We start from the raw sequence: 57,671 nt of genomic DNA, 5'->3' as shown, positions 1-57,671 counted from the left end.
CTCGACCATACGAATGGTCGCCAGTGACGATTGCTCGGCGGGTTTCAGAATCACTGAGTTGCCCATCGCCAGTGCCGGTGCGGCTTTCCAGCAGGCAATCATCACCGGGTAATTCCACGGCACTACGGCGGCCACGACACCGACCGGAACACGGTGGATACGGGTTAAAGCATTGGGCGCGGTGGGAGCAATTTCGTCGTATTGTTTGTCGGCCAGTTCAGCAAACCAGCGAATACAATCGATGGCGCCGGGGATATTCATCTGGCTGCTGTCGGAGATGGTCATGCCCATTTCCAGACTTTCCAGCAGTGCCAGTTCATCCGCGTGTTGTTCTAATAAGTCGGCCCAGGCCAGCATTAAACGTTTGCGTTGTTTCGCTGGTAACTGGCTCCAGACGCCAGCTTCAAAAGCGTTACGGGCAGACTGTACGGCGACATCAGTATCCTGATGGTCACAGGCGCTGATATGCGCTAACACCTGGCCATCGCGCGGGGAAATGGCCGCAAATGTGTTACCACTGACACTGTGGTAGGCCTTACCATCGATAAAAGCGTGTTCGGGAACCTTCAATTGTTGTGATAATTCTTGCCAATCGTTGAAACTGTGTCGCGGATTCATAGTCTACTCTGGTACAAATTCTAATTTTTAGTTTCGATCGTTGCATAATCGAAACCTTTCCAACCAATAAGGATGAGTATGGAACTCTTTTCTCTGCCCGTCAGCACCTATAGCGCCAAAGTACGTATCGCGCTGGGGCTTAAGCAACTCGACTGTACGATTTCGCCACCACCGGGCGGCTACAGCACCGATGAATATATGAAACTGGTGCCCCTGGGCACCATTCCGGCACTGCGTGTTGATGATCAGTACTTCTCTGAGTCTGATGTCATCATGGAGTTCCTTGAAGATGCGTATCCACAAGTATCCTTATTAACTGATGACGCACTGAAGCGGGTACAGCATCGTTTCCTGGCGCGTTATCACGATATCTGGCTGGAGCCTCATTTACGTCGCACTTTTGCCCACGTTGATCCGGCAACCCGCGATCAGCAGGAGCTGGATGAGCACCTGAATAAGTTTGAAGAACGTCTGCAAAAGCTCGATACCTTATTTAAGGCTGGACCTTTTATGGTGGGAGATAGCATTGGTTATGCCGATTGTGCTTTCCCGGCGACCATTGAACTGGCGGATATTTTACTGCCGGTGTTTGGCCGTGAATTAAAGCTGGGGCCAAATATGAGCCGCTGGCGCGAAGCGGTATTGGCCAATCCGGTGGTAAAAGCGGTTACCGATGAAAGCCGTCAGGCGACGCTGGACTGGATGAATGCGGGTGGCGGTTAACGCCGGGTCGCAACAATGTGCCGGTGATTCAGCACCGGCACAAAACCTGATATTGATGTATTAACGTCTACATCCAAACCCGGCGCATCCACACCGGTGGTCGCTGTTCACTGACTTTGGCGGCATTACGCACATGTCCTTCGTAGGACACCGCCTTCAATTTCCCCTCATCGATAAACTGTTGTGATGGCAAAGGTTGCTGTGGCTGTTGCAGCTGCGTTGCCTCGTTGATATACGATTTCTGTGCTTCCTGTTTGGTGGTTGCTTGCTGGCTGTTTTGCATCATCGCGGTACCTAACATCAGCAGGCCAACAATCAACAAAAAGATCGATATAAACCGCTCTGACTGACGATAGTGACCACACTCCTGGCTGCAGCGATGACTGAATCCGTTGCTGCGGCATTCCTGATGATGTTGTTGCTGAAGTTGATACTGCTGACAAAGCTCTGCCTGATAATCCATTTTTTGTCCCTCACGATAAATCGGCATTAATCCTGCTCATAACTGTTTGAGTATTTAGCGAACCTCGTGCCAAGGTTTTTAAATCGTTTAAAAACAAGGGCTTAGCTCTTAAAGTGGAATCAGTTACGAAATATCGTTAGTTAGGTGAATACGAAATACCGTAAACTCACGACAATTCGTAAATGTCAGCAATGGGAGTGCAGTGCTTATGGCGAGCAGCGAGGATAAATCAGCAGCCAACATCTGGGGAACAGACAGCATGAATATACACACGGATATGTCGCGATTGCAGGACTTTAACGAGTTATTACTGAATGCGGTTGGAGATGGCATTTATGGCTTTGACTGCGACGGTTGTGTGACCTTTTCCAACCCGGCGGCCAAACGTTTAACCGGCTGGAAAGAAGAAGACCTGCGTGGTCAGAACAGCCACGACCTGATGCACCACAGCCATCCGGATGGCAGTCATTATCATAAAGAAGATTGTCCGATTTACGCCGCCGCCCGAACCGGAGAGGTGACCAAGGTGACCGATGAGGTGTTCTGGCGCAAAGACGGCAGCAGCTTCCCGGTGGAATACGTCAGCACCCCTCTGATTGAAAAAGACGAATCCGGTAACGATAAAATTGTCGGTGCCGTGGTGGTGTTTCGTGATATTACCGAACGGGTGATTGCCCAGCAGGAACTGGATCAGGCGCATCAGCATGTTTTATTGCTTCAGGAAAAGCTGAAAGCCGAAAACCTCTATCTGCAGCAGGAAATTAAAAGCGCACATAACTTTTCGGAAATTATCGGTAATCACAAATGTTTAATTAAAGCGCTGGTGGAAGTGGAGCAGGTTGCTCCAACGGATGCGACGGTATTAATTAAAGGTGAAAGCGGAACCGGTAAAGAACTGATTGCCCACGCCATTCATGATCGCAGCCCACGTCAGGGGCGGCCAATGATTAAAGTAAACTGCGCTGCAATTCCGGAAAATCTGGTTGAAAGTGAATTATTTGGTCACGAGAAAGGTGCCTTCACTGGCGCGGTAAAAACCCGTCAGGGTCGTTTTGAATTGGCCAATGGCGGCACTCTATTTCTTGATGAGGTGGCGGAGTTACCACTGGAAACCCAAACCAAGCTATTGCGGGTATTACAGGAAAAAGAATTTGAGCGGGTCGGCGGCTCAGAAGTGATTAAAGCCGATGTGCGTATCATTGCTGCCAGTCATCGCGATTTACAGCAGCTGGTTGATGAGGGGAAATTCCGTATCGATTTATATTACCGCCTGAATGTATTTCCGCTGTTTCTGCCACCTTTGCGCGATCGTTCGGAAGATATTCCATTGCTGGTGGATAAATTTGTCAGTCGTGCCAATGAGCGTTTTGCGCGAAATCTGGAAGGTGTCAGTGAATCCAGTATGGAGCGATTAGTTAAGTACGCCTGGCCAGGTAATATTCGTGAATTACAGAATGTTATTGATCGTGCGGTGATTTTATCCAAAGGACGTCTGCTGGAAGTGCCGCCGGGTTTATTGCCGGAAAATGTCCACTTCGAAGTTACCCCGCGTGATGGTGAAGGTGGGTCAGCACAGGTTGTGCGTGAAGAAGACCTGCGACCATTACAGGAAGTGGAAACGGAACATATCGAACGTGTGGTACGTGCCTGTAATGGCAAAATCTCCGGCGATAATGGTGCTGCAATGAAACTGGCGATGCATCCGAATACATTACGTTCCCGCATGGCTAAGCTGGGCATTAAAACCCGCTTATAGCTGGCAATAAAAAAGCCGCCTCAGATGAGGCGGCCCGTGATAACTTCTGACCAGGGAGGTTAAGTCAGAAGCCGATCACTCGGGTCGATTCTGACGTCATTAATGGACGCTTCACGGCGCTCCATTAAACCATCATCATCAAATTGCCACAGCTCATTGCCGTATGAGCGATACCACTGTCCCTGTTCATCGTGCCATTCGTATTGAAATTTCACCGCAATACGGTGGGAATCAAAACACCAGAGTTCTTTGCGCAGTTTATAGTCAATTTCCCGCTGCCATTTATCAGTAAGGAAATCGATAATTTCGCTGCGACCCGTTATAAACTGATCGCGATTACGCCACTGCGAATCTTTGGTATAGGCCTGAGCAACTCGGGCCGGATCCTTAGTATTCCAGGCATCTTCTGCTGCCTGGACTTTTACCCGGGCACTTTGCTCGGTAAAAGGAGGTAATGGGGGTCTTTGCTCGTTAGCCATATTGGTCTCCGGAAATAAAACGAACAGGGCAGTGGTTGTTAAAACTGCCCCAATGAGAAATCAGGGTTAGCCAGCTATCAGCGAACATCGACGTCGTACCAGGGAGTTGGATTAATCGGGCAGCGATAACGAAATCCGTTTTTGCCAATGGTGACGGTTGTTGAGCGGGTTTCGCCAACTTCCAGTGGAAACATATCCAGCTGTTTATGGGTTTTCTGATCCTGTAGCTGGAAGCCAACAACTTTGCCGGCTTTATTGGTAACAACAAAGGTGTATTCACCCGCTGGCAGGCTGGCCAGGGTTTCCTTTGCGGCAAAGTAGCCATTGTATTCATCCAGATGAATCACTCTTGGTGCTGCAGCGCTTAATGCAGAAAACAGCAGGCTGGCTAAAATAAACACGAATTTTAATTTCATCGTTCTTCCTCATTGAAAGAGTAAATAAAGTTATCGGTATATTAGCTTTTGCGAAATATATGCCATGTTCAATTCTCCGGATAAAAAATGTAATCGAATCGTTCCGACTCTGAAAAAACGGTATTTTTTCAACAGATTTGTACGACGACACCATATGTCGTAAATATCACGATATTTAGTCAAATCAGAGAATTGGAACAATGGCTCGTTTTTACGATATTTCGGTGAGTGACGGTAATTCGTGTCCGTATTTCGTTTTTTATCGGGGTAATAAAGAAGGGCGTGATAAAAAATGAAAAAATAATAATTTTTCTATGAGTTGGCACAGCTATAGCAATGGATGGTTTATTCGTAAAAAACGAATTTAAAAATCAACTATTATACTCAGGGAGGGGCTTATGTCTGAGCTCGTATTGTATCGTCACCCTTTATCCGGTCATTCTCACCGCGCAGAACTGATGTTATCACTGCTGGGGCTGGATGCTGAAATTATCGATGTGGATCTGAAAGCCGGTGCCCATAAACAGCCGGAATTTTTACAAAAAAATGCATTTGGCCAGGTTCCGGTATTAACGGATGGTGACGTTATTATTGCTGATTCAAATGCCATCCTTTTTTACCTCGTCAGTCAATATGATGCTGAAGGCTCCTGGTTACCAACCGATCTGGTACAGGCAGCAGAGGTGCAGCGCTATTTATCGGTGGCTGCAGGCCCGGTCGCTAATGGCCCGGCGGCAGCACGTTTAATTAATGTATTTGGCGCGGCTCTGGATCATCAGCGTGCTAAAGATATTGCCAACGGCTTATTCAATGTTCTGGAGCAGCGTTTAACTGCCGCCGAGTGGTTGGTGGGTGATCATGCCACCATCGCTGATGTTGCTAATTACGCTTATATCGCCCATGCCCCGGAGGGTGATATTTCTCTGGCTGAGTACCCGGCGATCTCGGCATGGCTGGAGCGTATTGAGTCGTTACCTGGCTTTATCCCTATGGTAACCACACCGGTTGGTTTGTTAGCCGGTTGAGAGTCTCGCGCTGGCTCTGGGGATCACTGTAGTAGCACAACCGATGCTCAGGTCTGTTTAGCCAGTGGGATTTTATTCTGAATTAAAACACATTAACGCCCGGTTTCAGGCTGATATCGAATATCTGGCCGGGTTTTTTACACCTTGTTGGAGGTAATTAACATGACTGCTGAAATGACTGTTCTGGCTTATATCGGAATTTTTGCTCTGATCCTGACGTTAATTCAGGGCACCCGAAATGTACTGGTTTTAGGTTTACCTGCAGCGGCTGGTAATCAACACGATATTGATCCGTGGACCGGTTGGAATGATCGTCTTAACCGGGCGATCCGGAATTTAATTGAAGCGATTATTATCTTTGCACCCGTTGCGGTTGCTGTGCAGTTGTCTGGGTTAAATAACGACAGCAGTGCCACCGGAGCCTATATTTTTTTGATTGCCCGAATCGCACACGCCATTGTCTATGTTGCTGGTATTCCTTATGTACGTACTACTGCCTGGTTTGCCGGAGTTGTAGGGATTCTGATGTTGGCCTCGCCATTATTGGGTTAATGCTGGCGAATTATCTTTCCGTCGTTCGCCTTCCTTCCTCCAGATACTGAAGGCGACCTGTCCTTGGCCGGCTGCAAAGCCGGCCCTTTTTATTCGCTTATTTAAAACCGACTCTTTTTATTCACCCATTTCAAACCGTTATTGAAAATCGCTTATTTAATATCGGCTGAGCATTATCAGATTATAAAGGAGAGACCGTATGTCTTCGTCAGCAGAGATCACAGGTTTACGTCCGGATGATTCACCGTTTCATCCGGGTGAACAGGAAATACAGGAGAAACTGGGTGTGCGGCAGCAGCTGGAAAACTTTGGCAGGCGGGTTATCCGCGATTTTATGCCACAGCAACACCGCGATTTTTATCAGAACCTGCCTTATATTTTTGCCGGTTATGTCGATGACGAAGGTTGGCCCTGGGCCAGTATCTTATGTGGCAGACCTGGATTTATTCAGTCACCTGACGAAAAGAAACTGACCATTCATGCTGAACCACTGGCGGGAGATTTAATCGCCAGAGAACTAAAACCCGGCAGTCGCATCGGTTTTGTCGGTGTCGAATTGCACAGTCGTCGCCGCAATCGTTTGTCGGCGACCGTCAGTCAGCTGAATAATCAGACCATTGAGGTTGATGTGGATCAGGCCTTTGGTAACTGCCCACAATATATTCAGACCCGACGTATCGACTGGCTGGATGATCTGACCGAACAACCGGCGCCATCGTCAAACCAAGCACTGAGTGAACTGGATGACAGTGCGATTGAACTTATTCAGGAAACCGACACCTTTTTTGTTTCCAGTTATTTTGCCGGGGATCAGGCGCGCCAGGGTGTTGATATCTCTCATCGCGGTGGCAAGCCGGGGTTTGTCCGGGTAGATAATAATCGCGAGTTAACCATACCCGATTACGCCGGTAATTTTCATTTTAATACCTTTGGCAATTTTGCCGTAAACCCAAAAGCCGGGTTGCTTATTCCTGATTTTAACAGTGGTGATTTACTGATGTTAACCGGAGAAGCTGAGGTGTTATGGCACAGTGAAGAGACGCAGTTTTTTGCCGGTGCTGAGCGATTGTGGAAGTTCAGGCTGCACAAAGGATTTCGTTTACGCCAGGTATTACCTTTTCGTTTTCACTTTGAAGAATATTCGCCTAATACTTTAATTACCGGCAGCTGGTCTGAAGCTTACGCCAGACAGCAGGCCAGTCATGCGAAAGACAACTGGCTGGGAGTCTCCATTGAGCGGATCGAACAGGAAAGTGAGCAGGTTAAATCATTGTATTTACGCCAGCCGGATCACGGAGTTGCGCCGTTTAAAGCCGGTCAGTATCTAACGTTAAAAGCAGAAATACAGGGCAAGGCTCATATTCGTAATTACACCGTCTCCAGTGCTCCGGAAGATGGTTTATACCGTATCAGTGTTAAGCGGGAACAGCAGGGTGTTATGTCCGGTTATCTGCATCGGTTAAACGTGTTGGATAAACTCGAAATCCGCCAGCCCGCGGGCAATTTTTATATCGATGCCAGTGACGAACGTCCGGCGATATTATTAGCCGCAGGTATTGGTATTACGCCTATGGTGGCAATGGTGCGTCATGTATTAAACGAAGCATTACGTACCCGTTCGATGCGACCTCTGGTATTAATTGCCAGCGCTAAACACCTGCAGCAGCGCAGTTTTGTTGCAGAGCTGAATCAGCTGCAACAGGCATCTTCCGGATTGTTATCGGTATATTGGGTGTTGTCGAATGGCGAAGGCGCGCGTCCCGGGCAGGATTATCACCACCTTGGGCGTATCAATCGCAAATTATTGCAGGCGGTATTACCGCTGGATAATTATCAGTGTTTTATTTGTGGCCCGTCGGGCTTTATGCAGGATATGTATGATTTATTGCGCTCTTTAGGAATTAACGATGACCATATCGAAGCCGAGGCATTCGGGCCTGCGTCGTTGCAGCGTGATAATAACAACACCACAGAGGAGGATGAATCTGCAGAGATTGCTGAACAGGCCGTTGTGGAATTCAGCCAGTCTCAGGTCGTGCAGAACTGGACAGCAGAATCAGGCACATTACTGGAGTTTGCTGAAGCTCACGGTTTGCAGACTGAGTTCAGCTGTCGCAGTGGCCGTTGTGGCGCTTGTAAAACGCGGTTAATCAGCGGGGAGGTGGTTCATCAGGGGGCGGAAATCACCCTGGCGGAGGACGAAGTATTAATGTGTTGTGCTAAGCCAAGAATGGCCGGAGCTGACCAGTTGGCAGAGATCCGATTGGATCTCTGATAGGCAGGCGTTTGCTGTGCTGCAATGTGTGAATAAATTGCAGCACAGTAAAATCGGGTTATTCTCCCCAGATCTCACTAACCCACTGTGGGTTATCAACAAACGGATTGCGGTTACCCTGATATTCAAATGCCGCCTGGTTACGGTCCTGCTCTTTTTTGCTTACCGGATCCAGTTTATGCCACTGTTTCAGCAGGGTAAGCTGCCAGTTATCAAACACCTGATCTGATGTGCCGTTTAATACGTTATCCGCATTACCATTGCCCTGCCAGTTGGCAATCTGGCTTTCATAACGAGTAGCGATGTAAAAATAGGCACGCGCCAGATCACCTTTAAACTCATCAATTGGCTCAAATACCACACCGTTATATTGGGCACCACTCTCGTTGCCTAAGCGTGAACCATTGCGCGACGTCCAGCTGGCAGAGCTGACGTTGCCGTAAGGGTTATTGCTGCGGCGACCATTGACGTAACCATCGGTGGCAAACAGGTGATGAACATCAGAGCGCATCGGATAACCTTTGTTAAACCAGCTTTGTGGAAAAGCATGCTCACGGTTATAACAGTCATCTTCACCACGATAATTACCACACTGATTGGTAGCGGCGGTAAAATTGTATGGATCTGCCGCTGACGGATTTTCTGAATAAATATCCAGAATTGTGCCGTCATTTTCGAAATAACGGTCACGGTCATTGGCGTTAAAAAATACCCAGTTATAACCACGGTCGTTATGGCCGTTGCTAACAATAGCGCTTAACGCGGTTTTCAGTGCATAACCGGTTTTGCCGATCGCATTGGCATAATACTGCGACTGATTAACGGACTTGTCCGGAGTGCTGCCGTTGTCAGGAGTACTGCCGTTATCAGGAGTGCCACCGTTATCCGGAGTACCGCCGTTATCCGGAGTACTGCCGTTATCAGGAGTACTGCCGTTATCAGGAGTACTGCCGTTATCCGGAGTACCGCCGTTGTCCGGAGTACCGCCGTTATCCGGTACCGGAGCTGGCGTTTTATCTTCTTCCTTGTCTGGTGTGGTGTTATCACGATCAGGAAGTTTTACACCATTGCCGGTGGTAGAACTGTCAGAACCACCACCTCCGCCACAAGCGCTCAGTGTCAGAACCAGAATGGATAATGTCAGTAATTTAAAATTCATAAGACCACCGAAAAGCCTGGGTTGATAAAACAGAACAACAATTTTTCTCTGTTAAAAACCGAATCAAACCATGGATTTTAATTTGGTTTCGATCAGGTCGATGGCAATTTTGTTTTTGCCACCACGAGGCACAATGATGTCTGCATATTCCATCGTTGGGCGGATAAAGTTGTGGTAACCCGGCCGCACTGTGCGCTCATACTGTTCAAAAATGGACTCCAGCGTACGGTTACGTTCAACCATATCGCGCTGGATGCGACGCATTAAGCAGATATCCAGTGGAGCATCGACAAAGATCTTCAAATCCATCGTGTCGCGTAGCTGCTCGTGGGTGAACAGCATGATGCCCTCAACCACAATAATTGGCGTTGGATTAACTTTGACCTTGTCCTGACTACGGGTGTGAATCGTAAAGTCATAAGTTGGGGCTTCGATAGAACGACCACTTTTTAACATCTCCAGATGACGATGTAATAAATCGTGATCCGTTGATAATGGATGGTCGTAGTTGGTGAATTCCCTTTCTTCAATACTCAAATGTGATTGATCGTGATAATAACTGTCTTCACAGATCAGTTGAATTTGTTCACTTGGCAGACATTCCTGAATTGTTTTTGCCAGTGAGGTTTTGCCGGATGCAGATGCACCGGCAATACCAACAAGAAGAGGGGACTTTGACATAGTGCCGCCGTTTTAAAAAAATAGAAAATGCCGGCTTAATCCAGGATTAAGCCGAAAGAAAATTACATCGCCAGGTTAGCGAACATGCCAGCGATGGTTGCACTCATCAGATTAGCGAGTGTACCGGCAGCAACAGCTTTTAAGCCCAGGCTGGCAATTTCCTGGCGACGGTTAGGAGCCATTGTTCCTAAACCGCCCAGTAAAATTGCGATAGAAGATAAGTTGGCAAAACCACATAAAGCAAAGGTTGCAATAACCTGGCTGCCCGGTGACAAACCATCTTTGATGTTAATAAATTCGGCATAGGCAACGAATTCATTAAGAATCAGTTTTTGGCCAATTAAAGAACCTACGGCAGAAATTTCTGTGCCGGGAACACCAATTACCCAGGCCAGTGGAGCGAATAAGTATCCCAGGATTTCCTGAATGGTCAGACCTTCGGCGCCGAACCAGCCGGCAACACCACCCAACATACCGTTTAACAACGCAATCAGGCTGATAAACGCGATTAACATACCACCAATATTCGCCGCCAGTTTGAGGCCATCGGCTGCACCGGTGGCCGCAGCATCAATCGCATTAGCCGGTTTATCCTGTGGTGCAATCTCTTCGACTTCACCTGCCTGTGCGGTTTTTTCCGTTTCGGGAATAATAATTTTCGCCATCAGAATACCACCAGGTGCAGACATAAAGCTGGCGGCGATCAGGTATTTCAGTTCAACGCCCATGGCGGTATAACCCGCCATCACAGAACCGGCAATGGAGGCCAGGCCGCCAACCATAACGGCAAATAATTCCGAACGGGTCATGCGTGAAATATAAGGGCGAACCACTAATGGTGCTTCTGTTTGACCAACAAAAATATTGGAAGTTGCCGACAACGACTCTGCCGGGCTGGTGCCCAATAATTTGCGTAAACCACCACCCAGCACTTTCACCACCATTTGCATAACACCGTAGTGGTATAACACGGCTACCAGAGCGGAGAAAAACACCACGATAGGCAACACTTTAAAGGCAAATACAAAACCTTTATCGGGAAATACTTCATGCATTTTATCGGTGGCCAGACCACCAAACATAAATACCATGCCATCCTGAGCATAATTGATGACGCTGGCGATGGCAGAGGTCAAAGAGTTGAGTACAGCTTGACCGGCAGGGATATAAAGCACCAGGGCGGCAAAAACGATCTGGGTAGTCAGCGCCAGACCAACCAGTCTCAGGTTGATCGACTTCTTCTTCTCAGATAGTAAGAACGCCAGGCTTAGCAAAACCAGCATTCCAATTAAGCTTATTACCAGGCTCATACGGTGCTCCAGGGGACGAAATAATCAGGCCGATTCGGCTGCTGATTTCTGTAATCAGAAGGGGCCAAAAATTGGCGGCGATTCTATCAGAAATCTACCGCCTTATGTGCAGAAACTAGCCAGTATTCGGTTATTCTTCGGAAGTTTTTGCGTGATTTTCATCAATGCGGACGAAATTCACTAATGAATCAGCAAAAGGACGTAATGGAGCGCGTTCCTCACTAATAAAATCGATCACAGCTTGTGCATCTGTGTCACAACGAACAGTACTTGCTTTACAGTTCAGCGGTTCAGATTGGTAAATGGCTTTCAGCTTTTTACCATTGCGTTCAATATGGCTGATAGGGAATGCCGTTAATTTGTTATCAACATAGGCGATGTCGACCCGACCACTGGTTGCCTGCTGAGCATCGTACATGGCAGTCCAGCCGTCATTACCATTGGCATTGTAAGCCGTCATAACAACGTTATAGAGCTGGCCGTCTTGCAGCGGTTGCCATACTGGCTGTTCGATAGTGCCGGAATTATATTCCAGCTGAGTAATTTTACCTTTTACCCCCGCTTGTTGCTCGCTGAAGGTGTAACGTAAGTGGCCGGAATAAGGGAATTTTCCAGCATGGGCACCTTCAGGCAAAGTTGCGTTAATGACGTTTTCCAGTAACTCGCTGATGGTGGCTTTGGTTAATGGCACAATCGCCAGGGCATTCGCGAACGGTAACAGCTCCAGACGAATATGACCTTCACGTAATTTCCCCTGGGAAATATTAGTACGTACACCACCGGCCCCTAATAATGCGAAATCAGGTTTCAGTCCAGATACTGCAACAACTTCTGGTTGCGACGCCCAATAATAAAAACCTTCACCCACTAATGGAGCAACTGCCGAACCATGCTGTGGATCTGTGCCGTTATCACCGGGGCGACGACCATGGATCAGAGTTTTTGGCACATAAGCAACCGGTTTACCATAAGCCTGATTCACCGCAGTTTTGTAGTGTTGGTTAATGTGTTTACGCAGTGCCTGCTCTTCTGCGGTGATTGCAATTTTGTCGTTGGCCGCAATAAACATTTTTACGGCTGTCGTTTTATCTGTGTCCAGACGATGTTGACCAATTCGGTTCGCTTGTGAGTAAAAATCGTCATTACTTAATAGTGTATTCCCACCACGGCAATTCAGTTGCTCACCGCTGGAAGAAAAACTTACGCTCAGCAGGCCAACGGCTTGCGCGTAGGAACCCGCCTGGACGATACAGGTTTTAGTCGATTGATTCGGGTTAGTCACCTGTTGCGCATAATCACCTTCCATCGGTAAACCCAGATCAACAAAGTCACCCAGCAGGGTATGGGAATGGCCGCCAACAATCACATCGATGCCATTAACCTTGGATGCTAATTCGATGTCTTGTGCTGTGCCAATATGCGTCAGAGCAATAATTTTGTTGATGCCCCGGGCTTGTAATTCGTTCACCGTATTCTGTGCCGACTCTGCCATGTTAAAGAATTTAACATCGCCGGTAGAAACGGAAATATTTGCCATGTCGTCCAGAGTGATGCCAAACACGGCAACGATATTGTTGTCGGCCGGAATTTTTGCATCGGCCGGCAGGCGGGTTTTGTTATTGCCATCAAACTCAAACAATACGTATGGCAATAAATTTTTCTGGTCTTTCAGATCTGCATCAGCCGAGATGTCGATATTGGCTGCAACAACCGGAAAATTAATCGTATTCAGAAATTCATTTAAATGAGCGTTGCTCAGATCGAATTCATGGTTGCCCAGTGCCATGGCATCTAAATCAAACTGACTGAGAATATCCGCGTTTGCACGGCCTTCGTTCAGTTTAAAATACGCACTGCCTTGCCAGGCATCGCCACCATGCAGGAATAGCATGCTTTGATTATTGTCGCGGGCAGCCTGTTTGTATTCCTGAACTTTGGTCAGCAGTCGGGGATGACCACCAAATTCGTTATATACCTTTTCTTCATTCATCAGAAAGCTTGACGGTACCGGGTCAAAGCTTGAATGGGTGTCGTTAATATGAGCAATGGTCAGCTCAAATACCGCATCATTGGCAGACTGATTACTGCTGGAGTTTTGATTAATGGTGTCGCAACCATAAATTCCGGCAGTGACTGCCAGGAACAGGGCGAAATGAGTGAACTTTTTCATGCAGATCTCCATTAATTAAATCAGCAGATTGCTGTTACTGCTTAGAGCGTCGGTTTGTGATGCGAAAGAAAAATAGTGAAAAAGGGGCCGAAGCCCCTTTTATGATAAGCCGTTAAAATCAGGCTTTGGCGTTGCGGCGACCCAGCATCAGACCAGCTAATGCCAACATCCACCAGGCCATATGACCACCACCGCCGGAACCGTCGTATTCCGGAGTGACGATTTGTGGTGTTACGCTGTCAGTTCGAGAAACAATAGCTTCAAACTTCATTTCTGATCCTGCTACAACAGCGCCATCGCGCGTGGTGTATTGACGGAATTCGTAACGACCATTTTCCAGGCCATTGATTTCAACCATTACAGATTGCGCTCCATCTTTTGACAGTGCAGGAGTTGGGATGCTCACTCCAGTCGTGTCCTGATGATCCTTTGCCGATACTTCCACTTTTACAACATCACCAGTTAATGCAGTATCTGCGGTCACATAAGGCAATTCGATACGGCTGCTGTTGATTACAAAGCGACGAACATTGTTGCCAGCTTCCAGATATTTATATGCCAGAGACACAATAACCGGATCGTGGTCTGAAGTTCGGTAGTGAGTCAGGTCGACAGTACCATCGCTTTTCTTATGGAAGCGCAGCGCATTTTCAGCATTTTCTTCTGGTGTAACATCGCGCTTCTGACTTGAGCCTGCCGAAACCGGAACTTCATCCGGGCCTTTATTGTAGCTTAAGGTTCCACGACTGCTGCTACGACGTTGCTCCGAATAGTCGAATAACGTGGACTCGATACTGTTAATGTTCCAGTCGATGGCGTCTTTTATTCTGTTATTCAGGCTTGGAGAAACCAGAATATGGTCCAGAGAGCCTAGTGTTTCGCTGAACGAGAAGCTGAAGCTTGAACGAGAGTTTAATTCATCTTGCTTCTTAACAGCGTTGATGTAACCAAAACCTTTGGTCAGTTCGACACCTTTATTGCTGCTTCCGAATTGCGGGCGATTGCCAATAAAGGTATCGCCAGCTGTGCGAATCGTCTGACCTGCTGGGATTTCAGTCAAAATCAGAGTCGGTTCTTCTTGTCCATATGCATTCAGGTCACCCAGAATGATTTTGTCGCCTGGGTATTTTGCCATTTCCTGGCCAAGGTACAGAGCGGTTGCGTTACGGAAGTGCTCACACTGGCCCTGGAAGTCTGTATCCACTACTTCATACTTAACAGCTTCGCCAGCTTTTGCTGTGTTTTGCCAGTCATCGATACAGTTAGAACCTTTAGACTTGAAGTGGTTAACCGCGACAGTCAGTTCTTTACCGGTGTTGTTAACGATGAACGTAGCAACAACAGTGTTTCGTTGACGTGCGCTACCGCTGCTCAATAAACGTCCCGCACTATCAGTCAGAACTTGGCCTGTTTTTTCATCAACAATGTTTTTGGCTTGCTGATTTGGCATTTCAATAATATCAACCGACTTAAGGCTGACTTTGCTTGGACGATAGATCAATGCATTGGTAATTACATCTGTACCGATGGTGTCGTATTGATCAATTTCCAAGTTGCCGTCGGTATCAATACCCACCATGTTATAGCGGTTCGTTACAGAGTCATCTCGGTTACGGCCACTGTAATCGATACGCAGGTATTTCTGATTAATGTCAGCGACAATCTGACCCAAGGCACCATCACGTGAGAAACCGTTATTTTCAACTTCCATCAAGCCTAAGATGTCAGCATCAAGACGATACAACGCTTCAGTCAGTTTTGCGCGCTGTCGGTTAAACTCCACTTCCAACGACGCACCACGGTTACTACCAAAGTTGTTGCGATCACCGCCAAATGGAGAGTTGAAATAATTCAGTACGTTTGCTGAAGCAACTTTTAACTCAAATTCATTACTTGCTAACTCTACTTTTAATTCAGGTTTGCTGGTGCGTCCAATATTGTGAATAAAGTTAGAAGACGTGACATTTTCGGTTGGAATGATTCGATATTGACTGAAGCTATAATCGATAAAGCCCTGCATCCCAACAACGCTGTCATCCACTAGGATTTCATTGTTATTTGGGTCGCTCTTAAATGCTGGGTAGTAAGGAATATCACCATTTTCAGCTTTGATTTCGCTTTCTACAACTAAAAGGCGCGCCTTATTCTCAGAGTTCTGAGTTTTAGCTGCATCACTACCTGCTGCGTGCTTTTGGTTTGGATGTAGATTCACACGTTCGTAACTTAATGCCATATTGTTACGGAAAGCAGAGAAGTCAAAACCAAAGGTACGTGTGACTCGCATGGTTTGTTTTTCATTTACGCTGCTGTCGATATCTTCTGGCAGTTTTACCAGCATGCCTTCATGACGTTCGTACAAACGACCTGCATCAAGACGTTTAGGTGCATCATCTGCACAGGTCTCTTTGCCATCGGCACAAACATAGTCAGATGGAATTACAGCTAAATCGGTTACACGAGGTGTTACCGTATTGCTGTTTTCAACTTCGGCATTACCTTCGGCAACAAATTGAGTACGGTTAAAATTCTCTTTAACCTTGCCTAAGAAGCAAACCTGCTGGCCAACCTTAACGGCATCGCCTTTGTAATCCACTAAAATACCATCAGAGGCTGAGCGATCTGCTGGTGCGTTTACGTCCTGGATGTATACGCCTTTCCAGTTGTTAAGGCTATCTTCGGCGTCAGTAACGTGGGTAACAATCCCTGATACACGGTATTTAGATTCGGTTTCAAAACCATCGATACCATCCAGTAACGGAGAGCGGAAACCTGCTCCCTGGATTTCAACAACTGTTACTTTGGTCACATCAGCATTACCAGTACATGCGGTCGCTGGTAATTCTGCAGTTGTGTTGCCTGTCCCACCTAAACCATTAAAGGTGTTCTGAGGCAGTGCAGTCCACTGTTCAGAAACAAAAGTTGTACTCTGTGCTGCATCAGCTGCACGGCGCAGAGTTCGATCTTCGCCTTCCCAGCCATCGGTTGTACCTGGAATACCAACAAGATCAAGCGGAGTGCTGGAGTCAGTACCAATGAACACGGAATCATCGCCGTTGAAGTTCATTGCACTATGGCTGACCTCACTGAAAGTACCTGCTAACTGTACTGCACCGCCATTAATTGTAATGAAGGGTTCAATAGCTGCGCGGTCTGCTTCACCGTTCAATAAAACCAGAGTTTTTTTACCAGCAATGGTCAGGCCTTCCAGAATGTTGCTGCCATCTGGCTTCTGAATCTGGTTCTGGAATCTGCCGTTGTTGTAGTACAGAGAAACGCTGTTATCAAAAGTGAAAGGAAGAGAACCTGTATTGGTTAACTCAATCGCTTTGTTATTGCCTGAGCCTTCAACGTATTCAGAAATAATGATGTCATTTATATCTGCACTTGGAGTACTGGTAGCCGCACCTGGAGCGCCCAAGCCATCAAAGGTATTACGATCAAATGTTGTCCATTCACTAGCTACATAAGACGTGCTTGGTGTTGAACCCGCTGTGCGGCGCAGAGTTTTGTCTTTACCTGGCCAGCCGTCGTAAGTGCCGGGAATGCCGATTAAATCGAGGGGAGTACTGGCATCGGTGCCGATAAATACTGAGTCATTTCCATTGAAGTTCATCGCACTGTGACTAACTTCTGAGAAAGTTCCTGCTACCTGCAGGGTGCCGCCGTTCTCAAGAATAAATGGCTCGATTGTGGCACGATCCGCCTGGCCATTCAGCAGAACCAGGCTTTTACCCGGAGCAATGGTCAGACCTTCAAGGATGTTGCTGCCATCTGGCTTTTTAATCGCGTTCTGGTGTGAGCCGGTGTTGTAATACAGTGACACACTGGCATCAAAAGTGTGCGCTGTTGAACCTGTATTGCTCAGTTCAATCGCTTTGTTATTCGAAGAACCTTCAACGTATTCTGAAATAATAATGTCGCTGATATCAGCCTGTGCAGGCAATGCCACCGCACCAGCTGCCAGCATAATTGCTGTCGTTAATTTGTTACGCATAAGAATGAATCCTGTAAATAGTAGAATGCTGAATCAGAAGAAAACAGTGATTCGTGAGTAGCCATTCTGGGCTGCTTCACCAGGGCTTGCTTCAACCGCTAACTCGGTGTTTGAGTTAAGCTGGTAGCGTAAGGTCAGAGTTTGCCATTCACGGCTATCGCCCCATTCATCGTACTGTTCCTGGTTACCAGTCCAGTACTTGCTGTTACGATCCCATTCGTCGCGTTCTTCAAAGTTCCATGAAGCTGACAGTGTTAATTGTTCATTGACGTTGTAAGTCACACCAAATTCAGCACCGCGCCACTCATTCTCTTCGAATTGGTTGTAGCGGTATAAACGATCCTGGCGATTTTCATCGGTGGTGTAGAGGTCAACCTGAGTCACGCCATCGGCGAGGAATTTGCGCTGCGCCAGATGAGTTTTCAGGGTGTAAGCGTTTAATTTGAAGATAAGGTTATCGATTGGTGTAACCCGTGCACCAATGGTGTACAAACGGCCTTTACCAAAACGCGATTTGCCTTCAGAACCGGTGCGGTTTTCAGCACCCAGACGGAAGCCGGCAATATCGTATTCAACACCGATGTAACCGTTCCAGGTGTCGCCAAAGGCTTCGCCGGACTGAGATTCTGCTTTGTAGCTGAAAGAGGTTGCTGCAACCACAGGGCCGTAGCTGACTTCGTATTTGATCGACTGGTCCTGGTCCTGAGCCGTCTGCAACTCAACCATGGTTTCCAGTGCGGTCTGACCATAACGGTCAACGTCATCCAGTGCTGAGTTCATCAGGCCGAATGACAAGGAGTGATTTTCGTTGAACTTGTGACCGACATAAGCTTTGTCGACCTGCAGTTCCATATCACCGCTGCCGCCTGGAAAATTCATGCGGTCGTAATCCAGTTCCAGTTTCCAGAAAGTTTGTTTTACCGTTCCGTTTACGCCTAATGTTGCCCGCGTGTCATCAATAACCGACTGTTTGGTATCGAAGCTGCGATACACTTTGTTTGTGCCGAAAAAAGAGGCTGGTGCAATTCGGCCATACATTTCAATCTGGGCTTCGTTTGCCGGATCAGCAAACAACTCCAGAGATAATGCTGGAGCAGAGGAAAGTGCGCTGATAGCCAGAGTAATCAGTCCACGTCCTCCGGAAAGGTAATGCTTCATGGATATATAGCTCCTGAATTATTGATTAAATTTATTAACTGCGTGACGTTTATATTCGCTTTAGCAAATTACAAACTGGCTACAGTTAACTTTCACTCAAAAAAAGTTGAGGAAAGATAAAGGAATAATTTTATTTGTCTATTGATTTGCCGGATTAAAAACTTTGGCTGGCGAACTTTTTTGTAATGACGGTATAAGTGACAGTTTAAATAGGACTATTCGTGCCGAGAAGTTAAAAATATAACCAAATGGTTAGTATATTTAACGCCTCGAACGCCAATAAAAATAAAAATGTCATTAATACCATTAATACAAAATATCAGCCAAATTCACCCTTCATATGGCATATTGTTTCGATAAACAGACCAGTTGCTGGTTAAGGTATCGACCACTTTACTGCCTATACGCCAGGCGTTTTCTAACGCCAGTTCCATTCCTGCATAAGTATGGCCTTCTGAATTAAGCAGATTTTCTGCGGCCGTCATGCCGGGTTCGGGTACCGTAAAATTACTGGCTGTTCTGACGACCATCAGGCGCTGGTAATCGGCTTTGCCTGAACGGTCAAGATAAAAAAGAGACTGCGCTGTGCCGGTATCTTCCATGGCTGACGACACAAACTGGCCTTTGCCTTCGGTCCAGTAATCAACATAGTTGTTGGCCCATCGATTAAATTTCTCACCGTGCCAAAATGTCATGGCAGCCATGTGGTCGCCTTTCATGACGATTGGTTTTTTTTGTGCGTTTGGATAAATGTCATAATTTTTCCGCTGTTCGATGATGAAATCATCGTCACTTAACTCAACGTCTTTGGTCAGTTGGTAAGCCCAGTCTGTGAGCTTGCCATTCAGCTGAAATACTTCGCCCTGATTTGGCGGACGCTTTTCCGGATATGGGCCTGCGGTAAATAGCGGAAAGAAACCGGTTTCCCAATCTTCCGGAATCTCCCGTGCATCAATGGCATGGCCGAGGTCGCCATCAACCAGCCATTCAGCCCAGGCAGCAGAACCAATGGGGGCATCGTTAGGGTCGAAGCCGGAAATACCGGTGACCAGCCAGTAGGCTTTTGTCAGGTCAAACCGTGGGTCCAGGCCCAGCGCCATAATGGCGGACGAAGAGCGGTTAGTGCCCATACCGGTAATCATCCCCAGCACGCCCGACTCAGGATTGAAGTAGAGGTCGGCATGGGATTGTGGAAATGGAAAACGCTGGTCGAGTTTATGGCGTTCTTTCCAGCGCTGGAATTCGCCGGCTTCATCACCGCTGACGTCACCCAGTTCGAACATAGTGACAACCACCACTTTCACTTCGATGGCAGTGGTTGCGCCTTCTGAACTGGCTGCCGGTTTGGTTTGGTCGTGATTACTGCAGCCCGTGACAAGCAGCAGTGTGGCTGTGATACAGCAGAGTATGGTTTTAATCATAAGAGTTCTCTAAACACAGTTGGTATTTTTTACAGGTGAACTGGTGTGAAACGGGCGTTACATTTTCGAATGCTTTTAGCCCTTTCTTTTGGAACGAAAGTTCAAAATTATCCAGTTGTTGATTTAATTGAAGCAGCATGGATTGCTTTGTTTTGGGTTCTATAAACGCGTGGTTTATTGAATTGGTCAGTAGCAGGCGGATTTCCTGCCAGGATAAGTTGAATTCTTTTACCGCAACAAAATACTCGTCGGTCATATTGGAATCCCACATGCCGCGGTCATCGGTGGTAAGTGTCACCGGGATTCCAAATCGCAGGTACTCCGGGAACGGATGCTGTTGGTAGTTGTCGACGTATCCCAGCATTAAATTGCTGATCAGATTAATCTCAATCAGGTTGTTGCTGTTGCGCATCAGCAGCATGGTGTCCGGGTCGGAAATCAGGTTAATGCCATGGCCGATACGACTGGCGCCTAGTAACAAGGTATCGCGTACATTGCGGCTGGGTTTGTCTTGCTCTCCGGCATGGATCGACAGCGGTAGCGTTGGAATCTGGCGACGCAGTTCACGAAGTGTTTCAAGGAAACGCAGCGGGTAGCCTTTATCAATATCTTCTGCACCGACCATATTCAGACCAACAAACAGATCCCGGTTTTTATCAACGAAGCGGTAAATCCACTCCAGATCCTGTTCGGCGTTGTCGATAAACCGCAGCAGGTAATATTGCATCCCCACTTTGACGCCGGTGGCGATAGCATCTGCTTGTTGCAGTCGAGCGCGATAGATATCAGCTACCTCATCGGCGCTGAACAGACTACCGTCTTTCTTTTTATAGAAACGGGTGCCTTCCATAGTTTCAAGATACATCAGGCCTTCAGCAGCGAAGGCCTTCATATTGAGATACAGCATCTCACTGTTGATGTAGGGGTTGGCTCCAAGCTCATTCAGCCGCTGCCAGTGGGAATAAAAGAATTCGCTTCGGCCTTCCTCGCCATAGTTAAGGCGCAGGCTGTTTTTCCAGGCATCCAGAGTTTTTCCCGCTAAGTTTTTTATGGCTGTGTATTCCGACTGTTGGCATTTATCCAATGCCTCGTAGCTGGATTGCTGAATATTGCGGAACATCAGAAAGTACGATGAATTCTGCGCGGTTGTTTTGGCGTAGTCGACGCAGTTATTAATGGTTGTACGGGTGTAATAGCGGTAGCCGCCATTTTTCGTTTCATCGGTAGCCAGCTGGTACCACCAGTCAACGAAGTTGGATCCGGTCAGGTGGTTATGTAAATCACCTCCTTTCGGCATGGCGTATAAAAAGTGATACAGCTGCTGATCGCTGGCGTTGCGTTTAAATGTTTCGAACCAATCATTTAGAGATGCATGACTATGTAGTGACATACACATGGTTGTAATAGCCAGAGGTGTTCGAAAAAGCGCGGTTAAATACTTCAGCATTGTTTAGTGGCACTCAGCCTGAAAAAATAGGGAAAGAGTAATAGCAATGCATATGCCAAAAATGGACGATTTGGACAGTAAATGCTTTTTATGTGGCGGTGAAACCTTCCACAAAGCACGGTTCATGCGGTTTGGGGCTGATCGTATGGTCAGAAAATATCTGTCGGAATCGCAGTGTTACTAATTATCCATAAGAAAAATATGTGTTAATAAACGGTGCATCCGGTATCACGACGGTGCGCTTTTTTGTGCAGGGCTGCATATTTCTTTCCATTCATTGCTTTATGTCAGTTCAGACTGGTGATTCGAACGCTATTTTTATTGCGACCCTGAGCGATTGCTGTAAGCTACGCTGCCCCTAAAAACCCACTGGTTAACAGGTATCCTGAATGCAATTAAAAGCTGTTGATTACACTGCACCGGATGCAGCTAAACAATTTACTGAATCGCTGCGTAACACCGGATTCGGCGTGTTGAAGAATCACCCGATTAAGCAGGAAACTGTCGCTGCAATTTACCAGCACTGGCAGGAATTTTTTAACAGTAAAGAGAAGGATGACTTCCAGTTTAATGTCGATACTCAGGATGGTTTTTTCCCGCGTTCAGTCTCTGAGGTGGCGAAAGGCTTCTCTGTTAAAGACATTAAAGAGTATTTCCACTACTACCCATGGGGTCAGTGCCCGGAGGCGTTAAAGGCCGAGATCCAGGCTTATTACGACCAGGCGCTGACGCTGGCTTCTGAGTTGTTGTCCTGGGTTGAGCAATACAGCCCGGCAGAGGTGTCAGCTAATTATTCTCAGCCACTGTCTGAAATGATTAACGCGAGTGAGAAGACTTTGCTGCGTGTTTTACATTACCCGCCGTTTGAGGGTGATGAAGAACCAGGTGCTATTCGCGCGGCGGCACACGAAGACATTAACCTGTTAACTGTCTTACCTGCTGCCAATGAGCCGGGTTTACAGGTTCAGCTGAAGAATGGCGAGTGGATGGATGTGCCATGTGACTTCGGCACTTTGATTGTGAATATCGGTGACATGTTGCAGGAAGCGTCGGGTGGATATTACCCATCAACCACACATCGTGTGATCAACCCAAGTGGTGGTCGCCAGGAGCATTCGCGAATTTCTTTGCCACTGTTCCTGCATCCGACGCCGGATACCGTGTTGTCTGAGCGTTATACCGCCGGTAGCTACCTGACGGAACGCTTAAAAGAACTGGGTGTGATGTAATCTGAGGTCTGCTTTGACGTTGTGGCCAGTGAAAACTGGCCATGACGACAGACCGGTTCAGCCGCCGCGGTTTATTCCCAACTGAAAAAACAACTGATGCCTAATGCAATCCAGCAGGTAATGGCGCTCCAGTACATGGTTGGATTGCCTTCCCGGGTAACCGTTTCATAGATCATGGTGTAGCCGTTATAAAGATCAATTCCGGCCCACGCCAATAAAAATACACCGACAATTTTCCAAAACATAATTACCTCCCATTGGAAACATAATAAACCAGCGCAAATTCCAGACTGCCCAACACGGCAAATAACAGGGCGAAGTGCCACCATTTAATGCGTGTGTCTTTTGCCAGCCAACCTTCCGCCATGCACCAGCATACAATTAAAGCCAGCCAGGCCCAGTTGGATGTGATGGGTTGCAGCAAAAAAATAGCCAGCAACAATGCAAAAAACAGGTTGGTAACAATCAGTCTGGCCATCGACGTCACTCTGGTAAATTCTGTGGATAAGAATAACGCTCGCGGGTACCGGCTGCGTGTCCAGGTTTGCTTGTTTACCTAATCCGGGAGATTGCTTTTGGTTGTATTGTTCAGGGGAGTGACGCAGCGAATGCCATTGGAGCCATACAGATCCGGATTACCGCGTTGCGGCTTGGCAAAACGATTACTGACCCGTTGGGCCCAGGCTTCTTCATCCCAGGCGCCACCTTTAATAACTTTCAACTGCCCGTGCTCGGGGCCCTGCAGTTTGCCCTGGGCGTAATAGTTCTGGTGTGCTTGCGGGTGATACCAGTCCATCAGCCATTCTGCCGTACCACCAATCATGTCGTATACACCATAAGCGTTGGCTTGAAAGCTGTTGCGTGGCCAGCTCAGATCTCGCCAGCAGCCATCGGTGACTGTATCGGGTTTGACCGGATCGCCTGGGTCCATGACGGCCGTGTCACAAGTGGCCGCAGCGGATCCCCAGGGGTGGGCCTGATCAGAACCTGCTCGTGCTGCAGCTTCCCACTCAATATCGTAGGCCAGACGTTTTCCCCGCCACTGACAATAATTCTGTGCCTGAAACCAGTTAATGCAGTTCTGTGGATAGTTGTCGCGGCCAGGGGCGTCGTAATTGCAATAATGCGTACGGCGAAAATCGAAGGGGCGGCTGCAGGCTCCGGCGTCGACACATTCACGATATTCCGCCACTGAAGTTTCGTATTTATCGATTTTAAATGCCGATACAGTGACTCTGACCGGCTGTATGGTTTCTCCCTGAACAATGCCTTCGTCAATATCACACTGGTTATCGCCAGGCGAGCAGCCCAACATATAACTTTGTGCCGGAATAAATGCCTGGGGAATAACTCTATCTGAGGAGTTATCGGCGAACGCAGTCAGCGACAGAGCAGCAATGACACAGCCATTAATGACCGTTAGCGGATGAAATAGAGACATAATAAAACGGCGCTAAAAACAGGTGTTTCTCAGACCGCTTTTTTACGCCGTTGTTCCGGCTGGATGAGCGAGGTATCCGAAGTGCTGTTGATGACGTTATTGGCCTTTCACTTCATTAAACACGCCCATAAAGAGCTGGGTCGATACCCGTATCAGCGTGTCTTTTTGCACCGTATCCGGATTTAACAACCAATAGGTTCCTGCCTGGCGCATGGCACCAATCATGGCGATGGATAAAATGGCGCCTTCTTCTTCGGTGTAAGACCAGTCTGGCGTTAAGGTGCGGATCAGGCTCAGAATCAGATCGGCAAAGCTACGGATGTAGGCATGATAAAGCTGATTCACTTCTTTGCTGACGCCTTCTAATTCCACCATACACACCCGCGCCACTTTGGGATCGCTTAAGGCCTGATAAAACGCAGTTAACGCTTTTTTTACCAGTAGCTGTGGATCGCCTCCCGCTTCCGCGGCGGCAAAAGCCGTCATCACCTGATTGCGGATGTCGGTCATATGGTGTTCGTATACCGCTGTCAGCAGATTTTCGATGCTGCCGAATTCGGCATAAAAATAACGGTCGGTTAATTTAGCTTCCTTGCAAAGCCCGCGCACCGTGGCCTGGCGGAATCCAACAGTGCCAAACACATTTAAGCCAGCTTGCAGAAACTGCTCGCGTCGTTGTTGCTTACGTTCATCCTGGCTAAGGCCACCATAAGTGCGCCCGGAACTGCTGCTTCGGCGACGACCGGAAGTTGGATTGGTGGTGTTGGACACATCAGCCTCGGGGTTGGTAAAAGTTGTCTTAATAGGACTCGTTCGATCATTTGACGACATGTGTCGTCAGAAGTAAAGTGACGAACCATATCTTCACATAATAACAACCAGCATTCGCTACAGATCGAGGGAGCCGGATTTATGTCTACCCATGCAGTCATCATTATTGGCAGTGGCTTTGGCGGCCAGTGTGCGTCGTTACGTTTAAAAGAAAATGGCATCGACGATTTTATTTTACTTGAGCGTCGCGATTTTATGGGTGGCACCTGGTGTCAGAACAGTTATCCGGGGGCCGCGGTGGATGTGCAGTCTCCGCTGTATTCGATTGAGTCTGAACCGTATGACTGGTCACAAATGTTTGCTGAACAAAGTGAACTGGAGCAATACACCAATTATGTGATCGATAAACATAAGCTGCGTGAACGCACCCGTACCAATTCCAACGTGGAAAAAATTCAGTGGTTGGAAGATCAGAGTCTGTGGCAGATCGATGTTAAGAATGTAAAAACCGGTGTTGAAACCACCTACAAAGCTCGCTTTGTTATTAATGCTTCCGGACCGCTGAGCACGCCTGTGATTCCTGATTTTAAAGGCCGGGACAGCTTTAAAGGTGAATCTTTCCACACCAATGACTGGAATCACAATTACGACTTAAAAGGCAAAAAAGTAGCGATTATTGGCAGTGGTGCCAGTGCTGCCCAGATTATTCCAACCATTGCCGAAGAAGTGGGGCAGTTACATATTTTCCAGCGCAGTCCACACTGGGTAATGCCGCGACATGATTATAAGTTTAAAGGCTGGCAGCGTAAGTTATTAAAAAATAAAACGCTTTATCGCGGTTTGCGAGAAGCCATCTATTGGGGGCTGGAAACCCGCGTAGTTGGTTTTAAATATTCGCGCTTTATGCTCAACTTGTTAGCCACCCGTGTGGCAAAAAATCATATTAACAGTCAGATTAAAGATCCGGAACTACGTAAAAAAGTAACGCCAGACTGGACAATCGGTTGTAAGCGAATCATTTTATCCAACACCTTATACCCGGCTTATTGTCGAGATAACGTTACCCTGCATGATAAAGATCAGGGCATTGGTGAAATTACTGAAACAGGTATTAACACCACCGATGGCAAAGAGCTGGATCTGGATTTAATTATTTACTCCACTGGTTACGATGCAACGGACGGTGTGATTTCTTATCCGGTTGTCGGTAAAGATGGTGTGACGTTAGCGGATACCTGGGAAGACTTCCCACGTGCGTACTTAGGCACCTCAGCACCAGGTTTCCCGAACCTGTTTATTGTTACCGGACCGAACACAGGTATTGGACATACGTCGGCAATTTTTGTTATCGAAGCGCAGATGAATTATATCCTGTCGGCCATGAAAGCCGTGAAAAAGCAGGCGAAACAAACCATCGAGGTGCGTGCCGATGCAGAAGAGCGTTATACCAACCATATTCATGATGAAATGGCGCAAACCGTTTGGCAAAGCGGCGGCTGTAATAGTTGGTATAAGAGCAAAAGTGGCAAAGTGATTGCGATGTTCCCGGGCTTTAGTTTTACCTATCGCCGCTGGACTAAAAACTTTCGAACAAAAGATCATATGTTCAGTTAACGGATAATTCCCACATATAATACATTGTTAACCCCAAATATTGAGAGAATGTTCTCTCAATATTTGGGGTTCTAGGTTTTGGTTCATCACGCAACTCTATATAATTAAGAGTAATTTAAATTATATTTTTATCAATTTTAGTTTCGTGGTTTGTGATATAGTTAATGATTATTTATTATTATCTTCGTAGTTAAAAATAAAATTGTCACTAGTTTCTTAGTTGTTAATATAATCAACTGTTAGCGAAACCATTCAGCTGAAAGACTTGGAAGGAGAAGAAGGTGTTTATTGAACGGACGTTTGGCTTTTTGGGTAGGTTTGATATGACTATGTCAGCCAGTTTATTGTTTTTTTTATCACTATCGATTTCGGCATCTACCCACGCGACAACCCTGTCTAAAGGTGATATTGCTTTTACCCGGATACAAATGGACGACGATTCTTTTTCTTTTGTGTTTCTTACACATATAAGTAATGGAACAGTTTTTTATATTACAGATGAAGCATGGAATGGATCAACTTTAAGAACTTATGAAAGCGAACTGATTTTCACCGCGACATCCAACATTTCTGCCGGAGAAGAAGTGTCATTCTCGGCCAGCACTAATACTCTGACGTTTTCTTCTGGAGGGGCGCTTGGAACTATGACTATTGGTGGGGGAGCTAACCCTATTGGCAATAATATGCTTGGCTCTGCTGGAGATAACCTATTTATTCATCAGGGAGCACAGCGCAATCCGGGAGTTAATGATCTTATAACTGGAATTTCTGCAAACACCGGAACCATTGGTGCTCCTGATAATTCGTGGCAACTTAGTGCTACGACTAGTAGTACTTTTTTACCAAGCTCATTATCTAACGGAGTGAATGCTGTTGGGCTGTATACAAATGGAGTTCGAGCTGAGGTTGATAATGCTCGTTATAAAACTTCAGCACTTCACTCTGGAACAAAAGACGCTTTACTTGCATCGATTATGGATGCTTCAAATTGGGAGTATGATAACGCAACGCCCTTTGCCCCCTCCGGTACCGCATTTTCCGTAATTTCCCCAAATGATGCCGACGGCAGTCTAACCGCAGCTGCAGGCGTCACGGAGCCTGTGGGTTTAGACACCACGATTGATACCTTGGGTGAAGCAGTTAATGTCTTTGACTTTACCTTGAGTGATGGTGGCGGTGGCGATGGCCAACCTATGGCTATTTCTCAAGTCGTTTTAAATGTAACCGGAACGGCTACTGATGCGGAACGTGGAAAAATAACCTGGCGTTTAAATGGGCCAGATGTTTCCAATGTTTCCGGTTCCTACAGCGCTGGTAGCGACAGCATTACTTTCAGTGGACTATCGATATCCATTGCTGATGGTGCGAGCGAAGTTTACACCATTAATGCGTTTTACAACGACAATACCGGTATTACGGAAGATCGCACTTTTATCCTGAATATTGATGGTGATACTGACCTGACGGTTGGTGCTGGCGGAACTCAGATGGGCACAACATCACCCGTTAGTAATGGTTCTGGCGGAACTTACGATGTTGTTGCCACTTCATTGGTATTTAGTACGCAGCCTTCAGGTTCAGTTTCTGGAGCGGCATTAACTACTCAGCCGATAGTTACAGCTCAGGATGCATTTGGCAATACCGACAGCGATTTTACTGAAACCATTACTCTCACGGAAGCCAGTGCTGGCACGTTGAGTAATACTTCTGCTGCTTCCAGTGGCGGTGTTGCGACGTTCTCTGGCTTAGCTTATACCGCAACCGCAGATCAGCAGTCCTTTACCTTAACCGCTAATGACCAGGATGGTATCGGTTCAGACCTGGCAACGATAAATGCTAATGCAGTCACCTCCGATGTTGTTGCAACAAAGCTGGTTTTTTCTACGCAGCCTGCACCGACTTCTATTGGCTCTGGCCAATCAATCGCTTTTACTCAGGTACCTGTTGTTCGTGCGCTTGATGTAAACAACACTCTCGATACCGGGTTCACTGGTAGCGTGACACTGTCGATTGTTGACTCTGGTGGTACATCTTTAACAGGAGGACATTTTGTTAATAGCTTTAGCTCTACTAGTGACCCGGATGGTGGTGGTCAAACGACGGTAATTCAAGCAGCTACTTCCGGAGAAGTAACGTTTTCTGGATTAGCCCTGCAATACACCGTGAGTGGTGCAAGCGATGTAATAGATATCAGAGCGGCTGCGAGTGGTTTAACGGCAGTTAATAGTACGTCGATTACCGCAGCTACAAATGCTGTTCCTGTTGTTGACTTGAATGGTGGTGGTGCAGGCAACGATAGTTCGGTGAGTTTTGATGAAATTACCGGGGCTGTCAGTATTGCTGGTTCCGCTGCTGTAACTGATACAGATGGTGATACCATTAACTCAATTACAGTTACTCTGACGAATGACCAGGATGGTGCTGCTGAAGGGTTAAGTGTCAGTGGGGCTGCTCAAAACGCCTTAGCAGGAATATCAGGTGCGTCAGATATCAGCTTGAGTGATACTATTAGCATTACGGGAGCTACAGCGACAGTCGCTGAAGTTTCGACTTTCTTGCAAAGTATTACTTATGACAATAGCTCTGATACACCTAATACAACTAACAGAAATGTAACCGTTGTTGTAAATGATGGCAGCGGTAATAGCATTAGCCGAAGTGCAACAATATCTGTTTCAGCAATTACGTCTGCAACAACCCAGGCCAATGGCTTTAATACTACGACTGGCTCCAACCTATCCCCATCTTTAATTTTTGATTCTTCAAGCGAAACGCTGACTATCGGATCAGTGAGTCATACTTCGGGGACAGCTAATGGTGCTGGTGGCGCTGATACTTTGGTGACATTAGATGGTGCAAATCTGACAGCAATCAATATATCTAACTTTGAAACATTAAATATTCCAGCCAGCAGTAGCGTTGAGATGAGCTCAACTCAACATGGACTGTTTTCTTCCTTTACTGATAACGCCAGCCAATCGATCATTATTTCCTCTGGATCTGATAACTTAACCGGAAGATCTGTTATTGAAAGTTATAATCTGAACGACACTTATTCAGGTGTTTTTACATTAGGTGCAGCTACACAAAATGTAACGGGTGACGATGCAAACAACCAAATCATCAATGTTGGTGCTTTAACGCCAACAGGCACCATCTCTGGTGGACTTGCTGGTACCGATGTTATCTCAGCGACCGATGGCGCTAATATTTCCGGAGCAACTCTGGTAGGAATGGAAACCCTGTCTGTAGCAAATTCAGGGGATACGGTAACTCTGACACTGACACAATTAAGCGAGTTTACGAATCTTGAAGCTCCAGGTGGCGGTGTTCGAACATTAGCTTTCTCTGATTCCGGGAATCTGACAGATCGCAGTTATCCGGACTTTGCAATTTCTACTGCCGCGGGCGGTTCTCAAACCATTGAGTCTACGGCGGCGACAGTCAATGGATTAACGTTAATTGCAGCGGATAGTGGCAGCGATAGTTTCTTGATTGTGGGTTCTGACGGTGCTCAAACTATTAACGGTAGCGCTGGTAGCGATACGTTAGAAGGCGGGAAGGGTGATGACATCATTAGGCCAGGGGCTGGTACTGACACTTTGTCAGGTGGTGCGGGAGCAGACCGTTTTTCCGGATCAATCAGCGAGTTAAATGGTAATACTATTACAGACCTTTCGGATGACGATTTTATTATTGTTGAAGGAAATACTGCAGTCGTTGGACATGGCTCTGGTCAATTTGTTAACGGTAGCATTTTACGGATCGATACTGATGGTAGTTACGGAAATGGTTATGAAATCACTATCAACGTATCCAATCTCGAAAATATGCAGATTGCAGATATGGTCGAGCAGGGTGCCGACACCCGGATAAGCTTCCAGGCTACAATTCCTACAATTACTTCCGCAACCTATGATGGTGCAACCGGTAATCTGGTCGTAACGGGCGTAAATTTCTTTTCTATATCAGGCGCTAACAATGATGTGGACGTGAGTTTACTCTCTATTACTGGCCAAGGTGGTGCAACGCGAACCTTAACAACGTCAGCCGATGTTGAATTAACAAGTACAACTCAGTTTACCGTTGTTGTGAGCGGCGCAGATAAAATCGCGTTGGACAGTTTGATTAACTCAAACGGTACTTCTTCGTCGGATTCAACCAGTTATAATCTGGCTGCGGCAGATAATTTTATTGTTTCTTCCAGAGGAGGAGACAGTACTGACGCAACTGGCAATACGATTACTGCGTCAAATTCAGATCGAACATCACCTGCAATTCAATCGGTTAATCTGGTTGGTACGCCTGCGAAAAATGCTGCAACGGTGACTTATCAGGTGACGTTTAACGAATCCGTTAATAACGTCAGCACCGATGATTTCGTTCTTGATTTGTCAGGTAACGTTCCTGCACCAACGGCAAGCATCGCTTCGGTATCATCTGCCTCGGGCACATCAGTAAATGTCGTTGTTAATTCAATTGCCGGAACAGGTAATCTCCGCCTGGATGTTCGCGCAAATACAAATATTACTGACGACGCAGGCAATGGTAATGGCACTAATGGCTCATTGGCTGCTTATACCAGTGGCGAGGTTCATAGCCTTGATCGTGAGGCTCCGGCTGTTTCGGCTGCACCGGCTCTTGATGCTGCATCCGATAGCGGTGTCAGCTCTTCTGACCGAATAACCAACGATAATACGCCGACTTTCAGCGGGAGTGCAGAAGCGGGCAGCGTTGTGACTTTAAGTAGCAGTATCGACGGTGTTGTTGGTAGTGCGATTGCCAATGCAGTCAACGGTTCCTGGAGTGTGACGACAAACACCTTGTCTGATGGTAACCACAACATCACCACAACAGTTCGTGATAACGCAGGAAATACCTCTGCTGCATCCGCTGCTACTGCTGTTCAGATCGACACCGCACGGCCTGTTGTGCAGAGTTTCTCCCGGACTAATCCGGTTGCTGAAGAAACTTCTTTCAACTTCGTTGTCTGGTTGGTTCAGTTCAATGAAGCGGTTACCGCTGTCGACAGTGCTGATTTTTCGGTGACGGGAACAACCGCTGGGCTGGATATTATTCTGATCTCGGATTTATCACGATTTGAAGTCAGGGCCCGTGGTGGTGACCTGACGGATTTAAATGGTGTTGTTGGGTTAAACTTTAATAACCCGAATATCAGCGATATTGCCGGTAATATTATTGCTGGTTCTGAACCGGGTGTTGATCAGACTTTTACGCTTAAAAATGCTTTCCCTCCGGTAATTAGTGAAGGCAGTTCGGTTGCCGTTAATATGGACGAAGATGGAAGCCCGACCGCTTTCTCGCTGACGTTAAATGCAAGAGATGCGAATAACGATACGCTGACCTGGAGCATTCAGAATCAGGCGACTAAAGGCGCCGCATCTGTTTCGGGTACCGGCACTTCTAAAGTAATTAATTACCTGCCAACAGCAGACCAGAACGGTAGCGACAACTTTGTTGTGCGTGTATCAGATGGAGCGTTAACAGATGATATTACGGTTAACGTTACTATTGCTGCTGTTAACGATGCGCCAGTAATCTCTGGTACTCCAGCAACCTCGGTTAATGAAGATGTCGCGTACAGCTTTACGCCAACAACTAATGACGTGGATAACGATAGCCTGACCTTCTCTGTTACCAATAAACCGGCATGGGCGGAGTTCAACACTACAACTGGCGTTCTAAGCGGCACTCCGGGTAACGACGACTCTGGCGTAACTAACGGTATTGTAATCAGTGTTACTGATGGAACAGCTACCGCTGATCTTGCAGCCTTTAATTTAACCGTTAATGCGGTGAATGATGCTCCAACCATTTCGGGTACACCTGCAACCACAGTTAATGAAGATCAGGCTTATAGCTTTACGCCAACAGCAGCAGATGCTGAGGGTAGTGATTTAACCTTCTCTATTACCAATAAACCAGTCTGGGCTGATTTTGACAGTGAAACAGGTGCATTAACCGGTACTCCGGATAACGATAATATCGGTACGACCAGCGGCATTGTTATTAGCGTCAGTGATGGTTCATTAAGCACCTCTTTACCAGCTTTTAATCTGGAAGTGGTTAATCAGAATGACGCAGCCACGATTTCATTGTCAGGTGCCGCTGCCGTTGGCCAGCAACTAACAGCAGTGATTACTGATGCAGACGGTTTACCGGATTCCGGGATTAATTATCAGTGGTCAGCCGGAGGCGTAAATATCCAATCGGCTACTGCGGCTAATTACACTCCGCTGGCTGCGGATATCGGCAAAACTCTGATGGTATCAGCCAGCTTTACCGATGCACGTGGATCTGCAGAGTCTGTAACCAGTGCTGCAACAGCCGCGGTTATTTCTGCAGCTGATTACCGGCAGCAACAAGCGTTGGCTGCGATTTCTAAAACGGCTAACAAGGCTGCGGAACCTGCTCCGAGTGTTCAGAATTATCAGGATGCTGGTGTTAAACATGCGGATGCAGAAACATTGCAGCGCATTTTGCCAATTCTGAATCGTGCTGTGGCACAACAAGCTACTGTTGATGATGTGAATGAGTTAAGCGAAATTCAGGCTCTGCTTGATGTTGTATTGCTGGGGCAGGACATTGATGCCGATGGCTTGCCTGGGATTGTTGAAGGTGGCGCCGATAAAGACAGCGATAACGATGGCACCGCCGATATGCGTGATAGCGATGCAGATAACGATGGCATTGCCGACGTACTGGAATTATCGCTGGATAAAACCGACAGTGATAACGACGGTATTATCGATTGGTTTGATGCCGATACGGATAACAACGGCACCTTAAATAATTCAGAAACACTGGATGCTAACTACGATGGTGTTAATGATGCGCGCGATAGCCTGGCTGAAATTATCGCAGCTAATAATGCGCTGGATGTGGATAGTGACGGTTTAATTAATTCATTGGATCTGGATGCAGATAATGACGGTGTGTTTGATGTTATTGAAGCTGGCTTAACCGATAAGGATGAAAATGCTCTGCTGGATCAGGGGGCGAATGTTATTACCGATGCCGACTTGTTAACCGACACCAACGTTGATGGCACCGCCAACTTCCTGCAGTTAAAAAGTGATGGGCAACAGCGTGACTTTTTCTCAGCTGATTTACCGGCCAATCTGGATGCTGATGAAGATGGTCGTTTAGATAGCCAGGCTGACCTTGATAAAGATGGCCTGATGGATGTGGTGGATAACGCGATTGGTGCCTTTGGTTCTTACCGTGATATGGATAACGACGGTATTCCGAATCACCTCGATGAAGACGACGATAATGACGGTATTTCAGACATTGAAGAAAATAATAATTCGGACGTGTTAACCGGCAAAGATGCGGATGCGGATGGCATTGATGACGGTATCGATCATAACGTTAACGGCACGATTACCGGGCAAGACAGCAACAACAACGGTATTCAGGACTCGCTGGAATTACCGGATACCGATGGTGATGGTATTGCCGATTACCTGGATAATGATGGCGACAATGATGGTGTTACCGACAACGTTGATCCGTCAGTCAGTACTGAAACTGATGTTGAAACCGGCGGTGCGTTAACGGTGTTCAGTCTGATGCTGCTGTTCGCACTGATGATTGCTGTCAGGCAGAAAAAACTGCTGCTGATTCTGTCTGCATTAGCGTTCAGTATGGCTGGCCATAGTGATGAACTCCTGAAGAGTAACTGGGATGTTTCGTTTACAACCGGACTCAGTTATCTGACACCTAAGTTATATAATGGCCTTAAGTTGACTGACAAAACCGGCTGGAGCATGACTGCTGAGGTGGGTTATCAGTTTGCCGATGATTTCCGAGCCAAAGCTCGATACGTTGACTTAGGCCATGCAGAAATCAACAGTGCGGAGGTGAATTACAAAGCCTACGTGGCAGCAGTGGAATACCTGTACGACCTCAACAAGAAATATCAGGGGTATGCAGCGATTGGCTATGGCCGTCTGGAAACCTCCAGTGAAGGTGGTTTAAATCTGGATAACAGTAGTGAAGATCATCCGTATTTTAATGCTGGTGTGCGCTATCAGGTTATTCCAACACTGTCACTGGTCCTGGATATGAATTCGTACTCACCGGATGCTCAGGAAATCAGTTTCGGTTTTATTGGCCGGTTCTGACATAAGAATAAAAGGCATATCTTTGAATATGCCTTTTGTTTACAGGTCAGTTGATATTAATCAGCAATAGTACCAGCAGAGCCAAACAAACTGTTTGCCAGAATTTAACCGGATCCTGTTCGATCAGAGCGGGACGGGTTTTACGCATATAGGTTTTATTCGGGTGTTTCAGATCATAAATAAACTCAGCAACTTCCTGATAGCGTTGATGTGGTCTGATCATCAGCGCTTTTTTTAGTGTTTCATCTAACCAGTGTGGTATATCCGGGCGAAAGGCAATCAGGCTTTGATAACTCAAACGATTAAGGTCCTGTTGGCTTTGGGCTTTCCCCAGATGGCTGGCGTAGGGAAGTTTTCCGGATAACATCTGATACGCGATTACTGCCAGAGAAAATAAATCGCTGCGTTGGTCGCTATGCTGCTGTATTAATAATTCCGGGGCTGAATATTGCACCGTACCTGGGATCAGGTGTGGCGTTGATTGAGTAACTATTTCGTTAATGCATGCTACTCTGACAGCACCAAAATCAATAATCTTAACCGTACCATGTGGGTCAATCAGAATATTCGCCGGGCGCAGATCCTGGTGCACCATTTCCTGACGATGAAACGCCATCAGTCCTTTAGCAATCTGCGAGATAATATCGCGCACCTGATTTAAAGAGGGCGTTGGATGATCTTCCATCCACTGGCCTAGTGTCTGGCCATCGATATATTCGTTACTCAGATACAGATAGTTTTTCTTGCGGCCGGAATCATAGCTGCGAAGCACGTGATTATTATCAAGGCGGTGGGCTATCCAGTCTTCCTGCAGCAGATTTTCCAGATAAGCCCGATTATTTGCCAGCTCGGTGCTTGGCGTTTTAATAACAAGCATATCCTTGCTTTTAAGGTCGGTAGCGAGAAAAACGTGGCTGCGACTGCTGATATACAGCTCGCGTTCAATGCGATAACCATCAAACTCCATACGTGGTGTAAACGCTGGCGGCAATGGCAGCTGAAGCACTTGTTGCTGAATTTCTTCCAATTGCAGATCAGCAACTTGTTCGACTTTTGCCAGCAGAATACTGAGATTGTCATCTGAGCCGCCAGCCAGTGCAGATTGGAGCAGGTGCTCTGTACAAGGCTTCAGATCCTGTTCGTGTTTCAGCGTCTTAGCCATTAACTCTGGTGAAATAAAATCGTGAATACCATCGGTGGTCAGAATAAACAGATCACCGGCTTCGATATCAACCTGAATGTAGTCAAGGTCAAGCTGCTGATGAATACCTAATGCACGGGTCAGATAGCTGGTATCTGCAGAAACCTGTCGTCGATGATCCTGAGTGAGTTGTTGCGGAAGCTGGTTCGCTTTTTCACCCGGGCGATAACGATAAACGCGGGAGTCACCGCTATGAAAAATATGGGCAAAACGTGATTTAAAAATAATGCCACTAAAAGTACAGATGTAACCTTTGTCTTTATTAAAACGCTGTGGACTGTTCTGGCTTTGGGCAAATAGCCAGGCATTCGTAGCCTGCAATACTTTTAACGCCGATGACTTAACCGACCAGGCTTCAGGGGTGCAGAAATAATCGTCTAAAAAACTGTTTACTGAGGTTTGACTGGCGATATGGCTGACGTTACTGCTGCTGATACCATCGGCAATCGCGCAGGCGATCCCTTTGGTGTTTAACAGATGGCCAGCGGGCGTCCGCTGGCCAAGGTAATCCTGGTTGCCGGGCTTACGTCCGGCGTCGCTGGCATGTGCAAAAATTACAGATAATTGTTTGCTCACTGTGAATGACCAGAGCTCGCTACCAGGATTTATAAGGCAGGAATTTGCCGTTCATGGTGAGAATGACTCTGTCTCCTTTTGGATCCGGTTGTTTTTCAATATCCATAGAAAAGTCGATCGCACTCATAATGCCATCACCAAACTTTTCCTGAATCACTTCTTTTAACGTCTCGCCATACACGCCAACAATCTCGTACAGACGATAAATCAGTGGATCGGTTGGTACGGCCTGGTCCCAGACTTTGGTTGGGTAGGCCATTAATGCACTAGCCACTTCGTTATCCAGTTGCAGATACTCGGTAATAGCTAATGCTTTTTCCTGCGGGGCACTGTTCATGCCCAGGCAAGCTGAGGTTAGCCACACCGGAGAGAAACCAAGGTCGTTACCCATCTGTTCCCAGCTCAGGCCTTTCTCGGCTTTCGCCAGCATAATGGCTTCGGTCATCATCAGTTTATCCATTACAACACCCTCGTATTTGTCTGATGTTCATCTGAAAAATTAAGCCAGCTGACGCTCTGGACTGGTACGAACATGAGTTAAATACAGCGGTAAACCCACCAGGAATAAACCACCAAACAAGTTACCCAGTGCGGTAGGCAGTTCGTTCCAGATCAGGTAATCGTAAACGGTAAATTCACCACCCATAATCATAGAGAACGGGAACAGGAACATGTTAACGATGGAGTGTTCGAAACCCATAAAGAAGAACAGCATAACCGGCATCCACATCGCCATCATTTTGCTGCCCGCAGAAGTAGAAATCATGGCACCGACAACACCCATGGAAACCATCCAGTTACACAGCATGCCGCGAATAAAAATAGTGAACCAACCTGCAACACCGTGCTCCTGATAACCTAACGTTCGGGATTCACCTATGGTTGCGACTTTTGCGGCCAGTGCACCACCATCGGTGTTGTAGCCGTAGGTCAGAATAAAAGAAACAAAGAACGCGGTGGTTAATGCACCGGCAAAGTTACCGAGGAAAACCCAGCCCCAGTTACGCATAATCTGGCCAACGGTAATGCCCGGACGTTTATCCAACCAGGCCAGTGGTACCAGAGTAAATACGCCGGTTAACAGGTCAAATTTCATCAGGTAAAGCATGATAAAACCAACCGGGAATAAAATTGATCCAATCAGAATGGAGCCGGTTTTGGTTGCTACCGTAATTGCAAATACTGCGGCTAAACCTAGAATCGCACCCGCCATAAAAGCACGAATAAAGGTATCTTTGGTCGACATATAGCATTTCGATTCACCGGCATCCACCATCTTGGTGACGAATTCACTGGGTTCTATATAGGCCATAATATTGCTCCGTTGTGATAAAAGATAACTAATCGGGTGCAATGGCAATGCCAGAAAAATTAAGCCGTTTACAAGCTATTGATTTATTAAGAAAAGAATATGATTGTCAGCAATGCTCTGGTGAGAATTATAAAAATAATGAGCTATGCTGGGGCGAAATTTTAAGCAGTACACCGGGTAAATATCCCGTTGCACTGTTTTAATGCTAATAAATAACGCTGATTTTTCAGATTGTCAGTGTTAATCAGGCAGATTTTAATGCCTTTTTACGCTGCAGTTTTACACCGGCCGTAAATATCTTTTGATAGCTGGTTGGCAGAAGGCGAACCAATAAATCGAAGACTTTGGCATCCGGACCAATCAATACCCGACGCTTATTTTTCTCGATACCCGTTACAATGGTTTTTGCTGCCTTCTCTGGTGTATTAATAAAGAACTTCTCAAATTCTTTCGTGGCGGTCGCCTGATCCATCCCTGAGACTTTTTCACTGCTGGCCGTGTGGCGTGCTGCTTTAGCAATGTTAGTTTTAATACCTCCAGGATGAACACAGGTGCAACTGACGCAGGAATCTGAAGCTTCCAGATCCTGGCGCAGTGACTCTGTAAAACCACGCACGGCAAATTTAGTAGCGTTGTAGCCACTCATTAACGGTTGCGAGGCTAAACCAAACACACTGGAAATATTTACAATATGTCCATCGCCGGATTTTTCCAGCTTGGGTAAAAAGGCTTTGGTGCCGTAGACCACACCCCAGAAGTTAATATCGACAATCCAGCGATATTCTTCCAGGCTCATGCCTTCCACTGTGCCGGAGATCGCAACGCCAGCATTGTTCATAATGATATGCACCTGACCATGCTGTTGTTCAACCTCATCGGCCCAGTCGTATACCGCCTTTTCATCACCCACGTTAACAACATGAGTGGTTACCTTAATCGGGTATTTCCCTAATATTTCGGCTGTTTCCTGCAGCCCGGCTTCATTAATATCAGCAATCGCCAGGTGACAGCCTTTTTGTGCCAGCAGTTCAGCGGTTGCCCGACCGATGCCTGAACCGGCTCCGGTGATTGCCGCAACTTTTCCGGTTAGATGTTTCATACGTTTTCTCTTTTTATTGTTGTTATTCGATTGAGGTTAAAAATGCCTGGTATTTTTCCGCAGCACTGGCGGCTTCTTCAACCATTGGCATATGACCAATACCCGGCCAGATTTCGGTTTGCAGGTGTTTTACGCCCGTCTGCCAGACCGGTACCGAGCTGACGTGTAACAGACGGTCTTTATCTCCCCACCATAACAGCGCCGGTGCTGTTAGCTGGCCAAGCTTTTCTTCCAGGTAATCGGAAGAGTGGAAATCATGAAAGATTTTTTCCAGCTGATCGTGGCGCTCGATATAGCTCTGGCCAATAGCTTCCAGCACGATATCCGGCAAGTAAGGCGGTTGGGCCATGGTCATGGCGTAAAAGTCATCGAATTCCGTGCGGTTTTTTACCAGGAATGGGTTGTCGCCTTGTTCCAGCATTTTCATCATATCGCTGGCTTGTGGTGGAATTACGCCAGCCGGATCGATCATGGTGGCTGACAGCACACGTTGTGGATAATCAATGGCGAAGGTAGCGGTTAAAAAGCCACCCATGGAATTACCAATGACATGGGCTTGCTGAATATCTAATTTATCCAGCAGGGCTGCGAGACGTTTCGCCTGGGCTGGCATGCTGTAGTCCCATTCAGGTTGATATGGTGAGTCACCATGGCCCGCCATATCCGGAATAATCACCTGATAATCGTTAACAAAATGTTTGGCAAAACGTGCCCACACGTCTTTATCCGCGCTGTAACCGTGCAGCATTACGATGGTGGGTTTAGCTTCAGCGCCCGGGGTTTTGTACAGCGCTAATGACATCTCACCGATATCAACCTGATCTTGTTCAAAGCCGTAAAGCGACGCTTCCAGGTCAGTCACATTGGCGTACAGCCAATGGCCAACCTGAGCGTACTGGCCACGAATCAGGCCAAAGACAAACGCCAGCAGCAACGCGCTGAACAGCAGAGTGGTGTTTTTCATTCCGGATTCCTTGCTGAGTTTTTATTATCTGTTGTTATTTATGGTTATCTGAAGATAGTTGTCGTCACTTTATAAAGGCGTCGTAAAGCGGTCAACTTTTCCGGCGGTGGATTCAGGACAATATACGTTCGACAAAGTAGAACGATCACTGGGATATTTTGATATTTTTTCCATCCGGCATCGGTCTTATTCTGTGATCATAATGATCAAGCAGGCCAGATAGCTGGCCGGAGAGAGACAGATGACCACTTCTTATTCTGATGGCAGCCGACAGCTGCAGCATATTGTGAACGGCATGGCCGCTTCTGATGGCGACGGTGTGCGACTTACACGCATTATTGGTTCACCGCAACTGAATATGTTCGACCCGTTTTTATTACTCGATACCTTCGAGAGTGATAACCCGGATGACTACATTGGTGGTTTCCCAACTCATCCACATCGTGGTTTTGAAACCGTGACCTATTTATTGAATGGCCGTATGCGTCATAAAGACAGTGCTGGTCATGAAGGGGTAATTGAGCCCGGTGGTGTGCAGTGGATGACAGCCGGTAAGGGCATTCTGCATTCGGAAATGCCGGAGCAGGAAAACGGTTTGTTAAAAGGCTTTCAGCTGTGGGTAAACTTACCTGCCTCGGCGAAAATGACGGAGCCCAAGTATCAGGAATTTCCACCCCGGTCGACGCCACTGGAGCAACGTGAGGACGGCAGTTTGGTTCGGGTGATATCGGGTACAACTGCACTGGGAACCAGCGGTCCGGTTAGCAATGACTATACATTGCCACTCTATCTGGACGTACAGCTGGCAGCCGGAGCTGAATTCCATCAACCGGTTGATACCGACCACAATGCGTTTATTTATGTTATTGAAGGGCAGGTTGCTATCGGTGAGCACAGCCTGGCTGAAAAACAGTTAGGGGTGCTTACGGCAGGGGAGTCTGTTCAGTTGTTAGCTTCTGATCAGCCTGCACGTTTTCTGTTGGTTGCCGGTAAGCCGCTGAACGAGCCGGTTGCGCGTGGAGGCCCGTTTGTAATGAATACCAAGGCTGAAGTGATGCAGGCATTTGAAGATTTTAATAACGGAAATTTTTAACTGATACATTAGCAGTGGCACCTCGATAATTTATCAAAGGTGCCCGGCCTAAAAAATATGGTATTGAGAATCATTGCTAATAACTCTAATTTGTTATAATGTAACGTTTTTAAAGCGCTCGACCAGAGGTATAAGTTATGAAACCAGGTATTCATCCCGAGTATCGCGATGTGTTGTTCCACGACACCACTGTTGATCAGTATTTTATTATTGGCTCAACCGTACAGACCGATCGTACTGCTGAGTATGAGGGGAAAACCTATCCATATATGACGGTTGAAGTGTCCAGTGCTTCTCACCCTTTTTATACCGGTAAGCAGCGTACTGTGCAGAAAGATGGGCAGATTGCTAAGTTTAATAAGCGCTTTAAGCGTCCGGCGAAATAATGGCCTGGCACCGGGCAAATTCTTGCCCGGTGCCAGTGTTTTTTAATTCATCATCGTTTTAGTCAGTCACGGTTTTTATTGTGACGTTTATCCTGGTACATATTTTTATCAGCGGCGGTCATCAGCATGCTGAGCTTTGTACCATTGTCGGGAAAGATGGACGTTCCTATGCTGCAGCCGATATCTACATCGGGATTACAGGCATAGCCAATACGATGCACCAGGTCATCTAGGCGGCTGACAAGATGTGTCATCTGTTCTTTGCCGGAAACCTCCGGAACCAGAATACAGAATTCATCACCACCCACACGATACAATCGCTCGGTATCTCTTAGTGATGACATAATGCCGGATGCCACGTATTTCAGTATTAAATCACCAAGGTCGTGGCCGTAGTTGTCGTTAACGGATTTAAAATTGTTCAGATCTATATAGAGCAGTGCCATTTTTCGTTGATAGCGGTTTGCCCGTTTGGCTTCACTCTGGAAGTCGACATCCAGACTGCGACGATTGTTCGCGCCTGTCAGTGGGTCGGTATTGGCGAGCTTATCCAGTTCTTGTGTTTTTTCGTTGATTCGTCTTTTCAGGTTGAAATTATGCCAGCCCATAAAGATCAGAATCATCAGGAACACAACAGAGATTTCGATAATAATTTCCCAGTTCAGATCATCCGTTTTTTCGACCCGGGTCCACTTTTTAAAGATGGCGGTCTTTTCTTTTTCTGAAATAGCACCGAGGGCCTTATCCAGAACAGCAACAATTTCTGCTGGTTTGTCTTTGTGAACAGCAATTTTTAAGTGGTAGATATAATCGAGCTTAGTAACAATCTTCAGTTCGCCGCGATAATGTTTATCGATAAAATATCGGGCGCTGACCGTGTTAATTGCAAACAAGTCAGCTTCACCACTGATTACCGCTTCAAAACCCTGTTGGGTCGAATCCACTTCAACGAATTTCAGTCCGGGATGGCTCTCTCGAACATAAGCACCCAGGCCGCTGTCTTTAACGATGGCAATACGTTTGTTTTTTGCATCTTTGTCCAGCTCCAGGTAAACCTGTTTATCATCGAACTGTGTGAGCAATACCGCCGGATAACTGTAGATATCTTTTGTGGTGAAATTCAGGTATTGCTTTCGTTCATTGGTCACCGTGATGGCGCTGAACATATCCGCTTTACCGTTGCGAACCAGCTTAACCGCTTCGGACCAGGTTTTTGTGTGCTGCGGGACAAATTCGAGGCCTGTCTTAATACTGAGCAACGAATAGAGGTCAGAGATAATGCCGGTATGTATGCCGGACTCCGATTGCCATTCAAAAGGGGCCCAATCGGGATCGTAGGTGTAAGTAACAGGCTCGCGCTGGTTAACCCAATTTGCTTCGGCAGGAGTCAGTTGTTCCAGAAAGTACTGATTCTGGTCGTTTTTACTCGTGGCGTATACATTGCTGGTGACAACAAGCAACGCCGAAATAAGCCAAAAACCTGTTATTTTCATTTTGGGTTTCTATTGATAAAAACACAGCATATCTGATTCTAGCGTTGGTGATGCGTTATTCCAGTGCTTTATTCGTATTCAATATGAGGATGGGACAATCAAGCCGAATTGCCCAGCTTTGGCATGCTTCGGGCATAATATTCGCTGTATCTTTTTGAGATTTCAGGCCAGCGCCTTGCTGAAAATAATTTTCTATTTAATCAGTAAGCTCACACCAGATATCAATAACATCCCCCGGCACATCAGCATAAAATTATCTTGCGAAATTAATTTCTGAATGCGATAGCCAAGGCTGACACCCAGCAGGGCAAAAGGAATCAGTACTGCACTGGTGATCAACAGTTCATTTGACCAACTGTTATTTAATGTATACGGAATCAGTTTACTGAAATTAATCATGGCAAAGAAAATAGCGGCCTGACCTAACCATTGTTGTTTCTCCAGTTTTTGCGCCAGAAAATAAATGCTGATTGGCGGCCCTCCAGCATGTAACAGAGTGCTGGTGATCCCGGCGAATGTTCCCCAGATCATGGCAGACCCTGGCAGTTTGGCGAGCACTGGCGCCAGCTGATTCCACAACGCAAAGCTGATGCACAAAATAGCCAGAATCAGTTGAAGACTTTCAGTGGGTAGCGAACCCATGGCGCTGCCAGCGATTACGACGCCAACCAGACCGGCAACAACAATGGTAGTGATGGAGCGATAACTTTTAATCGCATGGCGATACATACTGATGGTGCGCACATCCATAATCAGCAGCAATGGCAACATCAGTGCGGCTGCCTGTGGCACGGATATAACCAATGCCAGTAAGGGAACAGCAACGACCCCGGCACCGCCGGCCAGTCCGGATTTAGATATTCCGGTGAAGATGACACCAATAATGGCCAGTAGCCAGAACAGTGGGTCAGTACTCAACATAGCTTCACTCATCCCAGGTTAATCATGTATTGGTGTTAATTATTGACCGGTAAATCAAACCATAACGCAACCAGTGGCTCGTGAGCTTCCAGTTGCAGTGATTCTTCAAATGCCCCCAGAGCGTCACCGGCGGTCAGTTGATGATCATTAATGTTTACTGCGCCTTCAATCAGATGAAAGTAACCCGGACGCTGTCTGGTATCCAGTTGCAGAGACTCTCCAGCAGCCAATGCGATGCGATACAGGCTGGCATCTTGTTGCATGGACAACGAGCCGTCACGACCATCGGGTGTTACCAGAGGTGTCAGTACTCCTCGCTGTTCAATCTTTTGTTGCTGGTAACCCGGGGTGATGCCGAGTTGGTTAGGTTGAATCCAGATCTGCAGAAAGCGCAGGCTGTGTTCTTTAGAATGATTAAATTCGGAATGAGTAACACCGGTGCCGGCACTCATTCTCTGCACTTCTCCGGCAGGCACTACATAGCTGTGTCCCATACTGTCTTTGTGTTCGATCGTACCTTCTAAAACGTAGGAAATGATTTCCATATCGCGGTGGCCGTGAGTATCGAAACCCGCACCTGGCGCTACGATGTCGTCGTTAATCACGCGCAGTGCGGAAAATCCCATATGTTTGGGGTCGTAATAATGGCCAAAAGAAAACGAGTGACGGCTGTCTAGCCAGCCAAAGTTTGCACGGCCACGTTCGTTACCCGGACGAAAATACAACATAATAAATACCTCACTGAATCGATAATGTTTATGTTATTGGCATCAGTGCAGATAAAAAATCGCAAAGAACAGGCACTAGTATTCGCTATTTTCGATTGATAAAAATTCCGCGGTTAATCCTCAGATGTTGGCATATCCAGAGTTAATAACCGCAGCTCACCAATAAATTCACGGGCCGCCGGGCCTACTTTGTCCTTGTCCTGATAATTCAGATAAAAACTGGTGCTGCGAAAAGAACCTTCGCTTAATGGCAAACGTTTTAATAAACCCTGTTCTAAGGCGTCTTTAACCAGTGGAAAGGGCAGCCAGGCAAAGCCCAGATTCTGGCTGATTAAATCGAATGAAGCGCGCAAACTTCCTACGGTCCAGCGTTGTTCAGAGCCTTGCCAGCCGGACGATCGTTTGTTTTCACTGGCGGAGTCGCGGGTAATAATCTGACGGTACGATTTTAAATCTTCATAGCTGAGCTGGCGGTCAAACTGATGCAGCGGGTGATCTTTATGAGCAACGGCAACAAACTCTAAGGTACAGATTTCTTCGTTGAGGCCGGACGGCATCTGAAAGCCGGATAAGCCGATGTCGGCTTCGCGATTCTGAATGAGTTCATTGGTGCCGGACAGTACAGTGTCGATGATATCGATACGGATCTGTGGAAATAACGACGAAACTTTCTCTAATGCACAATACACAATAGTTTGTGGAAAAGCTCCGTCGACGGCAATACGAAGTTCTGATTCCACCCCGGAGCTGACCGACGCCGCAACCGCTTCAATACGCGATACTTCATCGAGTAAATATTCGCCCCGACGCAACAACAGCTTTCCGGCTTCGGTTAATACGGTTTTCCGGCCTTCGACCTCAAACAGTTTAACTGCCAGTGCTTCTTCCAGTTTACTCACCGCGTGGTGAATACTCGACTGGCTTTTGTGCACTTTATTGGCTGCCTGATTAAAGCCGCCTGCATCGACGACGGCTTTGAACATGCGCCACTGTTCGAGTGTGGTTTTTTGCATTTTAAAGCTACCTGAAAACACTATAGGGAATTAAAGCGGAAAAAGTTCGGCTCGGTTGTGTGGCGACAGATAATTAATCTCCGGGCCTACCGGTACCACCTGGGTCGGATTAATCATGGTATGGCTGAAGTAGTAATGGCGCTTGATGTGATAAAAGTCCACCGTCTCAGCCACGCCTGCCCACTGATAGAGTTCACGCACATAATTGGAAATATGCGGATAGTCTTCCAGTCGCTGGCGATTGGTTTTGAAGTGGCCGTGATACACCGCATCAAAACGAATTAATGTCGTGAACAAGCGCCAGTCTGCCTCGCTAATCTGGTTTCCCGCAAGATAACGTTGCTTGCTGAGAATATCTTCCACCTGATCCAGTGCTGCAAACAATTTGTGGTAAGCACTTTCGTAAGCTGCCTGGGTAGTGGCAAAGCCACAACGGTACACGCCGTTATTAATATTGTCGTAAACCAGCTCATTCAGTGCATCGATGTCAGTACGTAATGCTGCTGGATAGAAGTCATGACTATCACCGGTCAGGTCGTTAAACGCCGAATTAAACATACGGATAATTTCCGACGATTCGTTGCTGACGATACGATTCTGCTGTTTATCCCACAATACCGGTACTGTCACCCGGCCGGTGTAGTCAGCCTTGTTACGGCTATAGATCTGATGCATGTAGTCGGAATTAAATAATGCATCACCCGTGCTGCCTTGCGACGGAGTCTGACCTTTGGCTGAGTCTTCTGCGAGCTGCTCAAAAGTCCAACCCTGATCCAACATATCCGGGCTGACAACCGACACGCTGATATGCGCTTCCAGTTGTTTCAGTTTGCGGAAAATCAGGGTGCGATGCGCCCAGGGACAAGCCAGTGAAACATATAAGTGGTAACGACCGGATTCTGCTTTGAAGCCCGCCTCACCGCTTGGACCGGCTTCGCCGTCAGGAGTAACCCAGTTGCGTAACTGAGCCGCTTCGCGCTGGAAGTTACCGCCGGATTCTTTGGTTTCATACCATTTGTCGTGCCATTGGCCGTTTACTAGCAGTCCCATAGGAGCCTCGTCTGACTGGTTAAAGATGAATTGGTATCAGTTTATCCATGTCTCGTAGAATGAATATAGCAAATAAGTGAGCTTATTGTTCTATAAAATAGAATGATTGAGGGTGGTTGTATCGAGAGAATCGCAATGGTCAGGAGCAAGTAGCTGTACTGATAACAATGTCTGGAGTGTAGGGTATATCCGACGGTTACCGGTTTTCCGGCTGTGGCTTTTGAGATGATTAGGCTATGATGCGCCGCGCCAGGCATCTGGCGTTAAATTCATTACATGGAGTAATTTAAAAATGGCGAATCGTACGAAATTAGCTTTGTTAGCAAGCCCTGTTTTAATCACCGCTTGTGGGCAAGAAGTTAAGCCAGAATGGGAAACGTACTTTTCGACCTCGGATAATAAAAATAATATCGAATGGTTGAGCCACGTTGTTGCTGATAATAATTCTGATCTGATCCTTGCTGGCAGTGTTGTTGTCAGTGGCGCAAATCGTAATCAGAATTCGTTGTTAGCGAAATTCGATCAAAACGGAAATAAGATTTGGGATAAAACCTTTGATCTGAAATCCAACCCTCAGGCTTCCAGCTCTGACGATTCAGTGGTTGATGTTGTCACCGATAATGATGGCAATATTTACGCGTTAGGTCAGACAGTTGAAGGCGTAAACGGGAATACGGAATACTCTTCTTTTATAATCAAAACCAATCAGGACGGCGACCTGATCTGGCAACAGAAACTCAGTGCAGATGAAGACAGTTTCGATATTGAGCTGAAGGATAATGCGCTTTTTGTCACTGGTTACGCGACACAGAAATTATCGCTTGATGGCGATATCCTGTTCAGTATTAATCACGCCCAACGCAACTGGGATGTTGAAGTGGATAAGCTGGGTAATATCTACGTTGCTGGTCGTTCTGGAGTCAGCCAGTACAGCAGTAGTGGTGAATTATTGTGGACACAAACCACCGATAGTTCCGGTCTGAGCTACCGCGTTAATATCGAACTGGATGAATACAACAATGCGATTTTACTGGCGCAGTCGGATCTGAATGCTGGCAAGCAGTATATCAGCAGTTATTCATTATTCGGTGAGAAAAACTGGAAAAAATCGATTGCCGTGGGTGAGGCAAATAAAGTTACCGGTAGTCCAGGCATCGTGATCAGTAATAACCAGTATTGGGTGGCACTGTCAGATACCAGCGAGCGAACGGTAATTAGCCTGACGGTTAGCGGTGAGCAGAAATGGCGCTTTGAGGATTCTCAGGGGCCAATTCATGCCATGGGGCGTTTGGCTAATGGCAATATTGCCATTACCGGTGCGGGTAAAAGCGCATTGCTGAACGATAAAGGCGACGTTATCGCGACTAACCGAACCGAATATGCCGGTACCTTCACTTCAGGCAGTTTGGTTGTTGATGGCAACCAAATGTTTGTTGCGACTTCGGTATCTGGTGGGCCTGGTGGTATTGATATTCACCTGGCTAAATTTGAGCAATAAATCAGAACGTTAGTGAATTAAGCTAACTCAGACAACAATACTCACAGTAGCCCGGCTGCTGTGAGTATTCAGACCCGATTGAACAGTGCTTTTTAACCGATAATTCATTCCAATAATCAGAATGAATTTCTGCCGCTAAATCTGCTTGAATAGACCCCTGTTACTTTCCTACTATTACTTGTCTACTCTGCCCTGAGGAAGTGTTATGAGCCGTAAGGTATTGGTGCTGTATGCCCATCCGTCGCAACACCGATCGGAAGTGAATCAGCCGATGTTTGATTCTGCCGGTGATATTGCGGATGTCACCCTGGTCGATTTGTATCAGCAATATCCAACGTATCAGATTGATATTGAGCGTGAGCAGCAACGTTTACGGGAACACGATGTGGTGGTGTTTCACTTCCCTTTGTATTGGTACTCGACGCCTTCCATCTTAAAAGAATGGCAGGATCTGGTGTTGGAATACGGTTTTGCTTACGGTCATGACGGCAATGCATTATACGGCAAACAATTTATCTGTGCTGTCAGTGCCGGTGGTGCGGAGAAGGCCTACCAGACTGAAGGGTATAACCACTATCCAATTGAAGACTTATTGCGACCGCTGGAACAGATGGCCAGTTTAACTGGCATGCATTACCAGCCACCACTGGCGTTATTTGGTGCTCGTACTGCGGTTGAAGAAGGGCGGATTCCACAACATATTCAACGCTGGCAAACGCTGCTGACTTTGTTAAAAACAAATGTTTTAGAAAACCAGAGCATTAAGGATCACAGTGACCTGATTCACTTTATTGATCAGCATATTGAAACAACCGCACAAACCGCTTCAGGAGCCAAATAATGACGGGGTATTTTATTCAGGCCTTTATTTTCCTGTTTGCCGCGGTGGTGATGGTGCCATTGGCCAAGCGCCTGGGTTTAGGTTCAGTGCTCGGGTATTTAATTGCCGGCGTTATTATTGGCCCGGTAACCGGCCTCGTCGGGCAAGAGACTAATACCATTCAGCACTTTGCTGAGTTTGGTGTGGTGATGATGTTATTTCTGGTGGGTCTGGAATTGCAGCCTGCGATGTTATGGCAAATGCGCCACAAATTATTGGGTTTAGGTGGTTTACAGGTTGGCTTAACGACACTGGCGGTAACCGGTATTGCGCTGTTATTGGAACAAGGATGGACCATTGCGCTGGCCATTGGTCTGATTTTTTCCTTGTCTTCCACTGCCATTGTTTTGCAGACCTTTAATGAAAAAGGCCTGACAAAAACCGAAGGCGGTAACAGTGCTTTTTCGGTACTGCTATTTCAGGATATTGCGGTTATTCCGATGTTGGCATTAATGCCGCTATTAGCTCTGCCTGAGTTGCAGTCGGTTGGTTCAGCGACCGCAGACCATCATGAAGAAATCAGTTTAGTGGCACACTTACCTGGGTGGGCAACGGGTTTGGTGGTGTTAGGCACCATTGTTGGCTTAGTGCTGGCAGGCCATTATTTAAGTCGTCCACTGTTCCGTTATGTGGCTGATTCCGGATTGCGTGAAGCTTTTATTGCGGCGGCATTAATGCTGGTGATTGGCATTGCAGCGCTAATGGGGCTGGTGGGTTTATCTCCCGCACTCGGAACCTTCCTTGCGGGTGTGGTGTTATCCAACAGTGAATTCCGCCATGAATTAGAAGCCAATATTGAACCGTTTAAAGGTTTATTGCTGGGGCTGTTTTTTATCACCGTGGGCGCCGGGGTGAACTTCACCGTGTTGGGCGACAATTTCACCACCATCATTGCGTTGACGCTGGGTTTGATGCTGTTAAAAGCGGCGGTGTTATTTGTTCTCGCACTGATATTTAAGGTGCATGCCGGAGATCGCTGGTTATTTACCTTAAGTCTGGCCCAGGCGGGTGAATTTGGTTTTGTGTTACTGACCTACGCAGTTAGCCATAGCGTATTACCCACCGAGTTAGCTCAGCTGTTATCTCTGGTGGTTGCGTTATCCATGTTCCTGACGCCGGCGTTGTTTATTGTTCTGGAAAAGGTGATCTTTCCGCGTTACGAACAGCAGCAACAGCAGCGCGATATGGATGACATTGATGAGCAGGGCAGTGTGATTATTGCCGGGATCGGACGTTTTGGTCAGATCGTGAATCGACTATTGGTAGCCAATGGTGTTCCGACTGTGGTGCTTGATCACCAGGCGGCACAGGTTGATCGACTGCGTTCCATCAATATCAAAAGCTTTTATGGTGACGCCAGTCGTACGGATTTATTACATGCGGCAGGAATAGAAGACGCTGAATTACTGGTGGTTGCGATAGATGATAAAGACCGGGCTCTGGAGCTGGTAAAACAAGTGAAACATGAGTTCCCACACGTCGGTATTCTCGCCCGTGCTTATGACCGTGGCCATCATTACGAGCTGTTGGATGCTGGCGCCGATTACGTCATCAGTGAAACCTATAAATCCGCACTCCAGCTCGGTGGTGAAGTGCTGCAGCGTCTGGGTCAACATCCGTTTCAGGCGGAGCAAACCAAACAAAACTTTTGTCGCCTGGAAAGCAAACACTTTGACGAGTTGTTTAACAGTTGGCGCCATGAAGGCGAAGAGCGTGAATTTAACGATCACTATCGTTCGTTATTTATGCAGATGGAAGGCAAAATTCTGTCGGCTATGCGTCATGATCGGGAAGATAAACACAGCTCGGGTGAGCGTGGCTGGACGCCTCCGCCAAAAGACTACTTAGACGACTTTGAGTCTTAAGTTCCGGGCTTTGGACTCTTGGATAGGAAGCAGAGCTCTGTGTACAGAAAACCAGATGTGATTTTATTCGACATCTGGTTTGCTGTTTCTCCGCTATTTAATCAGCCGTTGCTGATCGCCGAGTTAGACAATCACTTCTGTCGAAGCATCGATATTGCCACGGGTTGCATTTGAGTATGGGCAAACCTGGTGAGCATCTTCTGCCAGTTTTTCTGCTGCGGCTTTGTCCATACCCGGTAATTTAACAATCAGATCTGCGCTGATATTAAAGCCAGTACCACGTGGGTTTTCGCCAATACCGATGGTGGCCGTGACGTTCATGTCGGCTGGTAATTTCAGCTTTTGTTGTGAGGCAACAAATTGCAGAGCACCGATGTAACATGCTGAATAACCCGCGGCAAACAGTTGCTCTGGATTGGTGCCTTCACCGCCAGCGCCGCCCAGCTCTTTTGGTGTGCTCAGATCCAGTTCGAAGTTACCGTCTTCAGACACAGAGCTGCCGCTGCGACCGCCGGTTGAAGTCATTGTGGTTTTGTAGATAGCTTGCATGGGATCACCTTTGTTTTATCGATAATTGTTATTGCGATAACTATATGGTTCAAATAAAGGCGCCAGCTCAAACTGAGCAATGGCGCCGGAATGAATATTAAGTTATCGCGATAACTATTTTTGTGCAAGCACTATTGCGCTAAATTTTCTTTCAGCTTGTTCAGGTTGTCACGTAAGTCAGCCAGGTCATGGACGGGCAGGTCACAGGCTTCGACAATACACTGGTTAATTTTGAGGCATTTCTGGCGCAGCTTCTTTCCCACAGCTGTCAGCTCGATACTCAATGAGCGATCATCTTCTTTGCCACGTACGCGCTGAATCAGGCCATCGGTTTCCATACGCTTGATTACAGGGGTTAATGATCCGGACTTCTGGCCGAGACGATCAGCGATGTGTTTCAGTTGTACGCCGTCATTTTCCCACAAAATCATCATGATGGTGTACTGCGGGTAAGTCAGGCCGACTGGTGCCAGTAGCTCTTTGTACATCTGTGTCATCGCCAGCGAAGTGGAATACAGCGCAAAGCACAGTTGGTTGTCGAGAGCTAACGGGTTATCGGATGGTTTGGCCATAATGTGTACACGAATGATTATTGCGATAGCTAAAGTGTACTGAACTTTTTGCGCTTATGCTGAAAAACTACCGTGGGTCTTGCTATCAACCGATAAACGCTTTGTTGGTGCCTGATTGGTTTACACCTTAGTCGAAAATTGCAGAAAACCCTTTGAAATTCAGGGACATTACTGTCAGGCAGACTGGCCATTCGGTGGAAGTATCCTAGACTTAAGCCGAGTTTGCCTGTTCGGTTTGTTTACATGTTCACCGCAGGTAGTTGTAAAGGTTGTCGGATTAGAAGATTGCAATGGCGGAAAAACCCGTGACGACAGTTCTATCAGATGAAGCTTCTGTCGCCGAAGCCATCCTCAGTGATCGTGCTTTGCTGGACTGCAATCAGGCATACGTAACCCTGTTTGAGGCGTCGTCCAAAGACGACCTCTGTGGTAAGCACCCATCTCAATTGTCTCCGGAGTATCAGGTCAGCGGTGAAGTATCGCGTGAGCTGGCTAACCGTTATCTCACTGAATGTTTCGAGCTGGGTCATCGCGAATTCGATTGGGTGCACACCATGCTTACCGGCAGTTTGTTCATCTGTCGGGTTGAGTTGCGGTTACTGGAAAACAAAACGTTGCACGCGAGGCTGCTTAAGCCGCGTATCTATCTGGGTGATAACAATCACAAAGCTGAAGTCTCCGCGTTAAGTTCAGAGCAGGACATTGCCTTCCGCGAAAGTTTCAACCTGCTGCATCAGCACAAGCGTGCGATTGATGTCAGTGCCATTGTTTCCAAAACCGATGCCCACGGAAACATCACATACGTGAACGATATGTTTTGTGAAGTATCGGGTTACAGCCATAACGAGTTGCTGGGAGAGAATCATAATATTGTCAATCACCCGGGAATGCCGAAAGAGGTGTTTGCTGATTTGTGGCGCACCATACGTTCGGGGAACGTTTGGCAGGGTGTCATCCTTAATCGTCGTAAAGACGGTTCTAATTATTATGTGTCTTCTACGATTTCGCCGATTCGTGACAGCAGTGGCGAAATCACGGAATACATCGCTATTCGTCACGATATTACCGACCTCTACGAAAAAGACCGGATTATCCAGATCCAGACAACCGATACTGAAACCGGTTTACCCAATCGTGTGCAGTTTAACGACGATTTGCGTCGCCGCCCGGGTGCCTGGGTTGCCGTATTGTCGTTTGCTGAAATCGAAGGTGTTCAGCAAATTTACGGCGACATTGAATACAGAAGTTTTATCCAGAATCTGACTTCGATGCTGGGTGAATACGCCCGTAATGTTGCCCGCGTGTATCGCACTTCGGAGTCGTCTTTTGCGTTGGTCTGTGAGTGTGACTGTGAACAGCAGGCGTTTGTCGAAAGTTGCGGAAAAATTGTCGATCAGATTCTTGGGCAACCAATTTTACTGGCGGAGAATAAAATCTATCTGTCAGCGAAAGTTGGCGTGGCAGAAAACAATTTGCCGGAAAAGACTTACGGCCATGCCTGCCTGGCAATGAATTCGGCTTATCATGATCAGGAAAGTATCGGTGTTTATCATCAGGGCACTAAAGAATATCAGCGCCTGAATAATGCGATATATTGGGCGGGTAAATTGAAGAGTGCGGTTTCCCGTGGTCGGATTCAGATCTATGGTCAGGGGATATTTGCTGCGGATGGTGAGCGTTATTCGACCGAAGTGCTGATGCGCTATCAGTCTGGCCACGAATGTGTTTCTCCGATTGTTTTCCTTGAATACGCTAAGTCGGCGGGTATATACAGCTCGCTGACCCACGAAGTGATTCGCCAGTCATTTAACTACTTTAAAAAATCAGGTCAGCGTTTCTCAATTAATCTGGATCGGGAAGACCTGTTTAATAAAACCACACGCGGTATTTTATTAGAACATGTACGCGACAGCGGTTGTGGCGATCAGCTGACGCTGGAATTACTGGAATCTTCCGGTGTGGATTTTTCCGATACGGTTGTGAAAAACTTCCTGGCAGAACTGAAATCACTCAATTGCCAGATCGCGATTGATGATTTTGGCAGTGGCTACTCGAACTTTGATTATCTGGCGACCATGGACGTTGATCTGATCAAAATAGATGGTTCATTAATCCGCGACATTCTGCAGAATCAAAAGCACCACCTGATTGTTAAATCGATTGTGGCTCTGTGTAAGTCGCTGGAAATTCCGGTGGTCGCCGAATTCTCGTCGGAGAAAGCCATTGTTGATCTGCTGATTGAGTTCGGAGTGGATTATTTCCAGGGCTATTACTTTGAGAAGCCGTTGCCGTTAACGGAGTGAATGGTTATCTAATCTGCCTTTCTGATATAAAAAATCCCCACTTATTTAAGCGGGGATTTTTCGTTTAAGGCAAAGAATCCGTGCAGATTAAGGAGCAATCTTCTTTTTAAGTGCGCGGGTCAGCGGTAATGGTAAACCTGGCAGAGACTTCAGTACCCATGGTAATACCTTACGTTTGGTGCCATTCAGGGATTCCGGAACCATCACCTCAATCAGGTTTGGACCTTTGTGATTTAATGCGTATTTCAGTGCTTTATTCAGTTCGTCTGCGGTAGTCACACGAGTACCGTGTACACCCATCCCCTGAGCCAGCTGGGCAAAATTCAGGTGAGCACCTTTCAGGTCCAGCTGCGACTTGGCTTTTTCGCCGATCGATTCTGCACCTACACGTTCCAGTTCGATATTTAGTACCGAATAAGAGGCGTTATGGAAAATAATGCTGGTGACGTTGAGATTCTCTGCCGCCATGGTCCATAGCGCCTGATTGGTATACATGGCTGTGCCGTCACCAATTAAGGCAATGACCGGACGATCCGGACAAGCGATGGCGGCACCAATTGAGCTTGGTAATCCCTGGCCGATTGCACCACCGGTTAAGGTGATCATGTCGTGACGTGGAGCACCAGCCGTCATGGCGTTTAACATCAGTCCTGAAGTAATCGCTTCGTCAACGATGATGCTGTCTTCCGGCATAAAGTGACCAACCGCTTTACAGACTTTTTCTGCGGTTAATTTACCACGAGGACGACCAGGGCGGCTGGCTTCCTGTAGCGCAGGCTTGGTGTCATTGGCGTCCAGAGCATTCACCAGTTTATTCAGGCTTTTGCTTGTATCCTGTTCTTCGGAAGCCAGTTCAAATAAGTTACAACCGTCCGGTACCAGATAGCTCTTCTTGCCAGGGTAAGCAAAGAATGAAACCGGAGGTTTAGCATCAACGGTGATCAGATTCTTAATATCTGCCAGTTGTACGCCAACCAGTTCAGCCAGATAAGCAATTCGTTCAACCGGTGGTAAACCTGCACCACGTTCGATACGGGTTGGGAAAGTTTCCGCAAATAATTTCACGCCATGTTTGGCAGCGACTTTGGCCGCTTCGATCAGGCTCGGCTCACGTAAGGCACGACCGCCTAATAACATCGCTGTCTTTTTACCAGACTTAATGGCTTTGGCAATTTCTTCAATAATTGCGTCGTCGGCAACTGGTGCCGCAGGAATAGTGGGTACGGTGGCAGGCTTAGCACCTTCGCCCCAGGACACATCCGCAGGCAGAATCAGGGTCGAAATTTTATTCGGGAAGGTTTGTGCCGCTGTTAATGCATTGGCTGCGTCACTGCACAGTTCATCTGTGCTTTGTGATGTGCGCACGAACTCCGGTGATACGTTACGGGCGACGGTTTCGATATCCGACTGTAATTGCGCATCGTATTTAACGTGGTAGGTTGCATGGTCACCAACAATATTAATCATTGGCACTTTACCTTTACGGGCATTGTGCAGGTTTGCCAGACCATTCCCCAGACCACAGCCAAGATGTAATAAGGTTGCAGCGGGTTTGCCTGCCATACGGGCGTAACCATCGGCAGCACCGGTTGCCACACCTTCAAACAAAGCTAATACCGCGCGCATTTTCGGCTCGCTATCGAGTGCCGCAACAAAATGCATTTCACTGGTGCCCGGGTTACTGAAGCAGACTTCCACACCGGCATCGACCAGGGTTTTCATCAGTGCCTGTGCGCCGTTCATCTTTTTGCTCATTATTTTTCTCCAGAAAATTTCTGCTGAGTCGCTGCTGTCAGCAACCGTTTTTATTTTTAAGTTCTGTTGGTCAGCTATGGCCGTTAATCGATCGGGCTGCCGCTCGTGCTGTTAAAATGCAGCCCGGCAGGAAGGTGCCTTCGAGAGAGCGCTTACCGTTTGAGCCTCCACCACCAAAGCCTGCGGCTTCACCAACGCAGTACAAACCGTTCACCGGATGGTTGTCGTTACCCAGTACTTTGCAATCAAGATCGGTGCGTAATCCGCCCAGACTTTTACGGGTAATTAATTGCATTCGAATAGCGATGTATGGGCCTGCGCCGGGTTTTTGCAGTGGTGCTGGTTTACAGGTGCGTAATTTATCCGGTCCCCACTGGCGTGCATGTAAAATACGACGAATCTGGTCGTCATTTTCTAATTGGTTCCCTTTAACGAAGTTGGCATCGAAGTCATCCGCTGTTTGTTGCAGTTGTTCTGCGCTGACATCGTGAGTGCAGGTTAATGCATTCATCTTTTGCGCCAGCTCTTCGAGTGTATCCGCTACCAGAAAATCATCACTTTCGGCCGCCATCTGTTTAATCAAGCGATGATTACCGAGTAATGTTTCTTTCAGGAACATCAGGAATTGTTTATCGCGGATACGCTGATTGTGCTCCGCGCCGGAAATGGCAAATTCTTTGGCCGCGATACGCCAGTTCAGTAAATGCCAGCTCCAGGGTTTTTCCTGCTCGGCAACACGCTGACATAAAATATGGGTATCAAAACCGGTAACCATAGGTTCAGGCCCAATACGCTCACCTTTATGGTTTAACCACAGTGCCGATTTACATGGAATGGTGGATAAGCCATGCCCGGAAAAATGTGGATAAGGGTGAGGGAAGCCGGCAGCGTAATTCCACATTTCACCGGCATTAACGATATGACCACCTAAGCGACTTTCTACTTCGCGGTGCATGTTGCCATCCGCAAAAGGGTGAGCGCCGTTTAACATGGTGTCTGGGATGGCGCGCTCCGCTGGCCAGTTTCTGCGCACTTCATCGTGGCCACCGTTAATACCACCAGTCGCCAGAACCACGGTACCGGCACGAAATTCGATGTTTTCTCCAGTGGCATCGTTGGTACCAGTGGCGCCGGTTACGGTATTGCCTTCTTTAATCAGGCTGGTGATGCTGTGGTTATGCAGTAAGGTTAATTTGCCATCTTTATTGGCTGCGTGCATGGCAGCAATCATGGTGCGGGTTAGTTCACGCGACGTCCCCCAGACGACGTGGTAGCGCGGCACACTATTGCCATCACCGTTTAAGCCACGTTCCACCCAGTTAACAGCTGGTGCGAATTTAATGCCTTCTTTGCTCAGCCAGTCATGGACTTCGCTGCAGGAGTTTTCAACATAGTATTTGGCCCAGGCTAATGAATGCTCGTCGCTTTCGTCCAGCTCGCCAAAACGGATCCAGTCGCGCAGCGCCCGTTCCGGGTTATCGGGAATGCCCATTTTCTTTTGCAGCGGCGTGCGAACTAAGGCCATACCGCCAAAGGCCCATAACGCTAAACCACCGAGACG

Annotated in this window: 45 protein-coding genes (2 of these 45 only partly in view); 15 read left to right on the top strand and 30 right to left on the bottom strand. The window is 47.1% G+C overall.

Going from position 1 to position 57,671, the window contains the following annotated elements; all coding sequences use genetic code 11:
• On the bottom strand, positions 1 to 618 hold the beginning of the coding sequence (locus tag ACOQOZ_RS10240) for an aldehyde dehydrogenase (RefSeq protein ID WP_420592174.1). The gene continues 876 nt to the left of window position 1, outside the view; the window shows 618 of its 1,494 coding nt (coding positions 1-618); its start codon is at positions 616 to 618; the stop codon falls past the left edge of the window.
• A gap of 78 nt (positions 619 to 696) precedes the next feature.
• Here ACOQOZ_RS10240 and ACOQOZ_RS10235 point away from each other — a divergent pair, with 78 nt between their 5' ends.
• Positions 697 to 1,341 (top strand): glutathione S-transferase family protein, encoded by a 645-nt coding sequence (locus ACOQOZ_RS10235; RefSeq protein WP_420592173.1) that lies wholly within the window; start codon positions 697 to 699, stop codon positions 1,339 to 1,341.
• A gap of 67 nt (positions 1,342 to 1,408) precedes the next feature.
• Here the strand turns inward: ACOQOZ_RS10235 and ACOQOZ_RS10230 are convergent, their stop codons facing one another.
• Positions 1,409 to 1,804, bottom strand: a complete 396-nt coding sequence (locus ACOQOZ_RS10230) for a hypothetical protein (protein ID WP_420592172.1) — start codon at positions 1,802 to 1,804, stop codon at positions 1,409 to 1,411.
• Positions 1,805 to 2,063: 259 nt separating this feature from the next.
• On the opposite strand from ACOQOZ_RS10230, the gene ACOQOZ_RS10225 reads away from it, so the two are divergent.
• Positions 2,064 to 3,560: a sigma-54 interaction domain-containing protein gene (locus ACOQOZ_RS10225; RefSeq protein WP_420592171.1), complete on the top strand. Its 1,497-nt coding sequence runs from the start codon at positions 2,064 to 2,066 to the stop codon at positions 3,558 to 3,560.
• 59 nt (positions 3,561 to 3,619) lie between these two features.
• Here the strand turns inward: ACOQOZ_RS10225 and ACOQOZ_RS10220 are convergent, their stop codons facing one another.
• Positions 3,620 to 4,039: a DUF1348 family protein gene (locus ACOQOZ_RS10220; RefSeq protein ID WP_420592170.1), complete on the bottom strand. Its 420-nt coding sequence runs from the start codon at positions 4,037 to 4,039 to the stop codon at positions 3,620 to 3,622.
• A 77-nt stretch (positions 4,040 to 4,116) separates the two neighbouring features.
• On the bottom strand, positions 4,117 to 4,455 hold the full coding sequence (locus ACOQOZ_RS10215; protein ID WP_420592169.1) for a hypothetical protein: 339 nt from the start codon (positions 4,453 to 4,455) through the stop codon (positions 4,117 to 4,119).
• A gap of 398 nt (positions 4,456 to 4,853) precedes the next feature.
• Here ACOQOZ_RS10215 and ACOQOZ_RS10210 point away from each other — a divergent pair, with 398 nt between their 5' ends.
• The 3 genes from ACOQOZ_RS10210 to ACOQOZ_RS10200 all read left to right on the top strand — a co-directional run bounded on the left by ACOQOZ_RS10210 (position 4,854) and on the right by ACOQOZ_RS10200 (position 8,307).
• A complete protein-coding gene (locus ACOQOZ_RS10210; RefSeq protein WP_420592168.1) occupies positions 4,854 to 5,480 on the top strand; it encodes a glutathione S-transferase family protein in 627 nt (208 codons plus the stop codon).
• A gap of 162 nt (positions 5,481 to 5,642) precedes the next feature.
• Complete coding sequence (locus ACOQOZ_RS10205; RefSeq protein WP_420592167.1) at positions 5,643 to 6,032, top strand: MAPEG family protein; 390 nt, start codon at positions 5,643 to 5,645, stop codon at positions 6,030 to 6,032.
• A 199-nt stretch (positions 6,033 to 6,231) separates the two neighbouring features.
• Positions 6,232 to 8,307 (top strand): pyridoxamine 5'-phosphate oxidase family protein, encoded by a 2,076-nt coding sequence (locus tag ACOQOZ_RS10200; RefSeq protein WP_420592166.1) that lies wholly within the window; start codon positions 6,232 to 6,234, stop codon positions 8,305 to 8,307.
• A 58-nt stretch (positions 8,308 to 8,365) separates the two neighbouring features.
• Here the strand turns inward: ACOQOZ_RS10200 and ACOQOZ_RS10195 are convergent, their stop codons facing one another.
• The 8 genes from ACOQOZ_RS10195 to ACOQOZ_RS10160 form a co-directional block, all read right to left on the bottom strand.
• On the bottom strand, positions 8,366 to 9,466 hold the full coding sequence (locus ACOQOZ_RS10195) for an endonuclease (protein WP_420592165.1): 1,101 nt from the start codon (positions 9,464 to 9,466) through the stop codon (positions 8,366 to 8,368).
• Between the two features lie 63 nt (positions 9,467 to 9,529).
• Positions 9,530 to 10,147 (bottom strand): uridine kinase, encoded by a 618-nt coding sequence (udk, locus tag ACOQOZ_RS10190; RefSeq protein ID WP_420592164.1) that lies wholly within the window; start codon positions 10,145 to 10,147, stop codon positions 9,530 to 9,532.
• Positions 10,148 to 10,209: 62 nt separating this feature from the next.
• Positions 10,210 to 11,457, bottom strand: a complete 1,248-nt coding sequence (locus ACOQOZ_RS10185; protein WP_420592163.1) for a NupC/NupG family nucleoside CNT transporter — start codon at positions 11,455 to 11,457, stop codon at positions 10,210 to 10,212.
• A gap of 130 nt (positions 11,458 to 11,587) precedes the next feature.
• The gene (locus ACOQOZ_RS10180; RefSeq protein WP_420592162.1) at positions 11,588 to 13,627 is read right to left on the bottom strand and encodes a bifunctional metallophosphatase/5'-nucleotidase; all 2,040 of its coding nucleotides are present in this window, start codon (positions 13,625 to 13,627) and stop codon (positions 11,588 to 11,590) included.
• Positions 13,628 to 13,745: 118 nt separating this feature from the next.
• Positions 13,746 to 17,621: an ExeM/NucH family extracellular endonuclease gene (locus tag ACOQOZ_RS10175; protein ID WP_420592161.1), complete on the bottom strand. Its 3,876-nt coding sequence runs from the start codon at positions 17,619 to 17,621 to the stop codon at positions 13,746 to 13,748.
• A 33-nt stretch (positions 17,622 to 17,654) separates the two neighbouring features.
• On the bottom strand, positions 17,655 to 18,779 hold the full coding sequence (locus tag ACOQOZ_RS10170; protein WP_420592160.1) for a hypothetical protein: 1,125 nt from the start codon (positions 18,777 to 18,779) through the stop codon (positions 17,655 to 17,657).
• Between the two features lie 329 nt (positions 18,780 to 19,108).
• A complete protein-coding gene (locus ACOQOZ_RS10165) occupies positions 19,109 to 20,200 on the bottom strand; it encodes a purine nucleoside permease (RefSeq protein ID WP_420592159.1) in 1,092 nt (363 codons plus the stop codon).
• Positions 20,193 to 21,590 (bottom strand): adenosine deaminase family protein, encoded by a 1,398-nt coding sequence (locus ACOQOZ_RS10160; protein ID WP_420592158.1) that lies wholly within the window; start codon positions 21,588 to 21,590, stop codon positions 20,193 to 20,195. Before ACOQOZ_RS10160 ends, ACOQOZ_RS10165 begins: the two co-directional genes overlap by 8 nt.
• A 446-nt stretch (positions 21,591 to 22,036) precedes the next feature.
• Between ACOQOZ_RS10160 and ACOQOZ_RS10155 the strand changes: the two genes are divergently transcribed.
• On the top strand, positions 22,037 to 22,876 hold the full coding sequence (locus ACOQOZ_RS10155) for an isopenicillin N synthase family dioxygenase (protein ID WP_420592157.1): 840 nt from the start codon (positions 22,037 to 22,039) through the stop codon (positions 22,874 to 22,876).
• Positions 22,877 to 22,947: 71 nt separating this feature from the next.
• On the opposite strand, the gene ACOQOZ_RS10150 is transcribed toward ACOQOZ_RS10155, so the two are convergent.
• The 4 genes from ACOQOZ_RS10150 to ACOQOZ_RS10135 all read right to left on the bottom strand — a co-directional run bounded on the left by ACOQOZ_RS10150 (position 22,948) and on the right by ACOQOZ_RS10135 (position 25,088).
• Positions 22,948 to 23,121 (bottom strand): hypothetical protein, encoded by a 174-nt coding sequence (locus ACOQOZ_RS10150; protein WP_420592156.1) that lies wholly within the window; start codon positions 23,119 to 23,121, stop codon positions 22,948 to 22,950.
• A 2-nt stretch (positions 23,122 to 23,123) separates the two neighbouring features.
• Entirely contained in the window at positions 23,124 to 23,354 is a 231-nt protein-coding gene (locus tag ACOQOZ_RS10145) for a hypothetical protein (protein ID WP_420592155.1), read from the bottom strand.
• Between the two features lie 78 nt (positions 23,355 to 23,432).
• A complete protein-coding gene (locus ACOQOZ_RS10140) occupies positions 23,433 to 24,317 on the bottom strand; it encodes a formylglycine-generating enzyme family protein (protein WP_420592154.1) in 885 nt (294 codons plus the stop codon).
• A 96-nt stretch (positions 24,318 to 24,413) separates the two neighbouring features.
• Complete coding sequence (locus tag ACOQOZ_RS10135) at positions 24,414 to 25,088, bottom strand: TetR/AcrR family transcriptional regulator (RefSeq protein WP_420592153.1); 675 nt, start codon at positions 25,086 to 25,088, stop codon at positions 24,414 to 24,416.
• 141 nt (positions 25,089 to 25,229) lie between these two features.
• Here ACOQOZ_RS10135 and ACOQOZ_RS10130 point away from each other — a divergent pair, with 141 nt between their 5' ends.
• Both ACOQOZ_RS10130 and ACOQOZ_RS10125 read left to right on the top strand, forming a co-directional pair.
• Positions 25,230 to 26,702: a flavin-containing monooxygenase gene (locus ACOQOZ_RS10130; RefSeq protein WP_420592152.1), complete on the top strand. Its 1,473-nt coding sequence runs from the start codon at positions 25,230 to 25,232 to the stop codon at positions 26,700 to 26,702.
• Between the two features lie 974 nt (positions 26,703 to 27,676).
• A complete protein-coding gene (locus tag ACOQOZ_RS10125; protein ID WP_420592151.1) occupies positions 27,677 to 34,852 on the top strand; it encodes an Ig-like domain-containing protein in 7,176 nt (2,391 codons plus the stop codon).
• Positions 34,853 to 34,898: 46 nt separating this feature from the next.
• On the opposite strand, the gene ACOQOZ_RS10120 is transcribed toward ACOQOZ_RS10125, so the two are convergent.
• The 3 genes from ACOQOZ_RS10120 to ACOQOZ_RS10110 are packed head-to-tail and all read right to left on the bottom strand — an operon-like array spanning position 34,899 to position 37,941.
• Positions 34,899 to 36,629: a protein kinase domain-containing protein gene (locus ACOQOZ_RS10120; protein ID WP_420592150.1), complete on the bottom strand. Its 1,731-nt coding sequence runs from the start codon at positions 36,627 to 36,629 to the stop codon at positions 34,899 to 34,901.
• Positions 36,630 to 36,648: 19 nt separating this feature from the next.
• Complete coding sequence (gene cynS / locus ACOQOZ_RS10115) at positions 36,649 to 37,089, bottom strand: cyanase (RefSeq protein ID WP_420592149.1); 441 nt, start codon at positions 37,087 to 37,089, stop codon at positions 36,649 to 36,651.
• A 39-nt stretch (positions 37,090 to 37,128) separates the two neighbouring features.
• Positions 37,129 to 37,941: a formate/nitrite transporter family protein gene (locus tag ACOQOZ_RS10110; protein WP_420592148.1), complete on the bottom strand. Its 813-nt coding sequence runs from the start codon at positions 37,939 to 37,941 to the stop codon at positions 37,129 to 37,131.
• Positions 37,942 to 37,988: 47 nt separating this feature from the next.
• Here ACOQOZ_RS10110 and ACOQOZ_RS10105 point away from each other — a divergent pair, with 47 nt between their 5' ends.
• A complete protein-coding gene (locus tag ACOQOZ_RS10105; protein WP_420592147.1) occupies positions 37,989 to 38,144 on the top strand; it encodes a hypothetical protein in 156 nt (51 codons plus the stop codon).
• A gap of 41 nt (positions 38,145 to 38,185) precedes the next feature.
• On the opposite strand, the gene ACOQOZ_RS10100 is transcribed toward ACOQOZ_RS10105, so the two are convergent.
• Together ACOQOZ_RS10100 and ACOQOZ_RS10095 are read right to left on the bottom strand one after the other, a co-directional pair.
• On the bottom strand, positions 38,186 to 39,040 hold the full coding sequence (locus ACOQOZ_RS10100) for an SDR family NAD(P)-dependent oxidoreductase (protein ID WP_420592146.1): 855 nt from the start codon (positions 39,038 to 39,040) through the stop codon (positions 38,186 to 38,188).
• A 22-nt stretch (positions 39,041 to 39,062) separates the two neighbouring features.
• Positions 39,063 to 40,004 (bottom strand): alpha/beta fold hydrolase, encoded by a 942-nt coding sequence (locus tag ACOQOZ_RS10095; RefSeq protein WP_420592145.1) that lies wholly within the window; start codon positions 40,002 to 40,004, stop codon positions 39,063 to 39,065.
• 241 nt (positions 40,005 to 40,245) lie between these two features.
• Between ACOQOZ_RS10095 and ACOQOZ_RS10090 the strand changes: the two genes are divergently transcribed.
• Both ACOQOZ_RS10090 and ACOQOZ_RS10085 read left to right on the top strand, forming a co-directional pair.
• Positions 40,246 to 41,097, top strand: coding sequence for a pirin family protein (locus ACOQOZ_RS10090; RefSeq protein WP_420592144.1), 852 nt, complete (start codon positions 40,246 to 40,248; stop codon positions 41,095 to 41,097).
• A 137-nt stretch (positions 41,098 to 41,234) separates the two neighbouring features.
• The gene (locus tag ACOQOZ_RS10085) at positions 41,235 to 41,483 is read left to right on the top strand and encodes a type B 50S ribosomal protein L31 (RefSeq protein ID WP_420592143.1); all 249 of its coding nucleotides are present in this window, start codon (positions 41,235 to 41,237) and stop codon (positions 41,481 to 41,483) included.
• A gap of 62 nt (positions 41,484 to 41,545) precedes the next feature.
• Here ACOQOZ_RS10085 and ACOQOZ_RS10080 read toward each other — a convergent pair whose 3' ends face one another.
• The 5 genes from ACOQOZ_RS10080 to ACOQOZ_RS10060 all read right to left on the bottom strand — a co-directional run bounded on the left by ACOQOZ_RS10080 (position 41,546) and on the right by ACOQOZ_RS10060 (position 46,688).
• A complete protein-coding gene (locus ACOQOZ_RS10080; RefSeq protein WP_420592142.1) occupies positions 41,546 to 42,976 on the bottom strand; it encodes a diguanylate cyclase domain-containing protein in 1,431 nt (476 codons plus the stop codon).
• A 192-nt stretch (positions 42,977 to 43,168) separates the two neighbouring features.
• Positions 43,169 to 43,897 (bottom strand): sulfite exporter TauE/SafE family protein, encoded by a 729-nt coding sequence (locus ACOQOZ_RS10075; protein WP_420592141.1) that lies wholly within the window; start codon positions 43,895 to 43,897, stop codon positions 43,169 to 43,171.
• 35 nt (positions 43,898 to 43,932) lie between these two features.
• Positions 43,933 to 44,625 carry a pirin family protein gene (locus ACOQOZ_RS10070; RefSeq protein ID WP_420592140.1) on the bottom strand — a complete coding sequence of 231 codons (693 nt, stop codon included), beginning with the start codon at positions 44,623 to 44,625 and terminating at the stop codon, positions 43,933 to 43,935.
• A gap of 113 nt (positions 44,626 to 44,738) precedes the next feature.
• Positions 44,739 to 45,638 carry a LysR family transcriptional regulator gene (locus tag ACOQOZ_RS10065; RefSeq protein WP_420592139.1) on the bottom strand — a complete coding sequence of 300 codons (900 nt, stop codon included), beginning with the start codon at positions 45,636 to 45,638 and terminating at the stop codon, positions 44,739 to 44,741.
• 30 nt (positions 45,639 to 45,668) lie between these two features.
• Entirely contained in the window at positions 45,669 to 46,688 is a 1,020-nt protein-coding gene (locus tag ACOQOZ_RS10060; protein WP_420592138.1) for a glutathione S-transferase family protein, read from the bottom strand.
• A 292-nt stretch (positions 46,689 to 46,980) separates the two neighbouring features.
• On the opposite strand from ACOQOZ_RS10060, the gene ACOQOZ_RS10055 reads away from it, so the two are divergent.
• The 3 genes from ACOQOZ_RS10055 to ACOQOZ_RS10045 all read left to right on the top strand — a co-directional run bounded on the left by ACOQOZ_RS10055 (position 46,981) and on the right by ACOQOZ_RS10045 (position 50,931).
• The gene (locus tag ACOQOZ_RS10055; RefSeq protein ID WP_420592137.1) at positions 46,981 to 48,186 is read left to right on the top strand and encodes a hypothetical protein; all 1,206 of its coding nucleotides are present in this window, start codon (positions 46,981 to 46,983) and stop codon (positions 48,184 to 48,186) included.
• Positions 48,187 to 48,391: 205 nt separating this feature from the next.
• Positions 48,392 to 49,027, top strand: a complete 636-nt coding sequence (locus ACOQOZ_RS10050) for an NAD(P)H-dependent oxidoreductase (protein WP_420592136.1) — start codon at positions 48,392 to 48,394, stop codon at positions 49,025 to 49,027.
• Entirely contained in the window at positions 49,027 to 50,931 is a 1,905-nt protein-coding gene (locus ACOQOZ_RS10045; RefSeq protein WP_420592135.1) for a monovalent cation:proton antiporter-2 (CPA2) family protein, read from the top strand. Before ACOQOZ_RS10050 ends, ACOQOZ_RS10045 begins: the two co-directional genes overlap by 1 nt.
• A 123-nt stretch (positions 50,932 to 51,054) precedes the next feature.
• On the opposite strand, the gene ACOQOZ_RS10040 is transcribed toward ACOQOZ_RS10045, so the two are convergent.
• Positions 51,055 to 51,480 carry an organic hydroperoxide resistance protein gene (locus tag ACOQOZ_RS10040; protein WP_420592134.1) on the bottom strand — a complete coding sequence of 142 codons (426 nt, stop codon included), beginning with the start codon at positions 51,478 to 51,480 and terminating at the stop codon, positions 51,055 to 51,057.
• A gap of 131 nt (positions 51,481 to 51,611) precedes the next feature.
• Positions 51,612 to 52,052, bottom strand: coding sequence for a MarR family winged helix-turn-helix transcriptional regulator (locus ACOQOZ_RS10035; RefSeq protein WP_420592133.1), 441 nt, complete (start codon positions 52,050 to 52,052; stop codon positions 51,612 to 51,614).
• A gap of 305 nt (positions 52,053 to 52,357) precedes the next feature.
• Between ACOQOZ_RS10035 and ACOQOZ_RS10030 the strand changes: the two genes are divergently transcribed.
• Complete coding sequence (locus ACOQOZ_RS10030; protein ID WP_420592132.1) at positions 52,358 to 54,355, top strand: EAL domain-containing protein; 1,998 nt, start codon at positions 52,358 to 52,360, stop codon at positions 54,353 to 54,355.
• An 87-nt stretch (positions 54,356 to 54,442) separates the two neighbouring features.
• Here ACOQOZ_RS10030 and ACOQOZ_RS10025 read toward each other — a convergent pair whose 3' ends face one another.
• Both ACOQOZ_RS10025 and ACOQOZ_RS10020 read right to left on the bottom strand, forming a co-directional pair.
• Entirely contained in the window at positions 54,443 to 56,110 is a 1,668-nt protein-coding gene (locus ACOQOZ_RS10025) for an acetolactate synthase large subunit (protein ID WP_420592131.1), read from the bottom strand.
• Between the two features lie 70 nt (positions 56,111 to 56,180).
• Positions 56,181 to 57,671, bottom strand: the 3' portion of a protein-coding gene (locus ACOQOZ_RS10020) for an FAD-dependent oxidoreductase (protein WP_420592130.1). The gene runs 138 nt beyond the window's last position; the window shows 1,491 of its 1,629 coding nt (coding positions 139-1,629); the start codon falls outside the window, past its right edge; it ends in the stop codon at positions 56,181 to 56,183.

Source organism: Bacterioplanoides sp. (assembly GCF_965219715.1).
In the GTDB taxonomy this organism is placed as follows: domain Bacteria; phylum Pseudomonadota; class Gammaproteobacteria; order Pseudomonadales; family Oceanobacteraceae; genus Bacterioplanoides.
The sequence above is the reverse complement of the archived record's forward strand: the minus strand, read 5'-3'. Positions and strand labels throughout refer to the sequence as shown.

Coding starts and splice junctions, on each gene's coding strand:
- ACOQOZ_RS10055 (WP_420592137.1), top strand. CDS start 46,981: ATGGCGAATCGTACGAAATTAGCTTTGTTAGCAAGCCCTGTTTTAATC.
- ACOQOZ_RS10205 (WP_420592167.1), top strand. CDS start 5,643: ATGACTGCTGAAATGACTGTTCTGGCTTATATCGGAATTTTTGCTCTG.
- ACOQOZ_RS10075 (WP_420592141.1), bottom strand. CDS start 43,897: ATGTTGAGTACTGACCCACTGTTCTGGCTACTGGCCATTATTGGTGTC.
- ACOQOZ_RS10050 (WP_420592136.1), top strand. CDS start 48,392: ATGAGCCGTAAGGTATTGGTGCTGTATGCCCATCCGTCGCAACACCGA.
- ACOQOZ_RS10155 (WP_420592157.1), top strand. CDS start 22,037: ATGCAATTAAAAGCTGTTGATTACACTGCACCGGATGCAGCTAAACAA.
- ACOQOZ_RS10175 (WP_420592161.1), bottom strand. CDS start 17,621: ATGCGTAACAAATTAACGACAGCAATTATGCTGGCAGCTGGTGCGGTG.
- ACOQOZ_RS10045 (WP_420592135.1), top strand. CDS start 49,027: ATGACGGGGTATTTTATTCAGGCCTTTATTTTCCTGTTTGCCGCGGTG.
- ACOQOZ_RS10025 (WP_420592131.1), bottom strand. CDS start 56,110: ATGAGCAAAAAGATGAACGGCGCACAGGCACTGATGAAAACCCTGGTC.
- udk (WP_420592164.1), bottom strand. CDS start 10,147: ATGTCAAAGTCCCCTCTTCTTGTTGGTATTGCCGGTGCATCTGCATCC.
- ACOQOZ_RS10200 (WP_420592166.1), top strand. CDS start 6,232: ATGTCTTCGTCAGCAGAGATCACAGGTTTACGTCCGGATGATTCACCG.
- ACOQOZ_RS10160 (WP_420592158.1), bottom strand. CDS start 21,590: ATGTCACTACATAGTCATGCATCTCTAAATGATTGGTTCGAAACATTT.
- ACOQOZ_RS10150 (WP_420592156.1), bottom strand. CDS start 23,121: ATGTTTTGGAAAATTGTCGGTGTATTTTTATTGGCGTGGGCCGGAATT.
- ACOQOZ_RS10220 (WP_420592170.1), bottom strand. CDS start 4,039: ATGGCTAACGAGCAAAGACCCCCATTACCTCCTTTTACCGAGCAAAGT.
- ACOQOZ_RS10095 (WP_420592145.1), bottom strand. CDS start 40,004: ATGAAAAACACCACTCTGCTGTTCAGCGCGTTGCTGCTGGCGTTTGTC.
- ACOQOZ_RS10130 (WP_420592152.1), top strand. CDS start 25,230: ATGTCTACCCATGCAGTCATCATTATTGGCAGTGGCTTTGGCGGCCAG.
- ACOQOZ_RS10170 (WP_420592160.1), bottom strand. CDS start 18,779: ATGAAGCATTACCTTTCCGGAGGACGTGGACTGATTACTCTGGCTATC.
- ACOQOZ_RS10225 (WP_420592171.1), top strand. CDS start 2,064: ATGAATATACACACGGATATGTCGCGATTGCAGGACTTTAACGAGTTA.
- ACOQOZ_RS10070 (WP_420592140.1), bottom strand. CDS start 44,625: ATGTTGTATTTTCGTCCGGGTAACGAACGTGGCCGTGCAAACTTTGGC.
- ACOQOZ_RS10210 (WP_420592168.1), top strand. CDS start 4,854: ATGTCTGAGCTCGTATTGTATCGTCACCCTTTATCCGGTCATTCTCAC.
- ACOQOZ_RS10185 (WP_420592163.1), bottom strand. CDS start 11,457: ATGAGCCTGGTAATAAGCTTAATTGGAATGCTGGTTTTGCTAAGCCTG.
- ACOQOZ_RS10215 (WP_420592169.1), bottom strand. CDS start 4,455: ATGAAATTAAAATTCGTGTTTATTTTAGCCAGCCTGCTGTTTTCTGCA.
- ACOQOZ_RS10165 (WP_420592159.1), bottom strand. CDS start 20,200: ATGATTAAAACCATACTCTGCTGTATCACAGCCACACTGCTGCTTGTC.
- ACOQOZ_RS10060 (WP_420592138.1), bottom strand. CDS start 46,688: ATGGGACTGCTAGTAAACGGCCAATGGCACGACAAATGGTATGAAACC.
- ACOQOZ_RS10105 (WP_420592147.1), top strand. CDS start 37,989: ATGCCAGAAAAATTAAGCCGTTTACAAGCTATTGATTTATTAAGAAAA.
- ACOQOZ_RS10035 (WP_420592133.1), bottom strand. CDS start 52,052: ATGGCCAAACCATCCGATAACCCGTTAGCTCTCGACAACCAACTGTGC.
- ACOQOZ_RS10140 (WP_420592154.1), bottom strand. CDS start 24,317: ATGTCTCTATTTCATCCGCTAACGGTCATTAATGGCTGTGTCATTGCT.
- ACOQOZ_RS10195 (WP_420592165.1), bottom strand. CDS start 9,466: ATGAATTTTAAATTACTGACATTATCCATTCTGGTTCTGACACTGAGC.
- ACOQOZ_RS10040 (WP_420592134.1), bottom strand. CDS start 51,480: ATGCAAGCTATCTACAAAACCACAATGACTTCAACCGGCGGTCGCAGC.
- ACOQOZ_RS10085 (WP_420592143.1), top strand. CDS start 41,235: ATGAAACCAGGTATTCATCCCGAGTATCGCGATGTGTTGTTCCACGAC.
- ACOQOZ_RS10145 (WP_420592155.1), bottom strand. CDS start 23,354: ATGGCCAGACTGATTGTTACCAACCTGTTTTTTGCATTGTTGCTGGCT.
- ACOQOZ_RS10090 (WP_420592144.1), top strand. CDS start 40,246: ATGACCACTTCTTATTCTGATGGCAGCCGACAGCTGCAGCATATTGTG.
- ACOQOZ_RS10110 (WP_420592148.1), bottom strand. CDS start 37,941: ATGGCCTATATAGAACCCAGTGAATTCGTCACCAAGATGGTGGATGCC.
- ACOQOZ_RS10065 (WP_420592139.1), bottom strand. CDS start 45,638: ATGCAAAAAACCACACTCGAACAGTGGCGCATGTTCAAAGCCGTCGTC.
- ACOQOZ_RS10080 (WP_420592142.1), bottom strand. CDS start 42,976: ATGAAAATAACAGGTTTTTGGCTTATTTCGGCGTTGCTTGTTGTCACC.
- ACOQOZ_RS10180 (WP_420592162.1), bottom strand. CDS start 13,627: ATGAAAAAGTTCACTCATTTCGCCCTGTTCCTGGCAGTCACTGCCGGA.
- ACOQOZ_RS10100 (WP_420592146.1), bottom strand. CDS start 39,040: ATGAAACATCTAACCGGAAAAGTTGCGGCAATCACCGGAGCCGGTTCA.
- ACOQOZ_RS10125 (WP_420592151.1), top strand. CDS start 27,677: ATGGATGCTTCAAATTGGGAGTATGATAACGCAACGCCCTTTGCCCCC.
- ACOQOZ_RS10235 (WP_420592173.1), top strand. CDS start 697: ATGGAACTCTTTTCTCTGCCCGTCAGCACCTATAGCGCCAAAGTACGT.
- cynS (WP_420592149.1), bottom strand. CDS start 37,089: ATGGATAAACTGATGATGACCGAAGCCATTATGCTGGCGAAAGCCGAG.
- ACOQOZ_RS10230 (WP_420592172.1), bottom strand. CDS start 1,804: ATGGATTATCAGGCAGAGCTTTGTCAGCAGTATCAACTTCAGCAACAA.